Below are 52228 nucleotides of genomic sequence, written 5' to 3'. Positions count from 1 at the left end.
AAGTTGTCGAGAATCTACGCCCTTATCTTCTGGGCTGGAAAACTTACTTTGGGTTGTCACAAACGCCGAGAATCTGGCGAGAGCTGGACGAGTGGATGCGGCACCGATTGCGAGCGATCCAGCTTAAGCAGTGGAGGCGTGGACCGACGATCTACCGCGAACTGAGGGCGCTGGGAGCCAGCAGCCAAACGGCCCGGAAAGTGGCGGCCAACTCGTATAGCTGGTGGCGTAACAGCCGATTTGAGCTGAATCGAGTGTTGGATCTAGCGTGGTTTGACAGGCTGGGACTGGTGCGCCTCTCATAACCTCAATCTCTCGAACCGCCCGGTGCGGACCCGCATGCCGGGTGGTGTGGCAGGGGTACGGCCTATGAAGGCCGTCCCCTATGCCGATTCCGAAGTTTGTAGTGCCTGGGCTGACCTCATCGCGAGCAAGCTCGCACACAGTGGATTGCATTCCCCTGTGCGAGCTTGCTCGCGATGGCGTCCGCCCATCCAATGAAAATCCTATTCGGCACAAACAACCCGGTTACGCCCCCCTTCCTTGGCCTGATACAACGCCTTGTCCGCACTGAACAGCAATTGCTCCAGGTTGATATCGCTGGCCGCTGTCCAGGTGGCAATGCCGATACTCACGCTCATCGGCTGCTCACCAGCGTCCACCAGTGGCAGTTTTTGCACCGCCTCGCGGATATGTTCGGCGATCTGCTGCGCGCCTTCGCTGCCAGTTTCGGCCAGGACCACTGAAAACTCTTCGCCACCATAGCGAGCCACCAGGTCCGCCGGGCGATGGACATTGGCGCGGATGACCTCGGCCAATGCCCGCAAGGCTTCGTCGCCGGCCTGATGCCCGTGCCGGTCATTGAAGGCCTTGAAGTGATCGGCATCGATCATCAGCAACGACAACGGCTTGCCACTGCGCTGCGCGCGAAACCATTCATGGCGCAGGGTCTGATCAAGGGATCGACGGTTGGCCACGCCGGTCAAGGCATCGGTGGCCGCCAGTTGCGCCAATTCCTGCTCGGCATATTGGCGCAGTCGCAGCTCGCGGCAGAGCAGCCAGGACAGCCACAACAGGCCGATGCACAAAACCCCGGTAGCACCGCTGATCACATAGACGGTGCGGTTCCAGGTGGCAAACACTTCATCGATGGAAAGGGCCACGATGACGGTCAGCGGTAGATTGCCGACCCGGGAAAAGGTGTACAGGCGCCGTTGCTGGTCGACACTCGACACGCTTTCAAAGGTGCCACTGCGCTCGCGCAGCATGCGTACGACGTTGGGACGGCTGGAGAAGCTTTTGCCGATGGCGTTTTGTTCACGGTACGGCTTCTGCGCCAGGAGAATCCCGTCGTCGTTGATGATGCCCAGCGTACTGCCGGAGCCGATTTCGAGGCTGTTGAACAGTTGGTCGAAGTAGCTCATGCGCATCGAGGCTACCGCAACCCCCAGAAACTCACCCGTGGGCGAAGAAATGCGCCGGCTGAAACTGATGCGCCATTCGTCGCTGTCATCGCAGTCGCAGCGCGGCTTGAACGGTCGGCTGATATACATGCCGGTATTGCGATTGAAGACATGGGCCAGGAAATAATCGCGGTCAGCGAAATTGCCCGGTTTCGGTTCGATCAATGATGAGTCGGCCAGCACGTCGCCGTGCTTGTCCAGCAGCAGGATGTCGCCCTTGTAGCGCGCGGTGGTAGAGCGGTCGAACAGCACCAGATGACGGATCTGCGGCGAAACCTGTTTCAGGTCGTCCCGTTGGGCGGCGGCAATCAGGCCCTGCAAGGTCAAGTCATAGAGCTCGACCGTGCGCAGGACATCGGCATCGATCAGTTGCGCGATGGTGGTCGCGCTGCGTGTGGCAGTCTGCTGGGCGTTGGCGTGTTCGCGGATCAGCAGGAAAGTGACGATGCACAGGATCGAGATGACTGTCAGGGTGCTGCCCAAGATCACCATGATCTCGGGTCGCCCGGAGGGGCCTTGAAAATGTGCGGTGCGGCTTGCGGTCATAGGGCTGACGTCTGCTAAAGGGACGCTGTAAGCGTAGTTGCATAAACGCAGCAGCCGAGTGAATCGTTCCTGTTGCTCGAGCGATTGATCAATAGTGTGGGCGTCAGTGACTTTCGTTGCAGAAATTGCAAAGAAGGTCGAGTCGTCACTATAAAAAAAGCCGCTGACAGCAGCGGCTTTGAAGACAACTTTTCAAAGGGAAGAGCCGATGAAAAGTGTCGGGGGAAACGAGAGTGATCGGTGCAGATCAGCTGTCTTTCTCGGCCCGTGACTGGGCCTTGCTGCTGGATGCTTGCGGGGCTTGGGCGTCTTGCACAGCCTTGGCTGTCATCTCGATCTGATGCTCTTCGAACGTCGCAGCGCGTGCGGCGCTATGCGCGACGAAAGTCTGCGATTCTTCCGCCATCACCATCGCCATCGGCGACAGGAAAAAAGAGGACAAAACGAAAGCGCTGGCAATACCCATACTGTTGGACATCTTTAAAACCTTCTTGCTTGGCAAGTGCTGTTTGGTGCAGGCAAAGATAAGGATATGAGGCGAGGGGAAAAAGAGCGGATTCATGAAAGGACTGTTACAGCAAAAGCAAAGATCGATAGGCGCGAGCACATATTCCCTGTGGCGAGGGGGCTTGCCCCCGTTCGGCGGCGAAGCCGTCGTAAATCCGGTATGCAAGGTGTATCAGGTAAATCGTGGCTGTATATCTTGGGGCCGCTGCGCAGCCCAACGGGGGCAAGCCCCCTCGCCACAGGGAATTGACGAAACTCAGATGGGAAGATGTATGCCGAACGTATTCATCCCATGATCACTGCGCACGAACACATCGCCGCCATGCATCAACGCAATCGCCTTGACGATGGCCAGCCCCAAGCCGTGATTGTGGCCGCTGTTGCTGCGCGACGCATCGACCCGGTAGAAGCGTTCGAACAGGCGCGGCAGATGCTCACTGGCAATCGGCGAGCCGGGGTTGGCGACGCCGATGCTGACTTGATGCTCCTGGGCTTCGATCCGCACTTGAATCACCTGCCCGGGCGCGGTGTGCTGCACCGCGTTATTCAACAAGTTGATCAACGCCCGGCGCAGATGGGCGATCTCGATCCTTACTTGCGCGTCACCACTGACCTCAACCTGGACCTGAGCGTCTTCGAGAATGAAATCCAGATATTCCAGGGTCGTGGCCACTTCCTCCGCCAGTGACGTGGATGTCAGTTTGGTCGCCTTGCTACCCTGATCGGCGCTGGCGAGGAACAGCATGTCGTTGATGATCGAACGCAGTCGCTCAAGCTCTTCGAGGTTCGATTGCAGCACTTCGAAGTAATGTTCGGCGGAGCGCCCGCGGGTCAACGCGACCTGGGTCTGGCCGATCAGGTTGGTCAGTGGCGAGCGCAGTTCGTGGGCGACGTCGGCATTGAACGATTCAAGGCGCGAGTAGGCCTGCTCGACCCGCTCCAGAGTCGAGTTGAATGAACTGACGAATTGATCAAGCTCCGGCGGCAACGGTGACAATCGCAAGCGCCCGGAGCGCAACGGCGGGGCCAGGCGCTGGGCTTCCTGGGACAGTTTGATTAGCGGCTTGAGCCCGATCCGCGCCACCCAATAACCCAGTGCCGAGGCCAGCAGCACACCGACAATCGCCAGGCTGATCAGCGCGACCAGCAGGTGATGCTGGGTATGGAAAAACGTTTCGGTGTCGATGGCGATCATGAAGCGCAGCGCTGGGCGCTGGTCCTTGGCCGGGAATTCGCTGACCAGCACTTTCAGCGGATACGGATGATCCGGCAGATGCATGTCGCGCGTGCCCAGCGGCCCTTGGGAAAAGGCGCGGATCTGTGGTGTCGGGTTGCCGTATTCGTAGTGTGGATCGCCACTGATGATCCAGAAACTGATGCGCTTGTCTTCTTCACTCAGCAGGTTGAGCTTGTTGTTGATCTTCACCCAATGCTCGGGCGTGCCGTAACGACCGACCGTGGATTCGAGCACGCTGTAGCGCGCATCCAGTTCGGCTTCGGGCAACAGGCCCAGGCCTTTGTCGACCTGTTGGTACAGCGCCCAGCCGATCAACAGGAACACCAGAAGCGCCACCAGCGTGAACATCCCGCTCAGACGCAAGGCAATGGAATTACTGGACACCACGGCTCTCCAGCACATAACCCATGCCGCGAATGGTGTGCAGCAGTTTCTCTTCAAACGGCCCGTCGAGCTTGGCCCGCAGGCGTTTGATCGCGACTTCGACGACGTTGGCGTCGCTGTCGAAATTGATGTCCCAGACCATTTCGGCGATGGCGGTTTTCGAGAGGATTTCGCCCTGGCGCCGGGCTAGTACGCTGAGCAGCGAGAACTCCTTGGCGGTCAGGTCCAGACGTGTACCGGCGCGGGTGGCCTTGCGGCTGATCAAATCTATCCACAGGTCGGCGATGCTCACCTGCACCGGTTCATGGCCACCGCTACGGCGGGTCAGCGCTTGCAGGCGCGCCACCAGTTCCAGGAAGGAAAACGGTTTGCCCAGATAGTCATCGGCGCCTTCACGCAGGCCCTTGATGCGGTCTTCCACACGCTCGCGGGCGGTGAGCATGATCACCGGGGTTTGCTTGCGCGCACGCAGGGCGCGCAACACACCGAAGCCGTCGAGGCCCGGCAGCATCACGTCGAGGACGATCACCGCGTAGTCGCTTTCCAGTGCCAGGTGCAGGCCTTCCACACCATCGCGGGCCAGATCCACGGTGAAACCCTGTTCCGTCAGGCCGCGGTGCAGATAGTCCGCGGTTTTTTCTTCGTCTTCGATAATCAGAACGCGCATGACCCCGCCTCAGTCTGTGGTCGTCAGCACTGGATCCGGTGCTGACGCTGGTGGGAGTGAGTGTCGATGGAATAGCCGCTCAAGCCACAAGTATATGACCGGCGTGGTGAACAGCGTCAGCGCCTGGCTCACCAGCAAACCGCCGACGACGGCGATCCCCAGGGGCTGACGCAACTCGGCACCGGTGCCGTAGCCAAGCATCAGTGGCAAGGCGCCAAGAAGGGCGGCGAGGGTGGTCATGATGATCGGCCGGAACCGCGTGATACAGGCCTTGAAGATCGCCTCTTCAGGCGACAGTCCGCCATTGCGCTGCGCTTCGAGGGCGAAGTCGATCATCAGGATGCCGTTTTTCTTGACGATACCGATCAACAACACCAGCCCGATCAAGGCCATGATCGAAAAGTCCTGGCCGCAAATCCACAGCATGATTACCGCACCGAGGCCCGCCGAAGGCAAAGTCGAAATGATCGTCAGCGGGTGCACGAAGCTCTCGTAGAGCACGCCGAGAATGATGTACACCGCCACCAGCGCCGCCAGGATCAGCCATGGCTGGCTGGCCAGCGAACTCTGGAACGCCTGGGCCGCGCCCTGGAAGTTGCCGCTGATGGCGGTCGGCATGCCGATGTCGGCCTTGGCCTGGTTGAGCATGATCACCGCATCGCCCAACGCCACGCCGGGGGCCAGGTTGAACGACAGGTTGGCGGCGGGGAACATGCCGTCATGGGCGATGGACAGCGGGCCGATGGTCGGCGCATCGAACCTGGCCAGGGCCGACAGCGGCACCATTTCCCCGCTCAGGGGCGAGCGCAGGTAGAAATAGTTGAGGCTTTCGGCCTTGCCGCGTTGCTTGGTGTCCAGCTCCAGGATCACGTTGTACTGGTTGACCTGGGTCTGGAATTCATTGACCTGACGCTGGCCGAAGGCATCGTACAGGGCTTCGTCGACGTCGCTGGCGGTGAGGCCGAAACGTGCGGCGGCGCTGCGGTCGATGCTGATGTGGGTGATGCTGCCGCCCAGTTGCAGGTCGTTGGAAATGTCGCGGAAGGCCGGGTTGGCGCGCAGTTTTTCCGTCAGGCGTTGGGTCCAGGTGCTGAGGGTCGCACCGTCGTTGCTCTTGAGCACGTATTGGTACTGGGCGCGGCTCGGGCCTGAGCTGAGGTTGATGTCTTGCCCTGCACGCAGGTACAGGACGATGCCCGGGACTTTCATCAGTTGCGGGCGAATCCGGTCGATGAACTGGCTGGCCGAGACGTCGCGATCCCCGCGTTTTTTCAGGGTAATCCAGAAGCGGCCGTTGGCAATGGTCTGGTTGCTGCCCGAGACGCCGACTGAGTGCGAGAAGGTTTCGACAGCGGGGTCGGCGGCAACGATTTCGGCCATCGCCAGGTGTTTTTTCACCATGTCGCCGTAGGAAATATCCGCAGCCGCTTCGGTGGTACCGAGGACGAAGCCAGTGTCCTGGATCGGGAAGAAACCTTTAGGGATAAAGATGTAACCGGCGACCGCCAACCCCAGCGACAGGCCGAACACGCCGATCATCATTTTCTGGTGGGCGAGGGCGCTGCGCAGGCCTTTTTCGTACCACGCCAGCAGACGTTCACCAAAGCCCGGTTTGCTATGAGCGTGATGCACCGGTGCCCGCATGAACAGCGCTGCCAGCGTTGGCGCCAATGTCAGCGAAACCACTACCGAAATCAAAATAGTGGAGGTGGCGGTCAGGGCGAACTCCTTGAACAGTCGCCCGACCACACCACCCATGAACAGCAGCGGAATGAACGCTGCCACCAGCGAGAAACTGATCGACACCACCGTGAAGCCGATCTCGCCAGCGCCCTTGATCGCCGCCTCGCGCATGCCGTCACCGGCCTCCAGATGGCGGTGAATGTTCTCCACCACCACGATTGCATCGTCCACCACAAAGCCCACGGCGACCACGATCGCCACCAGCGTGAGGTTGTTCAGGCTGAAGCCCATCACATGCATCAGCGCAAAACTGGCGATCAGTGACACGCCGAGCACTGCCGACACGATCAGCGTGGCTGACAGTTGGCGCAGGAACAGCGCCATCACCGCCACCACCAACATGATTGCAATCAGCAGGGTGATTTCCACTTCATGCAGCGAGGCACGGATGGTCTGGGTGCGGTCGATCAGCGTCTTGACCTGCACCGAGGCGGGGAGCATCGCTTCCAGTGCCGGCAAGGCGGCCTGGATGCGGTCCACGGTCTCGACGATGTTGGCGCCTGGTTGGCGGAAGATCACCAGGTTGACCCCCGGTTGCGAGCCCGCCCAAGCCTGGATGTAGGCATCTTCCGAACCGTTGACGACTTTGGCGACATCGCGCAGATGAACCGGTGCACCGTCCTTGTAGGAAACAATCAGCTGGCTGTAGTCCTCCGGGTGGAACAACTGGTCGTTGGTGGACAGGGTCGAGATGCTCGACTCCCCGTACAGCGCACCCTTGGCCAGGTTGAGGCTGGTCTGCTGGATCGCCAGGCGGATGTCGGCGAGGGTCAGGCCGATGGCCGCGAGCTTGTCCGCCGAAACCTGGACGCGGATCGCCGGACGCTGCTGACCGGTGATGACGACCTGGCCTACACCGTCGACCTGACTGAGCTGACGGGACAACAGGGTTTCCGTCAGGTCGCTGAGCTCGGGGCCTGGCATCAGCGACGAGTTGACGCTGAGGATCAGCACCGGGCTGTCGGCCGGGTTGACCTTGCGCCAGGTCGGCAGGTTCGGCATGTCCTTGGGCAGTTTGCCCGCGGCAGTATTGATCGCCGCCTGCACTTCCTGGGCGGCGGTGTCGATGCTCTTGTCGAGGGTGAATTGCAGGGTCAGGTTGGTCGAGCCCAGTGCACTGCTCGAGGTCATCTGGGTTACGCCGGGAATGGCACTGAATTGCACTTCAAGGGGCGTGGCCACCGAGGAAGCCATGGTTTCCGGGCTGGCGCCGGGAAGTTGCGCGGCCACCTGGATGGTCGGGAATTCTGCCTCCGGCAACGGCGCTACCGGCAGGCGCGGAAACGCGATGACACCCAGCAGCACCAGGGCGAACGTCAGCAGGACCGTGGCCACCGGGTGGTCGATGCACCAGGCTGAAACCGAACCATGGCCCTTCATTGCGCCGCCTCCGATCGCACCACTTGAGGCGGCTCGGTCAGCACTTGCACAGTAGCGCCGGGCTTGAGCCGCGACTGACCATCGCTGACCAGTACATCACCCGGCTTCACACCCTTGATGATGTCCTGGCCGCTGCCTTGATAGACCATCTGCACCTGCACGACTTCGACCTTGTCCCCATTGACCCGGTACACGAAGTGCTGGTCGAGGCCGCGTTGTACGACTGTCGGCGGCACCACCAGCGCATCTTTATCCAGGGCTGTCTGAATCTTTACCGTCACCAGCAGGCCCGGCCAGAGCTTCTGTGCGTCGTTGTCGAATTCGGCCTTGGCGCGGATAGTGCCGGTGTTGGCGTTGATCTGGTTGTCGATCAAGGTCAGGTGACCTTCGCCGAGCAGGTTGCCGGTTTCGCCGTCGGTGTCGGCACCGATGTAGGCCTTGACCCGGGCGTGCTGTGGGTCGTTGATCAGGCCTTGCAGGGTCGGCAGCATTTGCTGCGGCAGGGAGAACTCCACAGCGATTGGGTCGATCTGGGTCACCGTGAACAGGCCCTGGGTGTCGGTCATGCGCAGGAAGTTGCCTTCGTCCACGGTGCGAATGCCGACACGACCGGTTACTGGGGAACGAATCTGTGTGTAGGAAAGTTGTACCTGAGCTGCGTCGATTGAAGCCTGATTGCCTTGGGCGGTGGCTTTGAGTTGGTTCACCAGCGCTTGTTGCTGGTCGTAGGTCTGCTTGGAAACGCCGTCGTCAACGCTCAGCAGTTTGTAGCGTTTAAGGTTGACCAGCGCCACTTGCAGCTGCGCCTGGCTTTCGCCGAGTTGAGCCCGGGCCTGGTCAAGGCTGGCGCGGATCGAGCGGTCGTCGATGGTGGCCAGCAGGTCGTCTTTTTTCACCAGTTGGCCTTCCTTGACCATGATTTTGGTGAGAATGCCGTCGATTTGCGGGCGGACCACTACGCTGTGCAGGGACAGCACCGAACCGATGCCACTGACGTAGCGCGGCACGTCTTTTTCGGCGACGGCGACCACGCGCACGGGGATGGCGCTGGGGGTGGCGAGTTTGGCCTTGGCCGGTTTGTTGGCGTACCACAGGCCCAGCGCTGCCAGGACGATCAGAAGGGCGACGAGCAGGGCGGGTTTTTTCTGGATTCGCATGCGAGTGGGGCGCCGGGGCTGGGTGGTCGGTAGGTGGGTAAGGTAGTTTCCTTTATAAACCTGTTTGCTGGTCAGGAGGGTGACTGCTAACTGACAGCGCTGTCAGTTTGTGGGACTTGGCGGCCTCTGGGCCGACCATGTTCTTGGTTGACCGTGTACATATCCGTTTTTTCGGTAACGGCGGCTGGCGGTTTCGCCCTTACGGCGAGTCCCTTTTGGCAAACGCCCCAAAAGGAACCAAAAGGTCTCGCCCCGAACGTCCGGCCCCTCGCTGGGGCTCGGCGTTCCTTCGCTCCGACATTCATCCGGGGGCATTGCCCTCCGGTCGGCTTCGCTTCGACCTACATGCAATGAGTTCGACTGCGTCGAACGGCGCTGCGCGCCAATCCCCGGATGAACGCCTCCGCTCAGCCTCCCGAGGGGGCGGGTGGATCAAGATCAAGAGCTGCAGGCGAGCTAACGCTCGGCCTGATGAGTGGTGAGAAGCAACGGGTGTACGCCGATCTGTTTTTGCTCTTCTGTGGGAGCGAGCTTGCTCGCGATGACGGCAGTCCATCCAACTTCAATGGTGACTGACCCGACGCCATCGCTGGCAAGCCAGCTCCCACAGTTTGATCGGCATGGGGCACTACTACCGCGCTAAATGGCGACATTGCCCAGCCGACCTGATCTCAAGCGCATACGTGCTCCGGCAGGAGCTGGCTTACCAGCGAAGGCATTCATGCACTCGCAATAAACTCAAGCCGAACACTGCATGCTTCCCCCGCTTGAGACATTTCTAATCCGGGTCAAATAGTCCCATTCCGGACGATTCCTACGCGCCCCTCAGAAGCTTCCTATTTCTAAGTCAGTCAGGTTCCTGAAAGCTCTCCTGCGCTTGAGCACGAGCCCAATCCGGGCTTCGTCGAGGTACCGGACTGGCATGGCGACAATCGCCAGGGCCAACCGGTCGATCAACACTCACGTAAAGGGACTGACATGAACGATAGGTTGCACCGTACGGACACACTGGGCTCGTGCAAAGCTGTGATTTGCGGCAAACAGATCAAGCACTGGATCGAGTTCCAGTTGCTCGATGAACAGGGCGAGCCACTGGCGAACCTGTCCTATCGCGCGCTGAACGAGGCGACCCGTGTCGACTTCATTGCGCAGTACACGGGCCGCACCGATGCCGAGGGGGTGATCCGCCTTGACAGCCTGCACCCGCTGGCCATCACCCTGTTGATAGACGCCGAGTCCTTGGCCGAACAACTGCAAAATCGTCGCCTGCGTGCCGAGCGAGCTGAACCCGCGCGCCCCGGCTTCGCTGATCGCACGCCGCTGTATGGTCCGCAGCGTTCGGGTTTCTCGCCTATCGAACAGCAGGCGGTCGCAGCCGGACATGGCTATCACTACCTGCGCATCGGCCACTTGTGCGATCGACTACCTGCCTTCGATCCACCGTTGGCCGATCTCAGGCAGCCCCCGGCCTACCATTTTCCGGACCCAAAGTTTGGCGGGTTTACCATCGGCGACGATCAACTCGATCGTCGGCATGTGCTGGAAGTCTGTCCGCTGCGCGCCTGGTCACTGACCTTGCATCACCAGGCGGAGTACAGCCTGGTCAATGCATACAACCTGGCGCTGATGAGTATTTTGGCGTACAGCACGCGGCCCGAGAATGCATTGGGTTCCGTGAAGGAGTTCTTCGAGCGGCAATGTTTGGACTTATCGCGTACACCCATAATTCTGGACAGCGGTCAGAAATTGCCGTGCGTGGTCACCGATGTTCCCTTTAGCGATCGCTACACCATCGCTGAAGCGTTGGACACCACTCAGGTCCGACCACCAGAGGGCGACACCCAACTGTTTTATGCCATCAATGCCACCCAGGTGCTCGTGGCTTGGCGGGGTACCGAGGGGGCGTCCGATCTAGGTACTGATGCGACTTTCCGCCCGGTAAAACCTGAAGTGCAGGCCTTGTGCGAGCCCAAGGTGCCCTGTGCCGATCTGACATCAGAAGGTAGTGTGCATTTGGGCTTTCGCGATGCGTTCGATTTGGCCTGTAGGAGTTATGCCGAGGAGTTTGGCAAGACGATTCCTGAAGCTATCGAAGGTAAGAGGTTGTTTATTTGCGGCCACAGCCTGGGCGGCGCCCTCGGTCTGGTCCATGCCGCATCGCTGAAAGAGCGAAATCCACTGCTATACACCTACGGCATGCCACGCACCTTCACCCTCAAGGCGGTACAGGGTCTCAGCGAGATCGTGCATTTCCGTCACGTCAACGACATCGACCCGATCCCCAGCGTGCCGCCCGAAGCCGAGCTGGACAATCATCTGTATAAACTCTATGGCCCCCTCGGTACCACCTTGGGGTTTGCCTGGTCGATGCTGCAGTTGTCGGCAAGCCAGTTGTTCCGCCATGGCGATCCCTTCTGTCACCACGGCGAAATCGCCATGTTTTTCAAGGCCGAACAGCACACCCTTCGGCGAGGCTCGCCGTACCCCGCCTACCGCAACAAGGACGGGCTCGGCGCGCCTTACAACACCACCATCGCCTATCGCCTGTCGGAAAAGGTCAAGTTTTACCTGGTCCCGAGCCTGAGCCCCGACGACGACCAGCAGGCCGAGCAGGCGCAGCAGCGTCTCACCACCTCGTTGACCGCCGAAAGCCGGGCGAGGTTTTTCCCGCCCTTCAGCAATCCCAAGGCCGGCCGGTTCGTGGGCATCGGCAATCACTTCATGAGCAATTACCAGCCGTATATCTACGGCCAATTGCTGGAGTCAATCAACCCTGAACGCTCACCGTTGCTGAAGCGGCAACTGGATCGACAGAATTTCGAACAGCAAGCCAAGGACCATTACGAGAATCTTGTCGAAGACGAACTGGCACGCAACCGGGTGTTCCTCGACTTGCAGAGCCGTCTCGGCGACACCTTGCGGGTGACGCAACAGGCCGATGGCGGCGCCGAGGCGTTGCAACGCTTCGACGCCGTGGCCGACCCGAGCGCCTGCTACGAAAGAGCCCACTGTTGAGCCCGTCCAACGCCGTCAAGGATCCGACTGTGATCAAGAAAATGCCCATCGCGATACTTACTCTGTGCATCAGCCTCAGTGGTTGCGCCAAGGATCAGAGCCTGGTGCCGCCACCGGATGGCGAATCGATCACCGTGACGGTGAAAGTGCCGAAGGAGCTGGTAGCGAGGCCGATGCAGGTGATGTATCGCTCGACCCTGTGCACCTTTACCGACCGCTCGGCCTTCGGCGAAGCCTATCAACGCGATGGCTATCAACGTACCAATCTGCAACTGGTGCGTGAGGGACAAAGCGACCGTTATGTGGCCAAGCTGCCGATCGATGGTGGCGGTGCATGCCAATGGCGATTGAGCAACGTGACTTTTGGTGTGACCTATGGCGATCCGGCTCGCTTTGGCGAAAACGTTACTTACGGCGCAGGCGGTGGTGTGGTGGTGATCTTCGATCACAACAACTCGCCACGCGGTGGCGCGGACATCAAGGTCGAAGGGGATTTGACGATCAAGAAGGACTATTACCCGTGGTTGAGTGAAGCCTTTCTTGGAGGCTATAGAAAACAGATCAGCTTGGCGGGTGAGGGCCATATCTACTTAAAGTATCAGGCTCTGCAAGCGAGGCAGGTGTATTTCGAACCCGTCCTGAATTCCGACTTTCTAGTCAAATCGGAGGGTACCAAGGTACATAAAATAGGTAGCTTCATAAAATTCTCTTATCCAGATGGTACGACCGTGGCCGACGGTCGTTCTCAACCAGATTTCCGAAAATTGCAAGCGATCCGCCAGGCAGCGGAGAGCAAACAGTGAGCCTCGTTTTTCCTGCCCTGCACACCCCCTTCGAACTGGCACGCAACCGGGTGTTCCTCGACTTGCAAAGTCGTCTCGGCGACACCTTGCGGGTGACGCACCAGGCCGATGGCGGCACCGAGGCGTTGCAACGCTTCGACGCCGTGGCCGACCCGAGCGCCTGCTACGAAAGAACCCACTGTTGAGCCCGGCCCGCGCCGCCAAGGATCCGACCATGATCAAGAAAATGTCCATCGCGATACTCACTCTGTGCGTCAGCCTCAGCGGTTGCGCCAAGGACCAGAGCCTGGCGCCGCCGCCGGACAGCGAATCGATCACCGTGACGGTGAAAGTGCCGAAGGAACTGCTCGCGGAAACCCTACAGGTGATGTACCGCTCGACCCTGTGCACCTTTACCGACCACTCGGCCTTCGGCGAAGCCTATCAACGCGATGGGTATCAACGTACCGATCTGCAACTCGTGCGCGAGGGACAAAGTGACCTCTATGTGGCCAAGCTGCCGATCGATGGTGGCGGTGCCTGCCAGTGGCGATTGAGCAACGTGACCTTTGGCGTCGCTTATGGTTATCCCACTAACTTTGGCGAAAACGTGACTTACGGGGCAGGCGGTGGTGTGGTGGTGATCTTCGATCACAACAACTCGCCGCGCGGTGGCGCGGACATCAAGGTCGAAGGGGATTTGACGATCAGGAAGGACTATTACCCGTGGTTGAGTGAAGCCTTTCTTGGAGGCTATAGAAAACAGATCAGCTTGGCGGGTGAGGGCCATATCTACTTAAAGTATCAGGCTCTGCAAGCTCGGCAGGTGTATTTCGAACCCGTCCTGCATTCCGGCTTCCTGGTCACCTCTGTGCAGCCAAAGGTGAAGAAGAAAGGCAATCACACCAGCTTCACCTATCCCGATGGCAGCGTCGTGACGGATGGCCGCTCCAAGCCAGATTTTCGCAAATTGCAAGTGATCCGCCAGGCAGCGGAGAGCAAACAGTGAGCTTCGTTTTTTCCTGCCAAGTACACCCCCTTCGAACTGGCACGCAACCGGGTGTTCCTCGATTTGCAGAGTCGTCTCGGCGACACCTTGCGGGTGACGCAACAGGCCGATGGCGGTGCCGAGGCGTTGCAACGCTTCGGCGCCGTGGCCGACCCGGAAGCCTGCTACGAAAGAGCTCACTGTTGAGCCCGGCCAACGTCGTCAAGGATCTGACCATGATCAAGAAAATGCCTATTGCGATACTCACCCTGTGCGTCAGCCTCAGCAGTTGCGCCAAGGATCAGAGCATGGCGCCACCACCGGATAGCGAGTCGATCACCGTGACGGTGAAAGTGCCGAAGGAACTGGTAGCGAGGCCGATGCAGGTGATGTATCGCTCGACCCTGTGCACTTTTACCGACCACTCGGCTTTCGGCGAGGCCTATCAACGCGATGGCTATCAACGTACCGATCTGCAACTCGTGCGCGAGGGGCAAGGCGACCTCTATGTAGCCAAGCTACCGATCGATGGTGGCGGTGTCTGTCAATGGCGATTGAGCAACGTGACTTTTGGTGTGACCTATGACGATCCGGCTCGCTTCGGCGAGAACGTTACCTATGGTGCGGGGGGCGGGGTGGTGGTGATCTTCGATCACAACAACTCGCCACGCGGTGGCGCGGACATCAAGGTCGAAGGGGATTTGACGATCAAGAAGGACTATTACCCTTGGGTCGATGAGGAGTTTTTAGGTCCGTATAAAAAAACGGTTAACTTAACTAGTGAAGGTCATATTTATCTTAAGTATCAGGCCCTGCAAGCCCGGCAGGTGTATTTCGAGCCCGTCTTGCATCCTGACTTTGTAGTTTATTCGGCCGGGCCAAAGGTAAAGAAAGAAGGTAACCACACGGTCATCACTTATCCCGATGGCAGTGTCGAACCGGATGGTCGCTGGGGGCCTAATTTCCGCAAATTGCAAACTATCCGCCAGGCAGCGGAGAGCAAACAGTGAGCCTCGTTTTTCCTGCCCAGCACACCCCCTTCGAACTGGCACGCAACCGGGTGTTCCTCGATTTGCAGAGTCGTCTCGGCGAAACCTTGAGGGTGACGCACCAGGCCGATGGCGGCGCCGAAGCGTTGCAACGCTTCGACGCCGTGGCCGACCCGAGCGCCTGCTACGAAAGAACCCACTGCTGAGCCCGCCCCGCGCCGACGGAAGCCTGCACCTGACCATCTACCCCACCGACATGGCCGACCGTGCTGCGGTAGCGTAGCGTCCCTGGTGGTGGAAGGCATGCGTGTGGAAGTGACGGCGATGGCGGCCAAGGCCTAAGTCTCCCGGCACACACACAACTCTGTGGGAGCGGGCCTGCCCGCGAAGGCGGTTTACCCGCTTACATAGATGTTGGATGTGCTGACGCCATCGCGAGCAGGCTCGCTCCCACAAAGAGTCCATCCATAAGCCGAGAGATCATCAATTCGCCACGCGAACCCCACCCAGACTCCCGCTCAGTTCATACGCCGCCAGTTCCGCCTGATGCGCCGCCAGCAATTCCGGCAACGATCCACGCAAATACTCGACCCAGGTCTTGATCTTCGCATCCAGGTACTGGCGCGACGGGTAGATCGCATACAGGTTTAGTTCCTGCGAGCGGTAGTTGGGCATCACGCGCACCAGCGTGCCGTTGCGCAGGCCTTCTATCGCGGCGTACAGCGGCAGGACGCCAACGCCCATGCCGCTGATGATCGCGGATTTCATCGCGTCGGCGGAGTTCACCAGGAACGGTGAGCTGTTGATGGTGACCATTTCCTGGCCATCAGGGCCGTCGAAGGCCCATTTCTCCAGCGGAATCACCGGGCTGACCAGGCGCAGGCAGGCGTGGTTGAGCAGGTCGCTGGGTTTTTGTGCGCAGCCGTTGGTTTTGACGTAGGCCGGCGAGGCGCAAACGATGCTGTAGGTGATGCCCAGGCGCTGGGAGACGAAACCCGAGTCCGGCAGTTCGCGGGCGAGGACGATGGACACGTCGTAGCCTTCGTCGAGCAGGTCCGGCACGCGGTTGGCCATGGTCAGGTCGAAGGTCACGTCCGGGTGGGTCTTGCGGTAGCGGGCGATGGCGTCGATCACGAAGTGCTGGCCGATGCCGGTCATGGTGTGCACTTTCAGTTGCCCGGCCGGGCGCGCGTGGGCGTCGCTGGCCTCGGCTTCGGCTTCTTCGACGTAGGCCAGGATCTGTTCGCAGCGCAACAGGTAGCGCTTGCCGGCTTCGGTCAGGGCGATGCGGCGGGTCGTTCGGTTGAGCAGGCGGGTTTGCAGGTGGGCTTCCAGGTTGGAGACCGCGCGCGAGACGTTGGCCGTGGTGGTGTCCAGTTGCACGGCGGCAGCGGTGAAGCTGCCGGCTTCGGCCACGTAACTGAAGGCGCGCATGTTTTGCAAAGTGTCCATGGGGTGCTCTCTCGTCGAATGACAAATTGTGACACGAAGTTTCTGTTTATTTACAGGCGACTAAAGATCTACCTACGGATTATCTCGTTAACGGTAACAAAGATTCACAGGAATCCCAGCTTATCGCCCTTCCGGCCGCCCCATAGAATTGCCCGGACTTGTACCTCCCCCCTATTTCAGGAAATCGCAGCAGTGCCGCGTCGCATCAGCAGAGCGCTTCAGCCGCTCAGTGTTTTGGCTTTAACCCTGGCAATCAGCGGCTGCATCGGAACCGGAGGTATTGCCCCGCAGGGCAAGGCGCTGGAGGCCAATTCACTGGCCACCGACGAAGCGATCCAGAGCGCCGCGCAAGATGCGCACTGGCCCACCGCGCAATGGTGGCAAGCCTATGGCGACCCGCAACTGAATCGCTGGATCGACCTCGCCCTGCAAGGCAGCCCGACCCTGGCCATGGCCGCCGCCCGGGTGCGTCAGGCCCGATCCATGGCCGGCGTGGCCGAAGCGGCCGAGTCGTTGCAGATAAATGGCGATGCCACCCTCAAGCGTCACAACTGGCCTACCGACCAGTTCTATGGCCCCGGCGAGCTGGCCAACAGCACCACCTGGGACAATAACGCGGCGCTGGGTTTCAGCTATGCCCTCGACCTCTGGGGCCGCGAAAGCAATGCCACCGAGCGCGCCGTGGACATGGCGCACATGAGCGTCGCCGAAGCGCGTCAGGCCCAGCTCGAATTGCAGGACAACATCGTACGGGTCTACATCGAGTTGTCGTTGCATTACGCCCAGCGGGACATCGTCGAGTCGACCTTGAAGCAGCAACATCAGATTCTCGAGCTGGCGCAAAAACGCCTGAGCGGGGGCATCGGCACCCATTTCGAAGTCAGCCAGGCCGAGACGCCGCTGCCGGAAACCCATCGCCAGATCGACGCCCTCGACGAAGAAATCGCCTTGAGCCGCAACCAACTCGCCGCCCTCGCCGGCAAGGGCCCGGGGGAGGGCGCGCAGTTGCAGCGGCCAACGCTGTCGCTGGGGGCCCCACTGAAACTGCCGTCGTCGCTGCCAGCGCAATTGCTCGGTCAACGCCCGGACGTGGTCGCCAGTCGCTGGCAAGTGGCGGCGCAGGCACGGGGTATCGATGTCGCCCATGCCGGTTTCTATCCGAACGTCGATCTGGTCGGCAGCCTTGGCTACATGGCCACCGGCGGCGGGGCCCTGGAGTTCTTGACCGGCAAGAAACTCAACTACAGCGTGGGGCCGGCAATTTCGTTGCCGATTTTTGATGGCGGACGCTTGCGCTCGGAGTTGGGTGAAGCCTCGGCGGGTTATGACATCGCCGTGGCCAAGTACAACCAGACCCTGGTCAATGCCCTGAAAAATATCTCCGACCAGTTGATCCGTCGCGAGTCCATGGACAAGCAGCAGGCTTTCGCCGCCGAGTCGGTGGCCACGGCGCAGAAGACCTACGACATCGCGATGATCGCCTACCAGCGTGGCCTGACCGATTACCTCAACGTGCTCAATGCCCAGACCTTGTTGTTCAAGCAGCAGCAGGTGCAGCAGCAGGTTCAGGCGGCGCGCTTGAGTGCCCATGCCGAATTGGTGACGGCGCTTGGCGGTGGTCTCGGCGCCGGTAATGACGTGCCGAACGCCGAACAGACCCAGGCGCCGAAAACTCCGAGCCTTTTGCGTTGAACACAAAACCTGTGGGAGCGGCGGTGCGGCGATCCGACTTGCTCGCGAAGGCGGTGTGTCTGACGACACTTTTGTTGCCTGACACTCCCTCTTCGCGAGCAAGCCCGCTCCCACAGGTTCCGAGTTTTGGCTGATTTTTCACTGAGCAGGATTTGATGACTCCCTTGCCCGCACCCTTGCGCTGGCTGTACTCCCTGGAATGGCGTCGGGGTTTCTTCGACTGGGCACGCAGCGACGGCGTGACCTGGGTCTACATCTTCAAGGTGCTGTTCGCGGCATTCCTGACGCTGTGGCTGGCCATGCGCCTGGAGCTGCCGCAACCGCGCACGGCGATGATCACCGTGTTCATCGTCATGCAGCCGCAAAGCGGCCAGGTGTTCGCCAAGAGTTTCTATCGTTTTCTCGGCACCCTGGCCGGGTCGGCGGTGATGGTCGCGCTGATCGCGCTGTTTGCGCAGAACACTGAGCTGTTCCTCGGTTCGTTGGCGATCTGGGTCGGTATCTGCACCGCCGGCGCCGCCCGCTGCCGCAACTTCCGCGCCTACGGTTTCGTACTCGCCGGATACACCGCAGCGATGGTCGGCTTGCCCGCGCTGGCCCATCCCGATGGCGCGTTCATGGCGGCGGTCTGGCGGGTGCTGGAAATCTCGTTGGGCATTCTCTGTTCGACCCTGATCAGTGCCGCCATCCTGCCGCAATCGGCTAGCGCGGCGATGCGCAATGCCTTGTATCAGCGCTTTGGCGTGTTCGCCTTGTTCGTCACCGACGGCTTGCGCGGCCGCAGTCAGCGCGAGGCGTTCGAGGCCGGCAACGTGCGTTTCATCGCCGAAGCCGTGGGCCTGGAAGGCTTGCGCAGTGTCACTGTGTTTGAAGATCCGCACATGCGTCGGCGCAATGGCCGCCTCAGTCGCCTGAACAGCGAGTTCATGGGCATCACCACGCGATTCAACGCCTTGCACCAGTTGCTCGAACGCTTGCGCAGCAGCGCGGCGGACCAGGCGGTGGCGGCGATCAAGCCGGGATTGCAGGACCTCGCCGAGTTGCTCGACGGCTTCAGCGGTCGTGCCCTGACCAGTGCCGATGCGGCACGCCTGGTCACGGTGCTGAGCGCCTACAAGGAAGGGTTGCCGGCGCGGGTGCGTTGTCTGCGGGCGACATTCCAGCAGCACAATCCGAGCGATGCCGAGCAACTGGATTTCCACACCGCCTACGAGCTGCTCTATCGCTTCGTCGACGACCTGCACAGTTATGCACAGACCCACGCTTCCCTGGCCGATCACAGTCACGAACGGGAGCGCTGGGACGAGCCGTTCACTCCGCAAACCAACTGGATGGCAGCGGCAGCATCGGGGATACGCGCAGCGTTCATCCTGGTGGTTTTGGGCAGCTACTGGGTGGCAACCGCCTGGCCGAGCGGCGCGACCATGACCCTGATTGCCGCCGCGACCGTGGGCCTGTCCGCCGCCACCCCGAACCCCAAGCGCATGGCTTTTCAGATGGCGTGCGGGACATTGCTCGGGGCGCTGATCGGCTTCGTCGAGATGTTTTTCATTTTCCCGTGGATCGACGGATTTCCGTTGCTGTGCGTGATGCTCGCACCGGTGATCGTACTCGGCTCGTTCCTGACCTCGCGGCCGCAATACGTGGGCGTCGGCCTGGGCTTGCTGATCTTCTTCAGCACCGGTTCGGTGCCGGACAACCTCACGGTCTACAACCCCTACACCTTCATCAACGACTACATCGCCATGGTGCTGGGCATGCTGGTGTGCGCAGCGGCCGGGGCGATCATTCTGCCGCCCAACAGCCGCTGGCTGTGGCGTCGCCTGGAGCAGGACCTGCGTGGTCAGGTGGTGTACGCCATCAGCGGCAAGCTCAAGGGCCTGGCGTCGAGTTTCGAAAGCCGGACCCGCGATCTGGTGCATCAGGCCTACGGCTTCGCGGCGGGCCAACCGCAAGTGCAGCGGAACTTGCTGCGCTGGATGTTCGTGGTGCTGGAAGTCGGTCACGCGATCATCGAATTGCGCAAGGAGCAGGCGATTCTGCCAGTGCATCCGGCCTATGCCGAATCCCAGCCATGGCGCCAGGCGATCCGGGTGATGGGGCGTGCACTGGTGCGGCTGTTCCTGCAACCGAACAGCAGCAACCTCGAACGCGCGCTGATCGCCGTCGATCACGCGATCAGCCGTGTGCAGTCCACCGACGAACCCTTCGCCCCACACTTCGATACCTCGGCGTTGCGCCGGGTGAAGAGCTACCTGCACTTCATCCGCACCTCGCTGCTCGATCCGCAATCACCGCTCGCCGCCTTCGCCAACAGCCAGCCCAAAGGACTTGCACATGCCTCGTGAAATCGCCTTCCACGGCGTGTACATGCCGACCATGACCCTGATGTTTTTCATCGCGGCGGCGCTGGCCTGGGCACTGGACCGGTTCCTGTCCGGGTTCGACCTGTACCGTTTTTTCTGGCATCCGGCGTTGCTGCGCCTGAGCCTGTTTACCTGTCTGTTCGGCGCTTTGGCGCTGACTGTCTACCGTTGACTCTCTATCACTGAGAATGCCCCGATGAAAAAGTTTTTCAGCCTGCTCGCGACCTTGCTGGTGCTGGCCCTGGCGCTGTGGATCGGCCGCTCCTTGTGGGAGCACTACATGAACACGCCATGGACCCGTGACGGCCGCGTGCGCGCCGACATCATCAACGTCGCCGCCGACGTCACCGGCGAAGTGGTGGACGTGCCGGTGCGCGACAACCAACTGGTGAAGAAGGGCGATTTGCTGATGCAGATCGACCCCGAGCACTACCGCCTGGCGGTGAAACAGGCGCAAAGCCTGGTGGCATCGCGCAAGGCAAACTGGGAGATGCGCAAGGTCAACGCCCATCGTCGCGCCGATATGGACAACCTGGTGATCTCCCGGGAAAACCGTGACGACGCCAGTAACCTCGCCGACTCGGCCCTGGCCGATTACCAGCAGGCCCAGGCGCAACTGGAAGCCGCCGAACTCAACCTCAAGCGCACTGAAGTCCGTGCGGCGGTGGATGGCTACGTCACCAACCTCAATGTGCATCGCGGCGACTACGCGCGCATCGGCGAGGCGAAAATGGCCGTGGTCGACATGAACTCGTTCTGGGTCTACGGCTTCTTCGAAGAAACCAAGCTGCCCCATGTTCGCGTCGGTGATAAAGCCGATATGCAACTGATGAGCGGCGAAGTGCTCAAGGGCCACGTGGAAAGCATCTCCCGTGGCATTTATGACCGCGACAACCCGGAGAGCCGCGAACTGATCGCCGACGTCAACCCGACCTTCAACTGGGTACGCCTGGCGCAGCGAGTGCCGGTGCGGATTCACATCGATGAGGTGCCGGAAGGTGTGCTGTTGGCGGCGGGGATTACTTGTACGGTGGTGGTGAAGCAAGGTGATGGTGCATAACAGGTAGACCGAGTTGCTCGCGAAGGGTACAACGCGGTCCGTCAGACAGGCGTCGGGCGTTCACTCCTTGCAAAACGTCTCATGCAGATGCTGCCAGATCACCCGGCTATCCGCCCGCTTTTCGAACACAACCGTCGAGCGCCGATCCGAGTGCAGCCCGGTGGCATCGGTCTGTTGCTCACGGTAACTCACGGTCGCGCCACCGTCGTACAGCGCAATGCCACGTAACTCACTGAGCTCGATCCGGAACCCGAGCTTCTTGCCACCCGCCAACGTGAACAATTCGTTCAGCGCGTCAAAATCCAGCACCCGGCCGAGCGGCGAGACCATGGAGAACTGCGGCGAAAACCGTGTCAGCAGTTTTTCGAGTTCGGACGCGTCGCGTTCTTCGGCCAGCCATTGTTCGATGGCCACGTGGGCCTGGATCACTTCTTCGAAGTATTCGGTGTAGTCGGTCATTATGCTATTACCTGAAATTTTGTAGGGACTGTGCGGGCCTCTTCGCGAGCAAGCCCGCTCCCACATTTGATCTTCTTCGTGTGCAAACTTTGAGTTCACTAAAGATCCAGTGTGGGAGCGGGCTTGCTCGCGAAGGCAGCGACGCGGTCTCAGAGCTGCCCACGCAACCCGAACCGCTTCATCAGCCCGTACTCAAGCAAACCCTTGGGCAACAAACTGGTCAGCAGCGGCAACGCACGGCTGCCATTGCCGAGACGAATCAGTCGCGGTGGCTTGTCCTGCTGCACAGCCTTGAGCAAACCGGCGGCGAATTCATTGGCCGGGGTCGGCCTGTCCTGGGAAGCCCTGGCCCGGGCGCGTATGCCTTCGCGCAACGGAAACCATGGCGATTGCTCACTGATCAGTTGCTCGGCCTCGTGCCCGGCATTCCTGGCGAAACTGGAAGCGATGGCCCCCGGCTGGGCTTCCATGACCCGCACGCCGAACGGCGCCAGTTCCATGCGCAAGGCATCGCTCAAGGCATGCACGGCGGCTTTCGAGGCACAGTAGGCACCGGCGAATGGTGTGACCAACACACCCGAAACGCTGCCGATATTCACGACCAATCCTTTGGTCCGGCGCAGCACGGGAAACATCGCGCGAGTGACGCCAACGATGGCGAACACGTTGGTTTCGAACTGGCGTTGCAAGGCCGGCACACCACCATCGAGCAGTGGCCCCATGGCGCCATAGCCTGCGTTGTTGATCAGCACATCGAGGCCACCGGTTTGTTGGTTGATTCGTTCGCTCAAGGCTTCGAGCGCCGCGGCGTCGTTGACATCCAGTTGCACGGCGGTGAAACCCGCGGCGGTGAGCGCTGCGACATCTTCGGCCTTGCGCGCACTGGCCCAGACTTCATAGCCAGCAACCTTGAACGCATCGGCAAGGGCGCGGCCAATGCCACTGGAACAACCGGTAATCAACGCAACGGGCATGGCGCATTCCTTGTGTAAAAAATGGGGGAGGGATCAGTCGGAAAAACTACCCTGCAATCGCTCGGCGCGAAACTCCAGGGTTTCCGGACGGTAGCCAGGGCGCAGTGGCGGCAGCGGCAAACAGTCTTCCCAGTTGCCACCGGCCTGCAATTCACCAGGGCCACGATAACGCGGGGCGGTGTATTGATTGTCGGCCAGGTTCACAGTATCGCCCGGCGCATAAGCCGCGACCCGCCAGCGCAGCTCAGTCAGCGGCACGTCATTGCCGTTGTTCAGGGTCAATTGCAATGGGCGGTCAGCGGGACATTGCTGCGGTGCGTAACTGATGCGCAACTCCAGGCGTTGCAGTTGCTTGAGTTCGCGGTGGTCCATCCAGATGACCCAAGTGGCGACGATGCCCAGCCCCACGGCAGCCGCCAGGGATACGGGCAAGGCCTTGGCTGGATAGCGCAGCAACAGGATCAGCCAGGTGATGACCAGCAGGACGCCGATGAACATGACGTAAATCTCTGGAATAGAGAGGGTCATCCTACCTAAGCGCGGGTGGGGTTGGCGATGGGCGGGGCGTGCCGATGGTACAGAAGGCCGTCTGTCGGCCCTGTAATTTCTGACAGTAGCCGGGCACTTGATCGACAGGCTTAGATGGGGGGAGTGATTCCGGAGCGGCTACCGTGCCAACAACCCTTTCAATCCACCGCCACACCCCGAGCCTGACTGCAAGTGACCCTCGGGGGTTGCCAGTCCGTGTCGTGGGTTACTGGCGTTACATCGACGGCGTGCCTCCTCAGGCACGGGTTAACCGCACAGCCCATGATGGGGCAGGGCGTGCGATTGCGCAGTGGGACCCGCGACTGTTTCTGGACGCTTCGGCACCGGCCAATCTGCAAACGATTTATGCCCTGTCCGGTGCGGTGTTGAGTACGAACAGCGTCGATGCCGGGTGGCGTGTGGCGCTGTCGGGCGAGGCGGGGCAACCGCTCCACCACTGGGATGGCCGGGGCTCGCAGCGCTGGCTGCGGTACGACCCGCAGCTGCGCCTGGAATCGGTGTTCGAACAGGCGATGGACGGCGAAGCGGTTTGCACGGAGTGCTTGAGTTATGGCGCGAGCGATCCGACTTCTGCCGAGCACAACCAATGCGGTCAACTGATTCGCCATGATGACCCGGCGGGCACGCAGCGGTTTACCGAGTTCGGCTTGCACGGCGCGGTGCTGGAGCAGACGCGGCATTTTCTGCAAGCGTTGTCGCTGCCTGATTGGCCCGAACCGATAATGGATCGCGAATTGCTGCTGGAACCGGGGGAGGGCGCTATCACCCGTTCGCACTTCAACGCATTGGGCGAGGTCTCCCATCAAACCGATGCTAAGGGTCACCGCCAGTTATTCAGTCAGACCCTCGATGGCCAATTACTTGAGGTTCGCCTGCAACTCAACGGCGCATCAACTCCGAAAACGCTGGTCAGCGCCATCACTTACAACGCCCACGGCCAGACCGAAAGGGAGGTCGCCGGCAATGGCGTGATCACCACGCTGGAATACGACGCGCAGAACGGGCGCCTGACTCGCCTCCAGGCGCAACGCGGCAACGAAGCCCTGCAAGACCTGCGCTACGCCTACGATCCGTTGGGCAATGTGCTGCACATTGAGGATGGCGCGCAGCCGATTCGCTACTTCGCCAACCAGCGCATCGAACCGGTCAATCGCTACGCCTACGACAGCCTGTCGCAACTGATTGAGGCCACCGGCTGGGAAGCGGGCGGCGCCAATAAGGGGCCAGAGTTTTCGACTGTCGATGACCCCGCACCCCGTGCCAATTACCGCCAGACCTATCGCTACGATGCTGGCAGTAATCTGCTGGAACTGACCCACGAAGGTCCGCAAAGTCATGGCCATCGGCTGGTGGCAGCGGCGCACAGCAACCGTTGCCTGCCGGTGCTGGAAGGTGTGGAACCGGACGAAGAGGACTTCCGCCAAGGCTTCGATGGCAACGGCAACCTGCTCAACCTGCAACCGGGGCAGGCCTTGGCCTGGGACCTGCGCAACCAGTTGGGCGAAGTGCGGCCGGTGGTGCGTGATTCGGGTCTCGATGATCGCGAACGTTATGTCTACGGCGCCGACGGCATACGCCTGCGCAAAGTCCGTGAGGCCCACACCAATGCACGGACACTGATCGTCGAAACCCGTTATCTGCCGAACCTGGAACTGCGCAATGACAGCGGCACGGGCGAAATGCTGCAGGTGATCAGCGTGCAGGCCGGACGCAGCAGTGTGCGGGTGCTGCATTGGGAATCGGCGTCGCCGAAGGACATGGGCAATGATCAATACCGCTACCACCTGAATGATCATCTGGGCTCCTGCACTCTGGAACTCGACGACGACGGCGAAGTGATCAGCCAGGAGCGTTATCACCCGTATGGCACCACCGCGTGGTTCGCCGGACGCGGGGAGGTGGAGGCGAGTTACAGGACGGTGCGTTATTCGGGGAAGGAGCGGGATGCGACTGGGTTGTACTACTACGGGTTCAGGTATTACGTGGCGGGGCGGCAGCGGTGGTTGAATCCGGATCCAGCGGGGGATGTTGACGGAGTGAACTTGTTCAATATGGTCGGAAATCAGCCAGTCGTATTTAGGGATGAACAGGGACTGGCCCCTGTATTTGGAGACGGGATGGACGGCCAGGTCACGACGGGGGCCGCCAACCAAGATCGAGAAAATACGCAGGGTCGTGAGTTTATTTCTTACGTTGTTAACGATCTAAGAGAACGGTTGTCTTCAGTTGATGAACGTTCGGATGGTAGGGCTGACCTTGTCGCAAAGATGTTTACACACAAAGTTGTGTTGAAGACGATTGTAATGACTGAGCCGAAATTAAAAGATGCTGACAAAACTAGGGTTAGCAAATATTTCAACATGATTAATAGATATGAGTGGGAGTTTAAGCAAAATTATAAGTTTCCAGATTCTGGCCCGGTTTTTGCGAATGATATTTTTAGGCATCAGTATGAAGTGGCAGCGCAGAGGAATAATAATTACGGTGAGCTTCCCAGTGTTGTTCGAAGATCAAAGGTAAAAAATCAGATAACCCTGGACAAAACGCAAGGGCTTGAAAGTGGTAGTTCTGAGTTGTTGGAAGCCTTTTTTCAGACACCCAATGGCAAGACTACACAAAGGGTGATTGAGGATTTTGGTCTTATTGCGACGTCGGTAACAACAGAGTTGAATGGCAAAGACTTGGATTTTGTCGTAGCGGTTAAGCCGGTTGGTAGTTATAAAATTATTGTTCACTCTTCGCTGAAATCTATAACTAGGAAGCCGGTATCGAAAGTTATAAAAGTTCCAGCAATTTAGATTGGAGTGGCTTAACAGAAAAGCCCCCAACCAACCCACTGCGGATAGGGACGCAGTGGGCTGAATGGGGGCAATTTTTACCAGTCGCTTACTGCGCGATAGTCTTCACCGCAACCCCACGCTCAACCGGCGTCGAGCGCCCGTAGATATCCTCAAACCGCTCGATATCGTCCTCACCCAGATAGCTCCCCGACTGCACCTCGATGATTTCCAACGGAATTTTCCCCGGGTTGCGCAAACGGTGAACCGAAGCGATCGGAATATAGGTCGACTGGTTCTCGGTCAGCAGGAACACGTTCTCGTCACAAGTCACTTCAGCGGTGCCGCTGACCACGATCCAGTGCTCGGCACGGTGGTGGTGCATCTGCAGCGACAGGCAAGCGCCCGGTTTGACCGAGATGTGCTTGACCTGGAAGCGCCCGCCCATGTCCACCGAGTCGTAGGAGCCCCACGGACGGTAGACCTCGCAGTGGTTCTGGGTTTCGCTGCGGCCCTGTTCGTTGAGGGTGTTGACCATCTGCTTCACGCCTTGGACCTTGTCCTTGTGGGCGATCATCATGGCGTCCTTGGTTTCGACCACGACGATGTTTTCCAGGCCGATCACCGACACCAGTTTGCCGTTGCCGTGGATCATGCAGTTTTTGCTGTCCTGGATCACCACGTCGCCTTTGGTGACGTTGCCGTTGGCGTCCTTTTTATTGACTTCCCACAGCGACGACCAGCAGCCGACATCGCTCCAGCCAGCGGTCAGCGGCACGACGCAGGCGCGTTGGGTTTTTTCCATCACCGAGTAGTCGATGGAATTGTCCGGGCAGCAGGCGAAGGTGGCTTCGTCGAAGGTGATGGTGTCGGCATCCTGATGGCTGCGTTCCAGGGTCAGCAGGCAGGTGTCGTAGATGTCCGGATCGTGCTTCTTCAGCTCTTCGAGGAAGCGGCTGGCGCGGAACAGGAACATGCCGCTGTTCCAGAAGTAACCGCCGGACTGGACGAACTCGGTGGCGCGCTTCACGTCGGGTTTTTCGACGAAGTGCGAGACACGGCTGACGCCTTCAGGCAGCAGCGAGTCGTTGGTCGACTTGATGTAGCCATAACCGGTTTCCGGCTTGGTGGCCGGTACGCCGAACAGCACCATTTCACCGTTTTCGGCGGCGACGGTGGCCAGGGCCAGGGCGCGCTGCAGGGCTTTCTGGTCTTCCAGCACGTGGTCGGCCGGCAGTACCAGCATCAGCTCGTCGCGACCTTCACTGACCAGCATCATCGCGGTCAGGGCCACGGCCGGCGCGGTGTTGCGGCCGAACGGTTCCATCAGGATGCGTTGGGTTTCCAGTTTGCGCGCCGCCAATTGCTCGTTGACGATGAAGCGGTGGTCCTTATTGCAGACCACGATTGGCGAGTCCATGCCTTCGAACACCAGGCGTTCCAGGGTTTGCTGGAAGAGGGTGTGTTCGCCGGTCAGGGCCAGGAACTGCTTAGGGAATTGTTTGCGGGAAAGCGGCCAAAGACGTGAGCCACTACCACCTGACAAGATCACCGGAATCATGTTGTTACTCCTTGAATATCGATTGGTTAGAGCTACTGCGTTCTGTCGTTTCACTCTTGTTTTTGTTTCGTGTCTGAACGGTCACTCTGGATCCTGTGGGAGCTGGCTTGCCTGCGATGGCGGTGTATCAGTCAACATCAGAGCTGAATGTAAGACCGCTATCGCGGGCAAGCCCGCTCCCACAGGGAGGTGTGTCAGTTCAAAAATTCTTTAGCGCGTCGACACCGGGCGTTTCACCCAGACCGGCGACAGGCTGCTGCCGCTGCCGGTGACGTACAGCACCGCGGCTTCACCGCGTTCCAGGGCGACCGGTTTCACATCGCCGACTTTGGTGGTGCCGTCATAGAGCGCCAGGCTGACTTTCACCGGGTTGATTTCACGCTCGCCGCGACCTTTGGGCGCAACGTTCGGAACCACGTCGGTCTTGCCATCGGCGGTCTTCAGGGTCAGCGCCTTGTCGCTGAGGTTTTGCACGCGTACCAGGGACTTCTGCTTGTTCTTGAACGGCGGCTCTTCGATCAGTTGCGGTGCGCCGCTGGCGTTGTTGACCAGGGTGTAATAGTGGTCGCCGGCCAGTTTCACCGGCAGGCTCTGGCTACCGACCTTGGCGCTGTAGTCGCCGCCCGGCATGAAGCTGAAGTCACTGCTCGACAGTGGCGCGACGTCGCTCAGGTTGGTGCTGCCGACGGTGGCGCTGACTTCGGAGTTGCTCGCGTTGTAGATACGCACGAAGGTCGAGCCTTTCGGTGCGGTCGGGCCGTACAGGGCGGCGTCGCCACCGGCGAAAGCCTGTACCGACAGCACGCTGAGGCCGGCAACCAGGGCAAAGCTTTTAGCGAGACGACGAGGAGTTGTAGTGAAAGTCATGGTGTACCTCTCTTTCAGTTTTGCGCCCGGTCGGGCGTCTCGGATTTGTTGTTGATGGCTACGTTTTGTTGGCGGGCGCCGGCTTGTTTAAGCTCTGCGACCCACTGCGGGTCGGCGTCGCCGATTTCGTTGTTCACAGGCAGATATCGTTCAGGGAACTCCCAGATCAGCACCTGTGGCGGGCTGTTCTTGAAGGCATCGCTCTTGAGGTAGCTGAGCATCGGCAGAATCGGGCCGTGGCCGTCTTCGGCGTAATTGACCACGTCGCTGTTCAGCGCTTGCTTGAGCGCACCGACGAAGTTCCAGTTGGGGTTGGCGCTGTAGCTGGTGCCGATCAGGGCCACCGGCACTTCGGTGTTGGCGAACAGCGCGTCGTCGCCGGCGGGCTGGTCTTCAGCCGCGACCGTATTGCGCTTTTGCAATTGCTCCTGTTTAGGCATCAGGTTTTCGAACAGCGGGTCCAGTGGCAGGAACAGACGCAGGTCGCCCTTGTGCGTAATGGTCTCCGCAGGTTCAGTGACGAAACGCTGCGGCTCGCCGCTCAGCGGGTAGTTGTCGGCAATGGTCCTGGCCAGACGATTGGCGGCGATCTCGGCGCCTTGCGGGGTCCAGTGGGTGTCGGTGCGCAGGAACACTTGCTGGCCATCCTGCTTGGCCTGTTGCAGCGGGCCGAGCAGGTCAGGGGCCGGAATCCGGTCGGCAGCCAGGCGCTGGTGGAAGTCCTTGTAGAGGTTGGCGTGAATGCTCGCCGGTTTCACTTCACCGAGGTGTTCCGGGTACAGGCGTACCTTGGCCGGCACCACTGCCATCACCAGTTGCACGCCTTTTTCCTTCAAGGTCTGGCGCACGCCTTCGACCAGCGCGTAGTTGCCTTGCAGGTTCAGCTCTTCGTTGACCACCGGGTGGAATTCTTCATCGCTATACAACCACTGGTCGCGACCGAGCACCACGCCCGGACGACCTTCGTTGAACAGTTTGAAATCCAGCGCGGCCCAGAGGTTGGTGCCCAGGCGCTTGATCGGGAACTCGTCGTCGTAGTGCGTTTCCACGGCCTTGGTCCAGCGACCGTTGAGCACCGTCGCATCGGCGTTGGTGCTGAAGCCGAAGAAGCTGCGCACCGACCACAGACCGAGCACCAGCAGGGTCACCAGGAACAGCGCGATGTAGAAGATGCGTAATGAGCGGGTCATGGTCAGATCCCTCAGAACTGGAAGTAAAGGAACGGCGAGAAGCTTTGCGCCGAGAGTTTGAGAATCGAGGCGATGAACAGCAGCAGCACCAGTGCACGCATCACGTAGCGCGACCAGTCAGCGGTCCAGTAGGCCGGTTGTACCTGGGCTTCGACGCCGACGGTGTAGCCAGGCTGATGGATGCTCGCCGGGTTATCCCCAGGCACGGCCTTGATCGTTCCCGGCGTCGCAGCGGCCGGGCCATCAGAATCGACGTTCACTGCAGGCTTGGTCTTGACCGGAGGCTGATTGGTGTAGAAATCCCGCAGGCCGAAGAACGCCAGGGTCACGTAAGCCACGATCAGGGTTGCCACTTGCAGACCGGTGAGGCTGGCCTGGTTGAGTTCCGACAGCGACCAGTCGCCGAAGCTGAACATCGCGCCGTACATGCGACCGGCGACGTGCAGGTTTTCCGCGCGGAAGATCACCCAGCCCATCACCACCAGCAGGAAGGTCAGTGCCCAGCGGATCGGGTTGAAGCTGCGCGGCGAGGTGTTCAGGCCAATGGCTTTTTCAATCGCCAGCCACATGCCGTGCCACGCACCCCAGACGATGTAGGTGATGTTCGCGCCGTGCCACAGACCACCCAGCAGCATGGTCAGGAACAGGTTGCGATAGGTCATCAGCGTGCCCTTACGGTTACCGCCGAGGGTGATGTACAGATAGTCACGCAGCCAGGTCGACAGGCTGATGTGCCAGCGCCGCCAGAACTCGGTGATCGACTGGCTGACATACGGCTGCTTGAAGTTTTCCATGAAACGGAAACCCATCATCAGGCCCAGGCCGATGGCCATGTCGCTGTAACCGGAGAAGTCGAAATACAGCTGCGCGGTGTACGCCAGCGCGCCGAGCCAGGCATCGCCCGTGGTCGGGTTTTGCAAGGCGAAGCAGTGGTCGGCCACCACCGCCAGGGTGTCGGCGATGAAGACTTTCTTGATGAAACCCTGCATGAACCGCGTGCAGCCCTCGGAGAACTTGTCGAGGGTGTGGGTGCGGTTGTTGAACTGGTCGGCCAGGTCGCGGAAACGCAACACGGGGCCGGCGATCAAGTGCGGGAAGATCGCCACGAACGCCGCGAAGTCGATCAGGTTGCGGGTCGCCGGGGTGTCACCACGGTAGACGTCGATGATGTAGCTGATGGACTCGAAGACGTAGAACGAGATCCCGATCGGCAGCAGTACGTGGGTCAGGATGAAGGGCTCCAGGCCCACCGACGTCATCATTGCGTTGATGCTGTCGACGCCGAAGTTGGCGTACTTGAAGTAGCCGAGGATGCACAGGTCGACGGCCACGCCGAGCAGCAGCCAGTGCTGCGCCGGTTTGGTCCTGACCCCGGCGGCACCGACTTTCAGGCCGATCCAGTAGTTCCACAGCGTGACACCGGCGAACAGCGCGAGGAAGTCCACACGCCACCAGGCGTAGAACACGTAGCTGGCAATCAGCAGCAGCAAATTGCGATAGCGTTGCCCGCTCAGGTAGTACAAGCCGAGAAAGATCGGCAAGAACAAAAACAGGAACACGTTGGACGAAAAAACCATCCCGATCTCTCCTTGTTTGAACCAACAGTCAAGGGCCAACGGCCCCCCCCAAACCCCCCACAAAAAATCCGGAGGATGTATTGCATGCTGCGCACTTACCTGTGGCGAGGGAGCTTGCTCCCCTAAAACCTGATGACGCGGTGTATCAGTCAATCCGCGTTCACTGGGTTACGACTGCTTCGCAGCCGAGCGGGAGCAAGCTCCCTCGCCACAAGGAATACAGCCAGCCTTAAGAACCCTTGCTGCCCTTTTCATTGGCCGGGTCGTAGACCTTGGTCAGGTCACCGCCGAGGCGGAAGGTCTTGAACGGTTGCATCTTGTGCTTCTTCGCCAGCACCTCGGGCGAGCAGGTGTAGAGCGAGCAGAACGGTTCGAGCCAGGCGAATTTCATGTCCTCTTTCAGGTCGGTCATGTCCTGTTCCTTGCCGTTCTTTTCCTCGAACTCATCCGGGTCTTTCACCCCGGACAGCACCCGGTCACCCAGGCGCTTCAGTGCGCCATTGTTTTCCTGACGCAGATCCACACCGTTGACCTGGGCGAAACTGGCGATCATCGCCAGCGGCGGCAGGGCGTAGTTGTGGTAGGCCAGGGCCCGTTGCTGACGCTTGAGTTCGTTGGGCAGGTAGCCGTCGGCGTCGACCTGATTGGCGCCGACCTTGTATTCCTTCACCGCCCAGTCGAACAGGTCGCGGCGGTTGGTGGCGACGGAAGTGGCCATCACCGACCACGCCGCCCAGTACGAGTGGTTGTTGGTCTGGTCGAGCGGCAGGTTGTCCCAGTCGCTGACCACCTGGTCGGCCATCTTGCTGAACCAGGCTTCGATCAACTGCGCTTGCTGTTGATGGGTGGCCAGCGGGTGGGAGTCGGAAAACTTCAGGCGGATATACGCCGAAGCCATGCTGCCCAGCGCCCATTTGCGCATCGATTTGCCGGTGTGGTTGAAGTCCTTGGACATCAGCGCGTCAGCCTGGGCCCAGGCCGTCAGCCAGCTCAACGTGCATTCCAGTTGTTCCGGGCGGCCGTCACGCATGAACTGCATCACGCGCTTGCTGGTGCCGCGCTCGATCTTGGTGATGTCGGCGGTGCTTTCGCGGAAGGCTTTTTCCGACTGCACGTTCAGGGTCGCGCGGGCCTTGTCCGAACCTTCGTACTTGCTGCGAAATTGCAACGAGCCGGTGTACGGCGTCGGCATTGCATCGCAGCCTTCGCTCTTGTCGCCCGTCTTGAATTTATCCACAGGCGCAAAATAGCCCTGGGGTGGACGCAGTGGCGCCGCCGCTTGCGTGGCCCCGGCGAACATCGCCAGGCTCAAGAGCGTCGGTGCCAACAGAGTTGAAAATTTCGGATAGCGCATAGCAGACCTCATTGCCCGACCGAAGCAGTACGCTGTTCGGCGCCCGGGAATACGTTGCGTTTGCAGATTTTCGCTTCGACTTTCTGTGGCGCGGCACCGGCTTCGGGGCCCTGGACTTCAACGGCCAGCAGGTTCTGCGAGGCCCAGTCTTCGTCCGTGCGCAACTCGAAAGCGAAACGCCCGTCAGTCTCGGAGGTTTCCGGTTTGTCGATCTTGATATCCTCGTGGCGACCGTTCATGTACCAGAGGGTGGCTTGCAGGGTTTTCACCGAGGTGTCGGCGAAGCGGATGTCGACCTGATGACTACCGTTGCGCAGGTCCATGTTCTTGCTGTTGACCATCAACTCGTTTTTGCCCGGCTTGAGCGTGGCGCTGCCGGACATCTGTGCATCCTTGCCTTCGCAACCGTTGTCCAGCAGCGCCATCATCTGGCGGTAGATGGTTTCCTGGTCGAGGCGGTACAGCGGCGAGAATTCCCAGATGAGAATCTTCGGCGGGTTCTTCTGGAACTCGTCGCTGCCCAGGTACTGCAGCATCGAACCTTCCAGGCCGCCGCCGGGGAACGCCACGTTGAGAATGTCGGCGCCGATTGCCTCTTCGAGGAAACCGGCGAAGTTGTAGTTCTTGCCGCTGTGGGAGGTACCCACGAGGGTGATTTGCGGGTTGCCGGAGTCGCCGAACAAATCGCCATCGCCCGCTTCGCCCTTCGGCTCGGTGGTGAACTGATCCATGTACTGGATCGCGTAGCTGGTGCCACAGAGTTGACCGGCCATGTTGTGCAAGGTTCCGGTCTTGCCCATGCGACCCGACTTTTTGGTCTCGAATTCGCGCTTGGGAATGTCGGCGAATTCAGGCAGCTGCTTGACTTTTTCGGCGACGATTTTCGCCGTGCGCTGGGCACCGTACGGGGTCCAGTGCTGGTCGCCACGGAAGTAGAAATCGTGGGCTGGCAGGGTGTCGGGCAATGACTCGTTGGTCAGTGGCGACAGGTCTGGGACCACGTAGCCCATCTGCGCGAAACGACCGAGCATGGACTGGTAGTTCCTCAGCGCCTTGTCGAAGTCGAAGCTGGCTTTCTCCGCCGGGTTGAGCTTGTTGCGGTTCACCAGGCCACGGGTCGGCTGGTACACGACAACCAGTTCCACGCCTTTGCTCTTGAAAGCATCGTGCAGTTGTTTCATGCGTTTGTAGCCGGCGGGCGTGGTGTCGAATTCGGTGCGCAAGTCTTCTTGCGTACGGAACAGCCAGTCACCCTGGGCCTGCACCAGCGTGGTGAAGTTCTGCTGATAACGGGTGGTGTAGTTCTTCGGATCGTGAGCAGCCGGACACAGGCTGCAGCACGGTTCTGCGGTGAAGCTCGGCGCTTTGATTTCGTCGGCGCGAACACCGCCGCTGGCCGCGAGAATGCCGGCGGTCAGGGCCGACAGGCTGAGTAATTTGATCAAGTGTGGGTGCATAAGATTATCCTCAGTCCCGCATTTCGGTCTGGCGTTCGACAGGGTCGATCAGCACGGCTTTCTGCTGGCGCACCAGCAGGTCGAGAATTTCATCCTGGCGCTCGCCGAGGATGCCGGTGAAGCTGATGCCGCTGGCCTTGGCTGGCGCGAGCATCGACACGCGATACAACTCGACACTCAGCGGCGAGTCGATGGACAGCGGCCCGCTGCCGTTGGCCGCCAGTTCACCGCCGACCACGATCAGCGACACCTGGGCGTCGAACGGGTCGAGCTTGATGTCACGGTCGGTGTTGCTCAGGTCCTTGATGTGCCCGTAGACACCGGTCAGGCCGTTGGCCATGGCGACGTTTTCGTACAGGCGAATGTTCACGCTGTTACGAATGCGGATGCCGTGGCGCTTGTTGCTCAACACGCGGTTGCCCCACAGCAGGTTGTCGGCACTCTCGTAGAGGGTGATGCCGTCGGTGTGGTTCTGGTAGATCTCGTTGTGGGCAATCAGGTTGTTGACGCTGTTACGGTCGATCACCAGCCCCGAGAGGTGGTTGTCGTAGCTGCGGTTGTTGAAGATGAAGCTGTCGTTGACCTCACGGGAAATAATGATCCCGTGCTTCTTCTTGGTACCAAACACCGTGTTGTCGGCAATGATCAGACCGTGGGAACGGTCGTGCGGGTCAATGCCGTAGACGATGTTGTCTTTGTAGGTGTTGCCCTTGACCACGAAGTCGCGGGTTTCATAGCAGTAGAAGCCGTACCACATGTCCGAGAATTCGGAGCCGACGATCCAGCCGGTCGGCTCAGGACGCTTGAGCACCTTGGCCATGTTCGGCGTGTACTGGGAAATACTCACGCCGTAGGACTTACTGTTGGCGTAGCCGAAACTGGCGATCTTGCTGTTGGCGATGTAGGTCTCGGTGCCGCCCCAGGACAGCAGGAACGGACGGAATTCCTTGGGCGAAGTGAACGTCGCCGGACCGTTGTCCTTCTCGCGCCAGCCAGTGATTTTGGTATCGCGAACGAACAACTGGCCGTCGTTGACCAGGAACGTACCGGCCTCCTGGGACAGGCGCAGTTCCTGGGTCTGCTTGTCGATTTCCAGAATGCCGTGACGACCGACCACGATCGGCAGCCGGGAGAGGAACACACCCGGCGAGGTTTCGCTGAAGTACTGCTTGGGCAGCTTCTTCGCCAGATCCTTGAGGTTCATGTAGCCGTCATCGACGAAGATCGCCTGGGGGATGCCGTGCTGACGCACCACCCACTCGGCCATCTTGTTGTCGCCACCGATGAAGTCCTTCAGGGCGTCTTCCTGCATCATTCGGCGCACGCTGATCTTGCCGGCCTTGCTGCGCACGATTTTCGCGGCGATGGCCTCGGCGGTGTAGCCGGAAACGTCCGGCAGCTTCGGCGTGGCCAGTTCCAGCGGCGCGGTCGGTGCGCTGCTGACGGTGTAGGTCTTGGCCTGTTGCAGTTCCTTGGCGATGGTGGCCGGACGCGCCGGTTTGGCAGGCGCTGCCGGCTCCACGTTGGCGAAGGCGGCCGAGCTTGCCAGCAGCATCGCGCCGGCCAGCAAGGTGAGCGAACCTCGCTTCGAATTGTTCATGTCGGGCACTCCCTTCGCGGTTTGCATCAGAAGCGCCAGACCACGTCGATGAACGCGCGGTGCATGTACGAATCGACCTGACTGCCATAGGCATCGCCCGGCTTGAACACGCCGCCACGGAAGCGCACCAGGGCCGAAGGCTCGTCGATCGCCTGACTCATCGACGCAGGCAACAAGCCTTGCTTGAAGTACTTGGTCACTACCAGGTCCATTTCCTGACCGAGGTCTTTTTCACCATCGTTCAGCGGCAGCGAAGTGCTGGAGAGGATCGCGCCGGTGACGTCGTCGGTGTTGTTCTCGACGGCGTTGATGCCATTGCTGCCGACTGGCTTGTTGCCGTCGACGCGCCAGAACTTGTGGTAGATCAGGCTGGCGTCGTATTCGTCGTTGAGCATCCACGAACCGAACAGGGTGGCCGATTGCATGTTGTTCATTTCGCCACGGAAGGCTTCGCCGAAACGGTGCACTCGCGAGCGGGTGCCGGTGTAGTTCGAGCGGTTGCTTTCCAGGCCGTTCTGTTCGTAATCGGCGCTGGCGCGGGCATAGGCGGCACCGACTTGCCATTGCGGATCGAGGCGCAAACGCACGCCGACATCGGTGGCCCAGCCGTTGAGGTCTTCACCGCGCTTGGCTTCAGCCGGCGACGTGCCATCGGCGTTCAGCGGGTTGACCTTGTCGATGTCGCCGCTCATGCCGGTGATGCTGCCCCAGTAATTGACCGTGTTGGTGTTGCGCCAGTTGTAGGCGTCGCTGTCGGCGGTCAGGCCGAGCCAGCTAATGTCACCGTTCTGTTTCTTGTCCAGCGAATCAGCCGGCACACCTGGCTCCGGGAAGTCGAGCTTGCCGTTGTCGTGGGTGTGATGACCGCGAATGCCGACCCAGTTGCCGGGTGTCCACTGGTACGCGGCATCGGCGTAGGCGTGCAGGCGATCCTTGTCTTGCGGCGACAGTTCCTTGAGGTCGGTGCGGTACTCGCTGAAGCGTTCGGCGATACCGACGTTGGCGCGCAGCAGGGTGGTGTCGAAGGTCCAGTTCAGGGCTTCGATGTTGGTATCGCGCCATTGGCCGTCGTCGTTGCGCAGGCGCTGGCGACCGAGTTTCAGGATCTCGCCGGGGTAGGGCGTGAAGCCGCTGTAGCCAACCCAGAACTCACGCATGGCCAGGTAGTTTTTCTTGGTCTGGCGATCATTGTTGTCAGTGTTCTCGGCGCCATCGGATTGTTGCAGGGTGTCGGTCTCGATGATGTCGGTGGACGTCACCGCCTGACCCATGGCGTAGGCGCTCCACGCGCCGCTTTCACCGTAGACCCACGGGCGCAGGTCGAGGCCGACGCCGTTGACGTCGCCGCCGGGAGCGGTGCCGAGGTCGCGGTCGTCTTCTGACTGACCGGTGATTTTCACTTCCAGGCCAAAGTTCTTGGTTTCTTCAGTCATCGCAGCAAGCGTCGGGCAAGACCAGATCAGCGCGAATGTCAGGCCAATGCCGGCCTTCATGAATGGATTCAACTTCATTGGGATTCCTCGCCATCTTCTTCTTGCAGGGCATGCAGTTCCGGCGTGTTCGGGCTCAGGGCACCGCGCACGGCCTGTTCTTGTTTCAACAGGCGTTGGGCTTCGGCCAACCGGTCGGGCGGCAGTTGCGTTTGGATTGTTTGCGCAAGCTCGGTGGCTTGCGGAGTGTTCTGGGCCAGGGCCAGTTGGCTGAAGACGTAGGCGTTCAGCGGATCAGGCTTGGTGCCCTTGCCTTGGGAAAACAGTTGGGCAATGGCGAAGTCGGCGCTGTTCTGGCCGTTGCGCGCAGCGGTCAACAGATGGTCGAGGGCCTTCTGCGGATAGACCTTGCCCAGGTAGCCACGGCGATAGATCTGGCCGAGGTAGTAATCGGCAGCGACTTCGCGGCCAACGGCTTTCTGGAAGTGCGCTTCGGCGACCTTGGCGTCAGCCGGCACCAGTTTGCCTTCGAAGTAGAGCTTGCCCAGCAACAGCTCGGCGCGTGGCTGGTCGGCGGCGCGACCGTTGTCCAGGTACTTCATCATCTGGTCGACGTCGCCCAGTTCGGGGAAGTCGTAGAGCAGTTGTGCGAGGGTGACCCACGACGCCGGGTAGCCCGGTGCGATCGGTTCGAGCAGCGACTGCGCGGTTTTCTCGTCAGTCTTGCCCAGGGATGCATCGGCGAGCACACGGGCGACGCTGTCGACGCGCTGCGCCGAAACGCTGCCGCGGGCGTGCGCCGCTTGCATCTGCTTGATCAGCTCGGCCTGTTGCTCTGGCTTGGCCTGTTTCTGATAGACCGTGGCCAGTTCGACGTAGCAGATATCGCTGGTGTTGAGCGCGGCTTTGCAGATTTTTTCCACGTCATCCAGATGCTGGTCGTAAGTGCCCTGGGTGCGATAGAGCAGCACCTGCGCCAGACCTGCTTCCGGTTTGTTCTCGGCACGCCATTGGCTGATCTGCTGCTGCGCATTCACGTTGGGAAAGCTGTGCGGGTATTGCAGGTACAACATCGCCAGCGGGATCAGCGTGTTGCCTTCACCTGCGGCGGCGGCTTTTTTCAACAGGGTTTCGGCTTCGTGTTGTTCCGCTTCGGTGGAACCGGGCTTGGCCACCAGCAGACGACCGAGGCGTGCCTGGGCGCGTGGCGAAACGCTGGCCGCGGCGCGGTAAGTCGCCTCGGCCTGTTTCATCTGCGCCGGGTCACGGCTGTCGACTTGGATATCGGCCAGACCGACCTGCGCTTCGCTGTAGCCCAGGTCTGCCAGTTGCCGGTAGTTCGCCGCGGCAGTGGTGGTGTCACCGCGCTTGAGCGCTTCGTTGGCCAGGCGCTGGTCGGGGAGACCGGCGCAACCGGCCAGGCTCACCGCCAATGCCACTGCACACAGAGACCCCATGTGGGAGCGAGCTTGCTCGCGAAAGCGGTGTGTCAGCAAGCATTGATTCTGAATGTTCAACCGCATTCGCGAGCAAGCCCGCTCCCACAGGGGCTGCGGCGTGTTTTGAGTTTTTGTGATAGTCACAGGCATGTCCTCGACTTAAAGACCGACAGCCATGGCTTTGTCGATCAGCCAGTTCAGGTTCGGGCCACGGTCGCTGTTGACTTCCACCGGGCGGCCGGCGAGGGAGCTGTCCAGGGTTTCGTCCGGCTGGATCAGCACGCGGATGTCCGAAGACAGGTCGGCGCTTTTCAGGCTGGTACTGCTGACGATCTTGCCGGTGCGGCTCTTGTCCTCGCCGGCGATCTGGAAGCGCACCGAAGTGCCCGGGCGCACATCGCCGAACTGGCGATAGGAGAAGCGCGCTTCAACATTGGCTTCGCTGTTGCGCGGCACCAGTTGGAAGATCACGTCGCCCTTGCTGGCGTACTGACCGTTGGCGACCATTTGCTGGGCCACGGTGCAATCGCAAGGCGAGGTCAGGGTGCCGGTCATCTGCTTGCCGAACAGTTCTGCAACCTTGGCCGGTTGCAGTTGGTCTTCGTCCAGATGGCCCTTGAGCACGTCGAGCATGCTGGTACTGAAGGTTGCCAGCGGTGCGCCCTTGGCGGCCACGCCGTCGGCTTTCACCAGGCTCTGCACGGTGCCGTCGCGGGGCATGGTGATGTTCACGCCCGGCACGCTGACCAGACCGGCCTGGGCGTGGCTGACGAAGTACATGCCATACACCGATTTGAAGACAAAGCCGAATGCAGCCACGCCGACAACGAAGATCCCCAGGCTGAAGGTCACGGCTTTCAGGCGGCCGAACGCGGTCATGCCGTGGCCGCCGTCCTTCATCTTGCGCGCCTTGGTGAAGTTGTCGCGCTGCAGGGTCGCCAGCATTTCACCCACGCTGACGATGTCGCCAGCCAGGTGCGAAGTGATCAGGTGGCGCAGGGTCGAGATGTCCCGTGGTTCCAGGTTCTGGAACTGGCAGCCGGTGCGTCCGGTCTCGCGATCGAAGGAGCGGACCTGCAACTCGACGTCCATGGCCAGGCCGAGGTTGTCGATGAGGAATTGCAGGCGGGCCTTGTACACGTCACCGATCTTCAGCGGCAATTGACCGGCGTTGAACGCCAGGCCACCGGCGGACAGGTCGATCACCCGGGCTTCGACCGGCGTCCGGTCAGGGCCGAAGAAACGCAACTTGGCCGGGATTTTCACTCGGGCGTGTTGGCGCTGGGCTTCGGATTCGTGCACTACGTTGGCGTTGACGGCGGTATTCATAGGGGGCGTTTTCCTAGTTAATTCAGGCGAGTTCGGTCAGACCATCAACAGCAGCACGGCGACAAAAATGCTGCCGGCAGAGAAGGTCATGGTCCGAGACGACCAAGTGTTGAACCAACGTTGAAAGCTGGCGAGATCACGGGTCAGAGACGTGGGTTGGCGAGTCCAGGACTGTTGGTCGAGGCGGAAGAACACGTAGATCTTCACCAGCGCGCCGACGATCTGGTTGTAATAGAGAATCGCCGGATAGGCCGGGCCGATCCGGTGTCCGGAGCACGACAGCAACAAGGTCAGGATGAACCGGGTGATGCCGATCCACAGCAGGTACACCAGGATGAACGCGGTGCCGTACTTGAAGCTGGCGATCAACGCCACGGTCAGGCCCAGCAGCGAGGTCCACATCGATACGCGCTGATCGAACAGCACCACCGAAGTGAACACGCCGAGGCGTTTGATCCCCAGGCCCAAGGCACGGGAGTTCTGCCGCAGGTTGTTGCCGTACCAGCGGAACATCAGTTTGCGGCTGGCCTTGATGAAGCTCTTTTCCGGCGGGTGTTCAACGGTGTTGATCGCCGCGTCGGGCACGTAGAACGTGTCGTAGCCCAGGCGCATCAGGCTGAACCAGCTCGACTTGTCGTCACCGGTGAGGAACTTGAAGCGACCCAGGCGCCAGTGTTGCAGCGAGTCGCTTTCCACGTCGGCGATGAAGTCCGGGTTGGTGACCACGGTGGCGCGGAACACCGACATGCGGCCGGTCATGGTCAGCACGCGCTTGGACAAGGCCATCGAGCACATGTTGATGTGGCGCTGGGCGAAACGCAGTTTGTGCCATTCGCTCATGATGTAGCCGCCGCGCACTTCGCAGAATTCGTTGGTGGTCAGGCCACCGACGTTGCCGAACAGCTGGAACCACGGCACGGTCTTGAGCACCACGCCTTCGGCCAGCACGGTGTCGCCATCGATCACCGCGACCACGGCACGATCATCCGGCAGGTGCCGGGAGATGGCGCGGAAGCCATAGGCCAGGCCATCGCGCTTGCCAGTGCCGGGAATGCGCACGAAGTCGAGCTTGACCCGGGACGGCGGGTTCATCCGGTTCCACAGGCTTTTGACCAGCAGCTCATCGGACATTTCCACGATGGAGCAGACCACAGTGGTCGGCAGGCCGCAGTCGATGGCTTCGCGGATCACCGAGCTGTAGACCTGCGCGGTGGTCAGGGCGTCGATGCGGAAGCTGGTGACCATCAGGAACACGTGGGACGGGTCAGCCGCTTTGCCCAGCTTGCGCACTTTGCGCCGCAGGTACGGGTAGACGATGTACAGAAAAATCATGCCGCGCACAAAGTGCGTGGCACCCATCGAGTAGCGCCAGATACCGACGATACCGATCAGGAAAATGAAGTCCTTCGACTCAGAGTCGAACGTGGACACGGGCAACGCCATGGCGAGGCCCATCAGTAAACTCAGGTAGAACAGCCACCCGGCGGCCTGGAGTAGGCCGTGCTTTAGCCTGTGCATAATCGGAATCCTAAAGTCAGTTGCAAGCCCCAAGCTTCAAGCCCCAAGCGAGGAGCTTTGAACTTGCGGCTTGGAGCTTGAAGCTTGCGGCTGCTTTACCAGCAGATACCTTCGGCCCGGCTATTCGTGCTGGTGGCCTTGGACATGAAACCAACCAGGTCGATCACCTGCTTGCCGTGTGGAACGTCCTTCACCAGGGCGCGGAATTTCTCGTCACGGTTGCCGAGGATGATCACGTCGGAGTTGTTGATCACCGCGTCGAAGTCGGAGTTGAGCAAGGACGAGACGTGAGGAATCTTCGACTCGATGTAGTCCTTGTTCGCACCGTGAACGCGGGCGTACTCGACGTTGCTGTCGTAGATGCTCAGGTCGTAGCCCTTGCCGATCAGCATTTCCGCCAGGTCGACCAGCGGGCTTTCGCGCAGGTCGTCGGTGCCGGCCTTGAAGCTCAAGCCCAGCAGGGCGACTTTGCGTTTGTCGTGGCTGGAAACGATGTCGAACGCGTTCTGCACCTGGGATTCGTTGCTGCGCATCAGCGAGTTGAGCAACGGGGCTTCCACGTCCAGGGAGCTGGCGCGGTAGGTCAGGGCACGCACGTCTTTTGGCAAGCACGAGCCGCCGAAGGCGAAGCCTGGGCGCATATAGTACTGGGACAGGTTGAGGGTCTTGTCCTGGCAGACCACGTCCATCACTTCGCGACCGTCGACGCCGACCGCCTTGGCGATGTTGCCGATTTCGTTGGCGAAGGTGACCTTGGTGGCGTGCCACACGTTGCAGGTGTACTTGATCATCTCGGCGACCGCGATGTCCTTGCGGATGATCGGTGCGTCGAGCTCTTCGTACAGCGATTGCAGAACGTCGCCGGAAGCCTTGTCGAACTCGCCGATGACGGTCATTGGCGGCTGGTCGTAGTCGGCGATAGCGGTGCTTTCGCGCAGGAACTCAGGGTTCACGGCCACGCCGAAATCAACACCGGCCTTCTTGCCGGAGCAGTCTTCGAGAATCGGGATGACCACGTTGGCCACGGTACCCGGCAGCACGGTGCTGCGTACGACGATGGTGTGGCGGGTGGTCTTGTCACGCAGGACAAAACCGATTTCGCGGCACACTGCCTCGATGTAGTTCAACTCCAGATCGCCGTTCTTTTTGCTCGGCGTGCCCACGCAGATCATCGACAGGTCGGTGTCGCGAATCGCCTCGGCGAAGTTGGTGGTGCCACGCAGACGACCGGTCTGGATGCCCTGCGCCAGAAGTTCGCCCAGGCCTGGTTCAACGATCGGCGATTTGCCGGCATTGATCATATCGATCTTGTCTTTGGCCACATCGACGCCAACGACGTCATGGCCCCGTGCAGACAGGCAACCGGCACATACTGCGCCGACGTAACCCAAACCAAAAATGCTGATGCGCATCGCAATTACCTCTGTATTGATCAAGCCATTAGATGGCCGGAGTTAATGGTGTTCAGCGTGTTTTAATGCACTCGCAAGTGTGCCTTACAGGCGCAACAATGCCGTGTGCTGGCATATAAGTTACGAGTGTCTAAATAAATGCACTCAAGGTGTGCGCAACTAGGCCTTGTTGTTATGATTTGCCCTGTTATGCAGCCGATCCTCCTTTCAGAAGGATGCAGGTGCAACGGCCTTGCACGCTTGATGTCAGGCACGAAAGCCCGTGGATCAAGCGGTTGGGTGCTCGGGTGAGCACGTTTATAGGGGCGCTGCCGTGGCCTTGTAGGGGATAGCCATACTGCGTTATCTCCTCTCCGATTGCCGTTGTCCAAATCAGTGATTAGTCAGGGCAAGTTAATATTACAACTTGACTACATGAATCGCTTATCTGCGTAAGTTATCTCGTACACGCTCGGCGAGAATCGTTACCGGTGGTATGAGCGGCGCGTTTGGACATAGTTCCAGTCCGCTCATCGTCAAATCTGAAATTTCTTGAAATATTGAGAAAGATGGCACTGCTCTCAAATTGATAGCACTTGCCGTTTCGCCCTTTATATATAGGCGGATCATTGGGGGGGATATTTTTTTGCCACTACTGTTAAAAAAAGTCAGTGCCACTACGCAAAAAAATGTTCGAAGTCGAGTGAAACTAAAGTTAGAAAATTGGGCGATGTATTTTTGGCGCCATAAATATGGCGAAAAGGCGGGGAAGGTTGAAGTGAATCAAGGGTCGGCGCACGAGAGTTGTGGAGATCGTGCGCCGACTGGGTGCATCACTCTGGTGCGTGATCGCGCAGAAACACCAGATTGTCCGGTTTGGATTGTTCGGCGCTGTAGCGATAGCCTTGAACGTCGAACTGCTTGAGGGTGGCCGGGTCGTTGATGCGTTCTTCGATGACGAAGCGGCTCATCAAACCGCGGGCCTTTTTCGCGTAGAAGCTGATGATCTTGTACTGGCCGTTCTTCAGGTCCTTGAATTCGGTATTGATGATGCGCGCGTTCAAGGCGTTGCGCTTGACCGCCGAGAAGTACTCGTTGGACGCCAGGTTGAGCAGCACGTCATCGCCTTGATCGACCAGGGCTTCGTTCAGCCATTCGCTGATGCGCGTGCCCCAGAAGGCATACAAATCCTTGCCCCGGGCGTTGGCCAGCTTGGTGCCCATTTCCAGACGATAAGGTTGCATCAGGTCCAGCGGGCGCAGCAGGCCATAGAGGCCCGAGAGCATGCGCAGGTGTTTTTGCGCGTAATCGAAATCGGCTTCGCTGAGGGTTTGCGCATTCATGCCGGTGTACACATCGCCCTTGAAGGCCAGCAGCGCCTGCTTGGCGTTTTCCGGGGTGAACGCGGGCGTCCAGCTGCCGAAACGCGCAGCGTTGAGCCCGCCGATCTTGTCGGAGACGTGCATCAACTCACTGATTTGCGCGGGCGTCAGCTCACGCAATTGCAGGATCAACTCCTGGGAGTGGTCGAGGTACTGCGGCTGGGTGAAGCGCTGGGTCGCCGGCGGTGTTTCATAGTCGAGGGTCTTGGCGGGTGAAATCACCATCAGCATGAAGTCGTCTCCTTTAATCGTGGCGGCGATTCTAGGGGGTTGTCCTCGTTGACTCCAGCTATGGCGTCCATAGGTGATGGCCGGTGGAGCACGGATTTTGTCTGGATGGGCTTCTGTGGCGAGGGAGCTTGCTCCCGCTCGAGCGCGAAGCGGTCGCAAAACCGGTAGTCGGGGTCTGGCTGAAGGAATGTGGTGACAGGTTTAGGTCTGCTTCGCAGCCCAGCGGGACGGTGCGGCGGTCCGACAAGCTCCCTCGCCACAGAAAGCATTCATGCCTCAGGAGGAGTGGGTGCCTTATCAGCTATAGTGCCGCGCGGGTTTTGTTATGGAGACATCCCATTGCGTATCACTTTTCTCATCTCGATCTGGCTACTGAGCTTTGGCGCCATCGCGGCCCCGGGCGATGTGGCGACGCTCGATCGCAGCACCTGGCCGGAAAAACTCGGTAACCCGACGCTGTTCGACGTGGCGTCGAGGGCCGAGATCCTCATGTTTTCCAGTGTCCTGTTGGCCAGCGAGGCGCTGGATGAACCTGCCCTGGCCCAGCGCCTGGGCCTGCGCACGATCAATCTGGAGTCGGTCAACCGGGTTCGCCAACGTATGTGGCAACGGCTGCTGGGCAACTACAACTTCGCCCAACAGAGCTGCGATCAGGATGCCTCCTTCTGTTTTCTGGTCGAAGACATGCCCACCTTGCGCGAACAGGCCGCCAAGTTCCAGGTCGGCGCAGACAGCTACTACATCAAGTGGGCCGAGCCGAGCCGTGTGTTCCACACCCAGTACCTGGACGAACAGTTGCGCAAGGCCGCTTTGTTTCCGCAAACCAGCAGCGAAGTCGATCATTTTGGCGACTATGAGCGCAGCGGCGACGGAATGCATGACCGGCTGTTTCTGCTGACCTTCGACAGCGCTGCCAACGCCGCGCCGGATAACACCGCCTGGGTCGCCGAGTACCTGCGCAAGTCGAACCTGAGCGGGACATTCTTCGTCCTCGGCAAGGACATCCAGGCCCGTTTGGCCGAAGCTTCGGTGAGTAACCTGCAAGCGACCTACTCGAGCCAGTGCATCGGCGTACAAGGCTGGGAGTTCCGTTCCCACAGCCACTGGCAGGACTGGCAGGACTCGGTGCGCCGCAGCGCCGAACTGGTCAAGAGCAAGCTGCCGGAGAACTACGTGCCCCTGTTCCGTCCGCCCGATGGCCAGCGCCGTTCCGATGCCGAAGGCTTCTTCAAGACTCAGGGGCTGCAGGTAGCGTTGTGGGACATCGATGCCCAGGACGGTGCCGGCAAACTCAAGGGCAACCCGAGTGCGCAACGGGTGCTGACCCTCATGCTGCTGTGGCGGCACGGGGTGATCAATTTCAATGTGAAACAGGACGCAGTGAAAACGGCGTTGCCGTGGCTGGTCATGCAAACGGCGCCTGTCGGGATCGGCTGGGAGGATTGCCAGGATGCGTTTCGCTGAAAACGAAAAAACCCCGTAAACATTGGGTTTATGGCGATTTTGGAAGGGGATTCGTTGCAGGTGGACTTCCGACTGTAAACGGGTGATGGCAGTCCGCCAAGTGCTATTGGTCAATCTGCAAAATAAACTTCAAAAAAGCGTCAAAGTACTTTTTTCTGTCACACGTTTTGGAGTATTACGAAGACAGACCGCCGAAACCTGCAACACAGGTGGCGTCTCCCAAGACCCAGCTATGTATGCAGTTCACTTGAGTCCCCGCAGGTGAAGTTCGGTAGTCACTTCGAGGCGCAGCACCGTCAAGGTATTGCGTCGAATGGCTCCCACAAAGGTGACCGAGTATGGATGATCACGGACGTAGCTCTTCTTCCAACCAGCCAATCCTTTATGTACTCGATACCAACGTATTGATTCACGATCCAAACGCGCTGCTTAACTTCGAAGAACACCACGTCGCGATCCCGATGACCGTGCTTGAAGAGCTCGACAAGCTCAAGAGCGGGCATCACAGCGTAGCCGCCGAATGCCGCCAGGCCATCCGCCTGATCGACAAGACCCTGGGCGATGCCTCACCCGAGGACGTCGAGCAGGGTGTGCCGATCCAGCGTGGCAAAAGCGGACCCAAGGGTTTGCTGTCAATTCTGATGAGCAAGCATGCCGAGCCGAACCTGATTCTGCCCGAGCACCTGAACGACAACAAAATCATCAACCAACTGATCGACCTGCACGCGCGCGACCCGAAGAAGCCCGTGGTGCTGGTCACCAAAGACATCAACATGCGCCTCAAGGCGCGCGCCTGTGGGATCGCGGCCGAGGACTACAGCACCGACCAACTGGTCGATGACGTGTCCTTGCTGCCCAACGGCTACCACAACATGACCGGCTCTTTCTGGGACCGCGTGAGCAAGGTCGAAACCCGTCAAGACCACGGCCGCACCTGGCATCAGGTGCAGTTGATCGACAACCTGCCGGCGGTGCACGTCAACGAATTCATCATTGATGAGCAGGGCTTTGTCGGCTGGATCAAGGAGATTGAAGAGGACCGCTTGCTGATCCTCGACCTGCACCAGGAACCGCTGCTGCACCAGGAAGCCTGGGGCCTGAAGCCGCGTGATATCTATCAGAGCCTGGCGTTGTACGCCTTGCTCGATCCGGACATCCACCTGGTCAACCTGTCGGGTGCCGCGGGTTCGGGTAAAACCATCCTGGCGCTGGCCGCTGCGATCGAGCAGACCATGGTCAGCAAACGTTATCGCCGCATCATCGCCACCCGCAGCGTACAGGGCCTGGACCAGGAAATCGGCTTCCTGCCCGGCACCGAGGCGGAAAAAATGGAGCCGTGGCTGGGCGCCATCACCGACAACCTCGAAGCCTTGCACATGGATGACGAAAGCACCCATGGCAGCGTCGACTACATCCTCAGCAAAGTGCCATTGCAGTTCAAATCCCTCAACTACATCCGGGGCCGCAGCTTCCAGCAGAGCCTGATTTTGATCGACGAATGCCAGAACCTCACACCGCACCAGATGAAAACCATCATCACCCGTGCCGGCGCCGGTTCCAAAGTGGTGTGCCTGGGCAACCTGGCACAGATCGACACCCCTTACCTGTCCGCGACCAGCTCCGGGCTGACCTACCTCACCGAACGCTTCAAGGACTTCCCGAACGGGGTGCACATCACTCTGCAAGGGGTACCGCGCTCGATCCTGGCCGAATACGCCGAATCGCATCTGTAACTGTCCACCTGAACCGGGCGGCCGCAAGGTCGCCCGGTTTTTTGTACGCGACGTAAAGGCGCCCGTGCCTCAGGGCAGACCCAATACCGATGAATGTGTTTCTGCAAAGCCTGGGGCCGAAAGCAGTCTTATTTACAGAGATTGCGAAAAATAGCTCTTGAGGGTTTCCGTAAGAATTGATTGAGCGTTCAATACCTCTTGGGTCGGCTCAGGCTGTGAGCTACTGAACTTTTTTCGCGTCCAGCTGAAAAAGAAGGGGCCATCAATAATACGTTCACTGTGTTCCGCCAAATATAATTTGGTTACGGAGGCATACCTGGGGAAAACATGAAAATGTAGCTCATGATTGAGCTCGGAAATACGCATTATGTATATTTTCTCGGGAGAAAATAGAGTGTTTAAGGCTTGCTCCGTAAATGCCAAGCTTTTCATCAGTTCAGCACTTTCCGTCGAACTTAACTCTTCCAGTTTAAGTATCTTCCGCTTCAGAGCAATAATCATGTAGCCCGGGATGTCACAGTCCCGGCAGTGAGAGATTACGATGTGTTTTCCTGAGTAAATTGTCCGCGCTGACATGACTAGTCTCCCGTGTGCCACCATGGTTTACGTGTAGGGCCTGCCCCGTTGAGCTGCTGCCGGAGGTCAGTAGAAAAAAACCTAATGCGATACCTCAGTACTGAAATTTTTAGAATCGTTAGCTTTGTTGGTCAGTTTTTCTCGAATTAACAAATCGGTCTAACATTCAGTTGTAGGAAGTTTCATAGCGGGCCATGAGTGCGTACTTACGGAAAATTCTCACGTCGAAATTTGTTATAAAATAATCAGTAACTTACCGGCTGGTGCACCAATTAAATCTGATCGGTGATGGCAGAAAAAGCGAATGCTCAGTAGGCTTTTGTTACATTTTTTTCTGTTGTTTTGTATGACTTTAATTTGTGTTTTTAAAACTTAATAAGGAATCGCATCTGAAACTGTCCACCGAGTCCGGGCATATGAGGAACCTGTGGGAGCGAGCTTGCTCGCGATGACGGTGTGTCAGTCGACATCTCGGGTTAATGACAGGCCGCTATCGCGAGCAAGCTCGCTCCCACATTGGTTTGTGGTGGGCCGACAATCGTGCGTGCGGAAATCTGACCCGCAGGTTTACAATCGACGCTCCTGATCAGGAGTAATCCCGTGCTGACTCATCTCGATTCCCAAGGTCGCGCCAACATGGTCGACGTCACCGAAAAAGCCGTGACATTCCGTGAGGCGACCGCTCAAGCGCTGGTGCGCATGCTGCCCGAAACCCTGCAGATGATCGTCAGTGGCGGCCACCCCAAGGGTGATGTGTTTGCCGTGGCGCGCATTGCCGGCATTCAGGCGGCGAAGAAGACCAGCGATCTGATTCCCCTGTGCCATCCGCTGATGCTGACCGGCGTCAAGGTCGAGCTCAGTGCCGAAGGCGACGATTCGGTGCGCATCGTGGCGCGCTGCAAGCTGTCCGGGCAGACCGGCGTCGAGATGGAAGCCTTGACCGCCGCCAGTGTCGCCGCCCTGACGATCTACGACATGTGCAAGGCCGTGGACCGTGGCATGACCATCGAAAGCGTGCGTCTGCTGGAGAAGGTCGGCGGCAAGAGCGGACATTTCCAGGCGGAGCAGCCATGAACGTTACCGTGAAGTTTTTCGCCCGTTATCGTGAAGCGCTGGGTCTGGACTCGGTGAAAGTAGAAGGCAACTTCGCCACCGTTGACGACGTCCGCGCACTGTTGGCCCAACGTGACGGTGCCGAGGTGTTGAGCGAGCAAAACCTGATGTGCGCCCGCAATGAAGACCTGTGCCAGCTCGACGAGCCGGTCAGCGAGGGCGATGAAGTGGCGTTCTTTCCGACTGTGACCGGAGGCTGAGCCATGGCGATTCGCGTGCAGTCCACCGCGTTCGACCCGGGTGCCGAAGTCAATGCCATGCACGATGCCAATGTCGGCGTGGGTGCGGTGGTGAGTTTTGTCGGCTACGTGCGCGACTTCAATGACGGTCTCGATGTCGCCGGGATGTTCCTCGAACACTATCCGGGCATGACCGAAAAGGCCCTCGGCAAGATTGCCATCGAGGCCGAGCAGCGCTGGCCGCTGCTCAAACTGGAAGTGCTGCACCGCATCGGCGCCCTGGAACCGGGCGAGCCGATTGTCTTCGTCGGCGCGGCCAGCGCTCATCGTCAGGCGGCATTCGACGCCTGTGCCTTTGTCATGGATTACCTGAAAACACGTGCGCCGTTCTGGAAGAAAGAAAACACCAGTGACGGGCCGCGTTGGGTCGAGGGTCGTGACAGTGATCATGCGGCGGCGGATCGCTGGAAGCAGTAATTCCTGCGGCGTCTCTGATTAAGCCATCGCGAGCAGGCTCGCTCCTACAGTAGATCTGTGTTCACAGTTCAAATGTAGGAGCGAGCCTGCTCGCGATGGCGTCATCTGCACCACTAAAAATCTTGATGATTCACCACCCGACCATCGGCCGGTACGGGCTGCATTTGCCTCATTGACGATTTATACATAAAAGTCCAGTATGGAATTATAAGTACAAAAAAAGGTTTCCACCCGTTTCAGCTTTTTCTTCTGTCTTGCCAAACCAACAACAACCGCGAGAAAACGAACATGAAGAAGTTCCCCCTCATCACCGGTCTGGCCCTGAGCCTGTTGGCGTGCAGCTCTGTGTTCGCCGCCGAGAAAACCTTGCGCATCGGTATCGAAGCGGCGTATCCGCCGTTCGCCTCGAAAACCGACAAAGGCGAAATCGTCGGTTTTGACTATGACATCGGCAATGCCCTGTGCGCGCAGATGAAGGCCAAGTGTGTGTGGGTCGAAGGCGAGTTCGACGGTCTGATTCCTTCCCTGAAGGTGAAGAAAATCGACATGGCGCTGTCGTCCATGACCATCAATGAAGACCGCAAGAAGTCGGTGGATTTCACCCACAAGTACTATTTCACTTCGTCGCGTCTGGTGATGAAGGATGGCGCGGTGGTGGATGACCAGTACGCCAGCCTCAAGGGCAAGACTGTCGGTGTGCAGCGCGCCACCACCACCGACCGTTACGCCACCGAGGTGTTCGAGCCCAAGGGCATCAACGTCAAGCGCTACAGCAACAACGAAGAAATCTACATGGACCTGGCCGCCGGTCGCCTCGACGCGATTTTTGCCGACACCATTCCACTGAATGACTTCCTGTCGATGCCGCGTGGCAAGGGTTACGCCTTTGCCGGGCCGGAGCTGAAAGATCCGAAATATGTGGGCGAGGGTGCGGGGATTGCGGTGCGCAAGGGCAACACCGAACTGGTCAGCGAGCTGAACACGGCCATTGATGGCATTCGCGTCAGTGGTGAGTACCAGAAGATTTCGGACAAGTATTTCAAGTCCGACATTTACGGCGACTAATCAATCGCTTTCGCGAGCAGGCTCGCTCCTACAGGGTACGGTGTACACCGATCCATTGTAGGAGCGAGCCTGCTCGCGATGGCGTCGGATCAAACAACTCAAGTCTCAGGGCCTAGCCCTTCAATTCCTTCAAATGCTTGTACACCGTCGCCCGACCCATGTTCAGTACATTGGCCACGTAGTTCGATGCGCTTTTGCCCTTGAACGCGCCTTCGGCGTGCAACGCCAGCACCAGTTCACGCTTGTGGTCGCGAGTCAGCAGATTCAGGCTCAACTGCCGTTCGCGCAGCCAGGCGTGGAGGAAGGTGTTGATCCGCTCCTGCCAGTCATCGCGAAACAGTGAGTCCGGTTGCGGGATCAGCTTGGTCGGCGACAGGAACAGGTCCAGGGCGGCCTTGGCATTTTCGAACAACGAAATATTCAGGTTGATGCACAGCACCGCCAGTGGATGACCCCCGCTGTCCCGTAGCACGGTGCTGAGGCTGCGAATCTTCTGACCATCCCAGTTGAGCTTTTCGTACGGCCCGATGTTTCGTTCGCTGACATCGTCGCTGAGCATGTCTTCCAGCGCCGAGTCGTCGCCGATTTCCCGCTTGGACAGGTTGTTGGCGATGTAGTCGACCTTTTGCGTGCGCAGGTCGTGCAGCACCACTTCGGCGTGGGGGAAAAACAACGTGGCGATGGCGTCGGCAATCGCGTGGAAGTTATCCAGGGACGTGTCGTCCAGGGCCGAGTCTTTTTCGGGGGCGTTCATACAGTGGAGCTCCAGGCAGCGTCAGCGCCCCATCAAAGGGGCGCTGAAAGTGTGCCGTAATCGTGTGGGTACGTCACCTGAGGATCAGGATCAGCCGAGGCGGGCAGGGGAGAGCATTTCGGCATTCAGGCCGAAATAGCTGAGCGACTCGGGCAGCGCGGCACCGCGCACCAGTGCTGCGCTGGCCTGACCCATGGCCGGCGAGGTCTGGATGCCATAACCGCCTTGTGCCGCAACCCAGAATAGCCCCGGTACCTGTGGATCGAAGCCGGACAGCAAGTCGCCGTCGCTGACGAAGCTGCGCAGGCCGGCCCAGGTGCGGGTCGGGCGGCGAATGGTCAGGGTCGTGGCTTC

General features: G+C 59.7%; 45 protein-coding genes and 1 pseudogene (1 of these 46 only partly in view). 20 read left to right on the top strand and 26 right to left on the bottom strand.

Going from position 1 to position 52228, the window contains the following annotated elements; genetic code table 11:
* Window positions 1-305, top strand: a 305-nt coding sequence (locus KGA85_RS08715; protein ID WP_223543058.1) for a group II intron maturase-specific domain-containing protein, incomplete at its 5' end; no start/stop codon positions are given.
* Between the two features lie 201 nt (window positions 306-506).
* On the opposite strand, the gene KGA85_RS08710 is transcribed toward KGA85_RS08715, so the two are convergent.
* The 6 genes from KGA85_RS08710 to KGA85_RS08685 form a co-directional block, all read right to left on the bottom strand.
* Window positions 507-2009 (bottom strand): sensor domain-containing diguanylate cyclase, encoded by a 1503-nt coding sequence (locus KGA85_RS08710; protein ID WP_223459803.1) that lies wholly within the window; start codon window positions 2007-2009, stop codon window positions 507-509.
* Between the two features lie 247 nt (window positions 2010-2256).
* Window positions 2257-2487 (bottom strand): hypothetical protein, encoded by a 231-nt coding sequence (locus tag KGA85_RS08705; RefSeq protein WP_223459802.1) that lies wholly within the window; start codon window positions 2485-2487, stop codon window positions 2257-2259.
* A gap of 285 nt (window positions 2488-2772) precedes the next feature.
* Window positions 2773-4137 (bottom strand): heavy metal sensor histidine kinase, encoded by a 1365-nt coding sequence (locus KGA85_RS08700; protein ID WP_223459801.1) that lies wholly within the window; start codon window positions 4135-4137, stop codon window positions 2773-2775.
* Window positions 4127-4804, bottom strand: coding sequence for a heavy metal response regulator transcription factor (locus KGA85_RS08695; protein WP_056726212.1), 678 nt, complete (start codon window positions 4802-4804; stop codon window positions 4127-4129). Before KGA85_RS08695 ends, KGA85_RS08700 begins: the two co-directional genes overlap by 11 nt.
* Before the next feature lie 9 nt (window positions 4805-4813).
* Entirely contained in the window at window positions 4814-7927 is a 3114-nt protein-coding gene (locus KGA85_RS08690; protein WP_223543057.1) for a multidrug efflux RND transporter permease subunit, read from the bottom strand.
* Entirely contained in the window at window positions 7924-9084 is a 1161-nt protein-coding gene (locus KGA85_RS08685; RefSeq protein ID WP_223459798.1) for an efflux RND transporter periplasmic adaptor subunit, read from the bottom strand. The genes KGA85_RS08690 and KGA85_RS08685 overlap by 4 nt, the downstream gene beginning before the upstream one ends.
* A 978-nt stretch (window positions 9085-10062) precedes the next feature.
* On the opposite strand from KGA85_RS08685, the gene KGA85_RS08680 reads away from it, so the two are divergent.
* The 8 genes and pseudogenes from KGA85_RS08680 to KGA85_RS08650 all read left to right on the top strand — a co-directional run.
* Window positions 10063-12099, top strand: coding sequence for a lipase family protein (locus tag KGA85_RS08680; RefSeq protein WP_223459796.1), 2037 nt, complete (start codon window positions 10063-10065; stop codon window positions 12097-12099).
* A 29-nt stretch (window positions 12100-12128) separates the two neighbouring features.
* The gene (locus tag KGA85_RS08675) at window positions 12129-12902 is read left to right on the top strand and encodes a hypothetical protein (protein WP_223459794.1); all 774 of its coding nucleotides are present in this window, start codon (window positions 12129-12131) and stop codon (window positions 12900-12902) included.
* Entirely contained in the window at window positions 12899-13087 is a 189-nt protein-coding gene (locus KGA85_RS08670; RefSeq protein WP_223459792.1) for a hypothetical protein, read from the top strand. Before KGA85_RS08675 ends, KGA85_RS08670 begins: the two co-directional genes overlap by 4 nt.
* A 29-nt stretch (window positions 13088-13116) precedes the next feature.
* Window positions 13117-13890 (top strand): hypothetical protein, encoded by a 774-nt coding sequence (locus KGA85_RS08665; protein ID WP_223459790.1) that lies wholly within the window; start codon window positions 13117-13119, stop codon window positions 13888-13890.
* A 63-nt stretch (window positions 13891-13953) separates the two neighbouring features.
* Entirely contained in the window at window positions 13954-14076 is a 123-nt protein-coding gene (locus KGA85_RS31140; RefSeq protein ID WP_263288994.1) for a hypothetical protein, read from the top strand.
* 29 nt (window positions 14077-14105) lie between these two features.
* The gene (locus tag KGA85_RS08660; protein ID WP_223533819.1) at window positions 14106-14879 is read left to right on the top strand and encodes a hypothetical protein; all 774 of its coding nucleotides are present in this window, start codon (window positions 14106-14108) and stop codon (window positions 14877-14879) included.
* Window positions 14876-15064 carry a hypothetical protein gene (locus KGA85_RS08655; RefSeq protein WP_223459817.1) on the top strand — a complete coding sequence of 63 codons (189 nt, stop codon included), beginning with the start codon at window positions 14876-14878 and terminating at the stop codon, window positions 15062-15064. Before KGA85_RS08660 ends, KGA85_RS08655 begins: the two co-directional genes overlap by 4 nt.
* Window positions 15065-15078: 14 nt before the next feature.
* Window positions 15079-15200 (top strand): annotated as a pseudogene (locus tag KGA85_RS08650) (RidA family protein); the annotation flags it as partial.
* 141 nt (window positions 15201-15341) lie between these two features.
* On the opposite strand, the gene KGA85_RS08645 reads toward KGA85_RS08650, so the two are convergent.
* A complete protein-coding gene (locus KGA85_RS08645; RefSeq protein WP_223459786.1) occupies window positions 15342-16310 on the bottom strand; it encodes a LysR family transcriptional regulator in 969 nt (322 codons plus the stop codon).
* Between the two features lie 192 nt (window positions 16311-16502).
* On the opposite strand from KGA85_RS08645, the gene KGA85_RS08640 reads away from it, so the two are divergent.
* The 4 genes from KGA85_RS08640 to KGA85_RS08625 all read left to right on the top strand — a co-directional run bounded on the left by KGA85_RS08640 (window position 16503) and on the right by KGA85_RS08625 (window position 21428).
* Window positions 16503-18002: an efflux transporter outer membrane subunit gene (locus KGA85_RS08640; protein ID WP_223459785.1), complete on the top strand. Its 1500-nt coding sequence runs from the start codon at window positions 16503-16505 to the stop codon at window positions 18000-18002.
* A 155-nt stretch (window positions 18003-18157) separates the two neighbouring features.
* Window positions 18158-20350, top strand: coding sequence for an FUSC family protein (locus KGA85_RS08635; RefSeq protein ID WP_223459783.1), 2193 nt, complete (start codon window positions 18158-18160; stop codon window positions 20348-20350).
* Window positions 20340-20540, top strand: coding sequence for a DUF1656 domain-containing protein (locus tag KGA85_RS08630; RefSeq protein WP_007896379.1), 201 nt, complete (start codon window positions 20340-20342; stop codon window positions 20538-20540). The genes KGA85_RS08635 and KGA85_RS08630 overlap by 11 nt, the downstream gene beginning before the upstream one ends.
* Before the next feature lie 24 nt (window positions 20541-20564).
* Window positions 20565-21428, top strand: a complete 864-nt coding sequence (locus KGA85_RS08625; RefSeq protein WP_223543056.1) for an HlyD family secretion protein — start codon at window positions 20565-20567, stop codon at window positions 21426-21428.
* Between the two features lie 60 nt (window positions 21429-21488).
* Here the strand turns inward: KGA85_RS08625 and KGA85_RS08620 are convergent, their stop codons facing one another.
* The 3 genes from KGA85_RS08620 to KGA85_RS08610 all read right to left on the bottom strand — a co-directional run bounded on the left by KGA85_RS08620 (window position 21489) and on the right by KGA85_RS08610 (window position 23359).
* A complete protein-coding gene (locus KGA85_RS08620) occupies window positions 21489-21887 on the bottom strand; it encodes a DUF4440 domain-containing protein (protein WP_223459781.1) in 399 nt (132 codons plus the stop codon).
* Between the two features lie 149 nt (window positions 21888-22036).
* A complete protein-coding gene (locus KGA85_RS08615; RefSeq protein ID WP_223459779.1) occupies window positions 22037-22861 on the bottom strand; it encodes an SDR family oxidoreductase in 825 nt (274 codons plus the stop codon).
* Window positions 22862-22894: 33 nt separating this feature from the next.
* On the bottom strand, window positions 22895-23359 hold the full coding sequence (locus tag KGA85_RS08610; RefSeq protein ID WP_046041945.1) for a hypothetical protein: 465 nt from the start codon (window positions 23357-23359) through the stop codon (window positions 22895-22897).
* Window positions 23360-23610: 251 nt separating this feature from the next.
* On the opposite strand from KGA85_RS08610, the gene KGA85_RS08605 reads away from it, so the two are divergent.
* Window positions 23611-26208, top strand: a complete 2598-nt coding sequence (locus tag KGA85_RS08605) for an RHS repeat domain-containing protein (RefSeq protein ID WP_223459777.1) — start codon at window positions 23611-23613, stop codon at window positions 26206-26208.
* Between the two features lie 88 nt (window positions 26209-26296).
* Here the strand turns inward: KGA85_RS08605 and KGA85_RS08600 are convergent, their stop codons facing one another.
* The 13 genes from KGA85_RS08600 to yaaA all read right to left on the bottom strand — a co-directional run bounded on the left by KGA85_RS08600 (window position 26297) and on the right by yaaA (window position 44513).
* Entirely contained in the window at window positions 26297-27748 is a 1452-nt protein-coding gene (locus KGA85_RS08600) for a mannose-1-phosphate guanylyltransferase/mannose-6-phosphate isomerase (RefSeq protein WP_151213845.1), read from the bottom strand.
* Between the two features lie 210 nt (window positions 27749-27958).
* Window positions 27959-28615: an alginate O-acetyltransferase AlgF gene (locus tag KGA85_RS08595; RefSeq protein WP_223459775.1), complete on the bottom strand. Its 657-nt coding sequence runs from the start codon at window positions 28613-28615 to the stop codon at window positions 27959-27961.
* Window positions 28616-28629: 14 nt separating this feature from the next.
* The gene (locus KGA85_RS08590; protein ID WP_223459773.1) at window positions 28630-29805 is read right to left on the bottom strand and encodes an alginate O-acetyltransferase; all 1176 of its coding nucleotides are present in this window, start codon (window positions 29803-29805) and stop codon (window positions 28630-28632) included.
* Window positions 29806-29816: 11 nt separating this feature from the next.
* Window positions 29817-31382, bottom strand: a complete 1566-nt coding sequence (locus KGA85_RS08585; RefSeq protein ID WP_223459772.1) for an MBOAT family O-acyltransferase — start codon at window positions 31380-31382, stop codon at window positions 29817-29819.
* Window positions 31383-31611: 229 nt separating this feature from the next.
* Window positions 31612-32736: a mannuronate-specific alginate lyase gene (locus KGA85_RS08580; RefSeq protein WP_223459770.1), complete on the bottom strand. Its 1125-nt coding sequence runs from the start codon at window positions 32734-32736 to the stop codon at window positions 31612-31614.
* A gap of 8 nt (window positions 32737-32744) precedes the next feature.
* Complete coding sequence (locus KGA85_RS08575; protein WP_223459768.1) at window positions 32745-34193, bottom strand: alginate O-acetyltransferase; 1449 nt, start codon at window positions 34191-34193, stop codon at window positions 32745-32747.
* A gap of 10 nt (window positions 34194-34203) precedes the next feature.
* Complete coding sequence (gene algG / locus KGA85_RS08570) at window positions 34204-35793, bottom strand: mannuronan 5-epimerase AlgG (protein ID WP_223459766.1); 1590 nt, start codon at window positions 35791-35793, stop codon at window positions 34204-34206.
* Window positions 35794-35819: 26 nt separating this feature from the next.
* Complete coding sequence (locus KGA85_RS08565) at window positions 35820-37304, bottom strand: alginate export family protein (RefSeq protein WP_223459764.1); 1485 nt, start codon at window positions 37302-37304, stop codon at window positions 35820-35822.
* Window positions 37301-38812 (bottom strand): alginate biosynthesis TPR repeat lipoprotein AlgK, encoded by a 1512-nt coding sequence (gene algK, locus KGA85_RS08560; protein ID WP_411741612.1) that lies wholly within the window; start codon window positions 38810-38812, stop codon window positions 37301-37303. The genes KGA85_RS08565 and algK overlap by 4 nt, the downstream gene beginning before the upstream one ends.
* Window positions 38813-38821: 9 nt before the next feature.
* Window positions 38822-39991, bottom strand: a complete 1170-nt coding sequence (locus KGA85_RS08555; protein WP_223459761.1) for an alginate biosynthesis protein Alg44 — start codon at window positions 39989-39991, stop codon at window positions 38822-38824.
* Window positions 39992-40027: 36 nt separating this feature from the next.
* Window positions 40028-41509: a mannuronan synthase gene (alg8, locus tag KGA85_RS08550; RefSeq protein ID WP_263287238.1), complete on the bottom strand. Its 1482-nt coding sequence runs from the start codon at window positions 41507-41509 to the stop codon at window positions 40028-40030.
* A 95-nt stretch (window positions 41510-41604) separates the two neighbouring features.
* Entirely contained in the window at window positions 41605-42921 is a 1317-nt protein-coding gene (locus KGA85_RS08545; protein ID WP_223459759.1) for a nucleotide sugar dehydrogenase, read from the bottom strand.
* A gap of 812 nt (window positions 42922-43733) precedes the next feature.
* Complete coding sequence (yaaA, locus tag KGA85_RS08540; RefSeq protein ID WP_057713390.1) at window positions 43734-44513, bottom strand: peroxide stress protein YaaA; 780 nt, start codon at window positions 44511-44513, stop codon at window positions 43734-43736.
* 339 nt (window positions 44514-44852) lie between these two features.
* On the opposite strand from yaaA, the gene KGA85_RS08535 reads away from it, so the two are divergent.
* Both KGA85_RS08535 and KGA85_RS08530 read left to right on the top strand, forming a co-directional pair.
* On the top strand, window positions 44853-45977 hold the full coding sequence (locus KGA85_RS08535) for a polysaccharide deacetylase family protein (protein WP_223534387.1): 1125 nt from the start codon (window positions 44853-44855) through the stop codon (window positions 45975-45977).
* A 338-nt stretch (window positions 45978-46315) separates the two neighbouring features.
* Window positions 46316-47710, top strand: a complete 1395-nt coding sequence (locus KGA85_RS08530; RefSeq protein WP_007993255.1) for a PhoH family protein — start codon at window positions 46316-46318, stop codon at window positions 47708-47710.
* 132 nt (window positions 47711-47842) lie between these two features.
* Here the strand turns inward: KGA85_RS08530 and KGA85_RS31390 are convergent, their stop codons facing one another.
* Window positions 47843-48286, bottom strand: coding sequence for an HIT family protein (locus KGA85_RS31390; RefSeq protein ID WP_411741611.1), 444 nt, complete (start codon window positions 48284-48286; stop codon window positions 47843-47845).
* Window positions 48287-48886: 600 nt separating this feature from the next.
* Between KGA85_RS31390 and moaC the strand changes: the two genes are divergently transcribed.
* From moaC to KGA85_RS08510, 4 genes are all read left to right on the top strand, one after another.
* Window positions 48887-49360, top strand: coding sequence for a cyclic pyranopterin monophosphate synthase MoaC (moaC, locus tag KGA85_RS08525; RefSeq protein WP_007972660.1), 474 nt, complete (start codon window positions 48887-48889; stop codon window positions 49358-49360).
* Window positions 49357-49599 (top strand): molybdopterin converting factor subunit 1, encoded by a 243-nt coding sequence (gene moaD / locus KGA85_RS08520; protein ID WP_075945584.1) that lies wholly within the window; start codon window positions 49357-49359, stop codon window positions 49597-49599. Before moaC ends, moaD begins: the two co-directional genes overlap by 4 nt.
* Window positions 49600-49602: 3 nt before the next feature.
* Window positions 49603-50055 (top strand): molybdopterin synthase catalytic subunit MoaE, encoded by a 453-nt coding sequence (gene moaE, locus KGA85_RS08515; RefSeq protein WP_007989960.1) that lies wholly within the window; start codon window positions 49603-49605, stop codon window positions 50053-50055.
* A gap of 288 nt (window positions 50056-50343) precedes the next feature.
* Window positions 50344-51120, top strand: a complete 777-nt coding sequence (locus KGA85_RS08510) for an ABC transporter substrate-binding protein (RefSeq protein WP_223459756.1) — start codon at window positions 50344-50346, stop codon at window positions 51118-51120.
* Between the two features lie 112 nt (window positions 51121-51232).
* Here KGA85_RS08510 and KGA85_RS08505 read toward each other — a convergent pair whose 3' ends face one another.
* The gene (locus KGA85_RS08505; RefSeq protein WP_223459754.1) at window positions 51233-51874 is read right to left on the bottom strand and encodes a transcriptional regulator; all 642 of its coding nucleotides are present in this window, start codon (window positions 51872-51874) and stop codon (window positions 51233-51235) included.
* Window positions 51875-51964: 90 nt separating this feature from the next.
* A protein-coding gene (locus KGA85_RS08500) for an NAD(P)/FAD-dependent oxidoreductase (RefSeq protein WP_223459752.1) crosses the window boundary here: on the bottom strand, window positions 51965-52228 show its 3' portion. The gene runs 864 nt beyond the window's last position; only the last 264 of its 1128 coding nucleotides appear in the window; the start codon falls outside the window, past its right edge; it ends in the stop codon at window positions 51965-51967.

This window comes from Pseudomonas sp. GL-B-12, assembly GCF_019955895.1.
GTDB lineage: Bacteria > Pseudomonadota > Gammaproteobacteria > Pseudomonadales > Pseudomonadaceae > Aquipseudomonas.
The sequence above is the reverse complement of the archived record's forward strand: the minus strand, read 5'-3'. Positions and strand labels throughout refer to the sequence as shown.

Excerpts from the sequence above, each read along its gene's own strand:
- alg8 (WP_263287238.1), bottom strand. The coding sequence starts at position 41,509 with ATGCACAGGCTAAAGCACGGCCTACTCCAGGCCGCCGGGTGGCTGTTC.
- KGA85_RS08505 (WP_223459754.1), bottom strand. The coding sequence starts at position 51,874 with ATGAACGCCCCCGAAAAAGACTCGGCCCTGGACGACACGTCCCTGGAT.
- KGA85_RS08625 (WP_223543056.1), top strand. The coding sequence starts at position 20,565 with ATGAAAAAGTTTTTCAGCCTGCTCGCGACCTTGCTGGTGCTGGCCCTG.
- KGA85_RS08620 (WP_223459781.1), bottom strand. The coding sequence starts at position 21,887 with ATGACCGACTACACCGAATACTTCGAAGAAGTGATCCAGGCCCACGTG.
- KGA85_RS08695 (WP_056726212.1), bottom strand. The coding sequence starts at position 4,804 with ATGCGCGTTCTGATTATCGAAGACGAAGAAAAAACCGCGGACTATCTG.
- KGA85_RS08580 (WP_223459770.1), bottom strand. The coding sequence starts at position 32,736 with ATGCGCTATCCGAAATTTTCAACTCTGTTGGCACCGACGCTCTTGAGC.
- KGA85_RS08615 (WP_223459779.1), bottom strand. The coding sequence starts at position 22,861 with ATGCCCGTTGCGTTGATTACCGGTTGTTCCAGTGGCATTGGCCGCGCC.
- KGA85_RS08610 (WP_046041945.1), bottom strand. The coding sequence starts at position 23,359 with ATGTTCATCGGCGTCCTGCTGGTCATCACCTGGCTGATCCTGTTGCTG.
- KGA85_RS08530 (WP_007993255.1), top strand. The coding sequence starts at position 46,316 with ATGGATGATCACGGACGTAGCTCTTCTTCCAACCAGCCAATCCTTTAT.
- KGA85_RS08565 (WP_223459764.1), bottom strand. The coding sequence starts at position 37,304 with ATGAAGTTGAATCCATTCATGAAGGCCGGCATTGGCCTGACATTCGCG.
- moaE (WP_007989960.1), top strand. The coding sequence starts at position 49,603 with ATGGCGATTCGCGTGCAGTCCACCGCGTTCGACCCGGGTGCCGAAGTC.
- KGA85_RS08590 (WP_223459773.1), bottom strand. The coding sequence starts at position 29,805 with ATGACCCGCTCATTACGCATCTTCTACATCGCGCTGTTCCTGGTGACC.
- KGA85_RS08600 (WP_151213845.1), bottom strand. The coding sequence starts at position 27,748 with ATGATTCCGGTGATCTTGTCAGGTGGTAGTGGCTCACGTCTTTGGCCG.
- KGA85_RS08635 (WP_223459783.1), top strand. The coding sequence starts at position 18,158 with ATGACTCCCTTGCCCGCACCCTTGCGCTGGCTGTACTCCCTGGAATGG.
- KGA85_RS08545 (WP_223459759.1), bottom strand. The coding sequence starts at position 42,921 with ATGCGCATCAGCATTTTTGGTTTGGGTTACGTCGGCGCAGTATGTGCC.
- KGA85_RS08630 (WP_007896379.1), top strand. The coding sequence starts at position 20,340 with ATGCCTCGTGAAATCGCCTTCCACGGCGTGTACATGCCGACCATGACC.
- KGA85_RS08660 (WP_223533819.1), top strand. The coding sequence starts at position 14,106 with ATGATCAAGAAAATGCCTATTGCGATACTCACCCTGTGCGTCAGCCTC.
- KGA85_RS08585 (WP_223459772.1), bottom strand. The coding sequence starts at position 31,382 with ATGGTTTTTTCGTCCAACGTGTTCCTGTTTTTGTTCTTGCCGATCTTT.
- KGA85_RS08685 (WP_223459798.1), bottom strand. The coding sequence starts at position 9,084 with ATGCGAATCCAGAAAAAACCCGCCCTGCTCGTCGCCCTTCTGATCGTC.
- KGA85_RS08690 (WP_223543057.1), bottom strand. The coding sequence starts at position 7,927 with ATGAAGGGCCATGGTTCGGTTTCAGCCTGGTGCATCGACCACCCGGTG.
- algG (WP_223459766.1), bottom strand. The coding sequence starts at position 35,793 with ATGAACAATTCGAAGCGAGGTTCGCTCACCTTGCTGGCCGGCGCGATG.
- moaD (WP_075945584.1), top strand. The coding sequence starts at position 49,357 with ATGAACGTTACCGTGAAGTTTTTCGCCCGTTATCGTGAAGCGCTGGGT.
- yaaA (WP_057713390.1), bottom strand. The coding sequence starts at position 44,513 with ATGCTGATGGTGATTTCACCCGCCAAGACCCTCGACTATGAAACACCG.
- KGA85_RS08665 (WP_223459790.1), top strand. The coding sequence starts at position 13,117 with ATGATCAAGAAAATGTCCATCGCGATACTCACTCTGTGCGTCAGCCTC.
- KGA85_RS08510 (WP_223459756.1), top strand. The coding sequence starts at position 50,344 with ATGAAGAAGTTCCCCCTCATCACCGGTCTGGCCCTGAGCCTGTTGGCG.
- KGA85_RS08680 (WP_223459796.1), top strand. The coding sequence starts at position 10,063 with ATGAACGATAGGTTGCACCGTACGGACACACTGGGCTCGTGCAAAGCT.
- KGA85_RS08645 (WP_223459786.1), bottom strand. The coding sequence starts at position 16,310 with ATGGACACTTTGCAAAACATGCGCGCCTTCAGTTACGTGGCCGAAGCC.
- KGA85_RS08575 (WP_223459768.1), bottom strand. The coding sequence starts at position 34,193 with ATGCACCCACACTTGATCAAATTACTCAGCCTGTCGGCCCTGACCGCC.
- KGA85_RS08710 (WP_223459803.1), bottom strand. The coding sequence starts at position 2,009 with ATGACCGCAAGCCGCACCGCACATTTTCAAGGCCCCTCCGGGCGACCC.
- algK (WP_411741612.1), bottom strand. The coding sequence starts at position 38,812 with ATGCCTGTGACTATCACAAAAACTCAAAACACGCCGCAGCCCCTGTGG.
- KGA85_RS08705 (WP_223459802.1), bottom strand. The coding sequence starts at position 2,487 with ATGTCCAACAGTATGGGTATTGCCAGCGCTTTCGTTTTGTCCTCTTTT.
- KGA85_RS31390 (WP_411741611.1), bottom strand. The coding sequence starts at position 48,286 with ATGTCAGCGCGGACAATTTACTCAGGAAAACACATCGTAATCTCTCAC.
- KGA85_RS08555 (WP_223459761.1), bottom strand. The coding sequence starts at position 39,991 with ATGAATACCGCCGTCAACGCCAACGTAGTGCACGAATCCGAAGCCCAG.
- KGA85_RS08595 (WP_223459775.1), bottom strand. The coding sequence starts at position 28,615 with ATGACTTTCACTACAACTCCTCGTCGTCTCGCTAAAAGCTTTGCCCTG.